Source organism: Pseudomonas sp. WC2, from assembly GCF_050586545.1.
Taxonomy (GTDB): domain Bacteria; phylum Pseudomonadota; class Gammaproteobacteria; order Pseudomonadales; family Pseudomonadaceae; genus Aquipseudomonas.
The window spans coordinates 1-55,908 of the sequence record NZ_JBOBDR010000009.1 but is presented as its reverse complement, the minus strand read 5'-3'; the positions used below and the strand labels follow the sequence as shown (position 1 = coordinate 55,908).

Here is a 55,908-nt window from a genome sequence, read left to right as displayed (position 1 = left end):
TGAACAGTTGTATGCCAATGTCAGCGAGCTGCGTTTCGACTTTCACGGCTTCGACCAGATCACCGAAGGCGAAGGCTACCTGCGTTGGGTCATGAGTTACAGACACCCGCGCCTGGCGGGTGGCCAGGTGATTCGCGTCAGCGGTTGCTCGCATCTGCTCTGGCGCGACAAGGTTTATCGCCACCGGGATTACTTCGATGCCGGGGCGTTGTTGTATGAGCATGTACCCGTATTGGGCCGGGTGATCACTTGGCTAAAAAGGAGAATGGGATGAGTCGTACACCTCCACGGCGTTATTGGTTGACCGGGGCCAGCACTGGCATCGGCGCAGCCTTGGCTGAAGAGATTCTGAAATCCGGCGCACACCTGGCGGTGAGTTCGCGCTCGGTCGCGGCGCTCAAAGTCTTGTCGCAACGCTACCCCGGACAGGTATTGGTGGTGCCGGGAGATTTGACCAACAGCCAGACCGTGCGCGAAATCGGCGAGCAGATCGCTGAAGTCTGGGGCTCGCTCGACTCGGTGATTCTCAACGCCGGCACCTGTGAATACGTTGATGCCAAGCAGTTCGACGCCTCGATCATCGAGCACGTGGTGCGCACCAATCTGCTCGCCAGCAGCTATTGCATCGAAGCCGCCCTGCCGTTGCTGCGCAAAGGCACCGCACCGCACCTGATCGGCGTGGCCAGTTCGGTGACCTACCTGCCGCTGCCACGGGCCGAAGCCTATGGCGCGTCGAAGGCTGGACTACGTTACCTGTTCGAATCGCTGCGCATCGATCTGGCGGATGAAGGCATTGAAGTCACCATCGTCAGCCCCGGTTTCGTCGAAACGCCGCTGACCGCCAAGAACGATTTCCCGATGCCGCTCAGTTGGCCTGCGGATAAAGCGGCGCGACATGTCTTCGCCAAACTCAAGGACCGGCCATTGGAAATCGCCTTTCCGGCGTTGTTCATGGCGGCGCTGTGGCCACTGTCGAAACTCCCCGCCAGTCTGCAACTGGCGATTGGCAAGCGCATGGTGCGCAAGTCACCACCGCTGCGGGATCCAGCATGAAAATCGCTATCGTCGGCAGCGGGATCGCCGGGCTGACCTGCGCCCACCTGCTCAATCGCCGACATGACGTGCACGTGTTCGAGGCCAGCGACTGGGTCGGCGGCCACACGCATACGGTGGACGTAACGGTCGACGGTCGTCAGTACGCGGTGGACACCGGCTTCATCGTGTTCAACGATTGGACCTACCCGAACTTCATTCGCCTGCTCGGTCAGCTCGGCGTGCCGTTCAAACCGACGGAAATGAGTTTTTCCGTGACCGATCCGGACACCGGCCTGGAATACAACGGCAACAACCTCAACAGCCTGTTCGCCCAGCGCAGCAATCTGTTCTCGCCGGGGTTTTGGGGCATGTTGCGCGACATTCTGCGCTTCAACAAAGAAGCCCAGCGCGACCTCGCCGAACTGCGCATCTCCAGCGACATGACCCTCGACGATTACCTGAAAGCAGGCAACTACGGCGAGCGCTTCATCCTGCACTACATCGTGCCGATGGGCGCGGCGATCTGGTCGATGCCGATGGCCGAGATGCTCAAATTCCCCCTGCAGTTCTTTGTGCGCTTCTTCAAGAACCATGGGTTGTTGTCGGTCAGCGATCGCCCGCAATGGCAAGTGATCGAGGGCGGTTCCAGCGCCTACATCGCGCCATTGACCGCTTCATTCAAAGACAAGATCCGCCTCAACTGTCCGGTCAACCGAGTGGATCGCGACGTACACGGTGTGGTTATCCACAGCCCGGCGGGCATCGAGCATTTCGATCAGGTGGTCTTCGCCTGTCACAGCGATCAGGCTCTGCAGTTGCTGGCCGAGCCGAGCGATGCCGAACGGGAAATCCTCGGTGCCCTGCCCTACGCCGACAACGAAGTGGTGCTGCACACCGACACGCGTTTGCTGCCGACGCGCAAACTGGCGTGGGCGAGCTGGAACTATCGCCTCAGCGGCGCTGGCCACACCCATGCTGCCGTGACGTACGACATGAACATCCTGCAAGGCATTCAGAGCGACACCACGTTCTGCGTCAGCCTCAATCAAAGCGCCGGCATCAGCCCGGACAAGGTGCTCGCGAAATTCACCTACGCCCATCCGCAATACAGCCTCACGGCGGTGGCGGCGCAGAATCGCTGGGCGGAACTCGACGGTGCGCTGCACACGCATTATTGCGGCGCCTATTGGGCCAACGGTTTCCATGAGGACGGCGTGGTCAGCGCTTTGCGTGTGGCCGCCGCATTCGGGGAAACCCTATGAACAGCGCCCTCTACAGCGGCTGGATCGGCCATCGGCGTTTCTCGCCGCGCAAGCATGAATTCCGCTACAAGATCGGTTTGCTCTATCTCGATCTCAGCGAGCAGGACGCCGTGCTGGCGCTGTCGCCACTGGCGGGGCGCAGTCGTTTTGCGCCGTTCTCGTTTCGCGAAACCGATTACCTGAAGCGTTTTACCGGTCGCGGCGTGCGCCTGATCGATGCCGTGCGCCAGCAGGTCGGCATTGCCATTGGCCATGAGCCGCAAGGCTCGGTGTGTCTGCTGACCCAGGCGCGCAGTTGGGGCTTGTCGTTCAACCCGGTGAGTTTCTTTTATTGCCATGAAGCCGACGGCCAACTGGCAGCGATTGTCTGCGAAGTCACCAACACACCGTGGCGCGAGCGGTACCACTATGTGTTGCCCGCGCGCACGCCAGTCGATCTGCGGGATTTCCATCAGCATTTTGCCGTGGCCAAGGCTTTTCACGTGTCGCCGTTTCTGCCGCGCGATCTCGAATACCGCATGAGCTTCAGCCCCGCCGCGAAAAACCTCGGCGTGCACATGGCCGACTGGCAGGGCGAGCACAAACTGTTCGACGCGACGCTCAATCTGCAACGCGAAGCCCTCGACCGCCACAGCCTGCATCGCTACCTGAAACGCTTTCCGTGGATGACCGCGAAAACTGCTTTGGCCATCTACTGGCAGGCGTTGCGGCTGTTGCTCAAGCGCGCGCCGATCTTTGCTCATCAGGCTGCCGACGGCAGCTTTCAAACCGCCACTGTGCCTCCCAAGGAGCACCGCCATGAAATCCTCTAGCCTGTCGGTCAGTCGGCTCAGCACAAACGGTTTGACCGGTTCGCTGCTGCGCCGTGGCGTATTGCGTCAATTGGGTCAGCTCAAACACGGGCAGCTGCTGGTGGTCGAGGATGGCGAACGTCTGATGTTCGGCACGCCCGGCAGCCCCTTGCTCGGGGAAATCCATGTGCTCGATTCGGCGGTCTGGGGCATGGTTGCCAGCAACGGCTCGATCGGCGCGGGCGAGGCGTTTATTCACGGTTATTGGAGTTCGCCGGATCTGACGGCGGTGGTGCGCGTGTTCGTCAGCAACCTCGACGTACTCGATGCGATGGAGGGCGGCCTGGCTCGCCTTAGCCGGCCGTTGGTGCAGGGCCTGCACTGGCTCAACCGCAATACGCGTAAGGGTTCGCAGAAGAACATCGCTGCGCATTACGACCTCGGCAATGACCTGTTCGAGCAGTTTCTCGACCCGACCATGATGTATTCGGCGGCGCAGTTCCTCACGCCCGAAGACACCCTTGAACAGGCGCAACTGAACAAACTCGAACGCATCTGCCAGAAACTCGTACTCAAGCCCAGCGACCATCTGCTCGAGATCGGCACCGGTTGGGGCAGCATGGCGCTGTACGCCGCACAGAATTACGGTTGCCGCGTCACCACCACGACGCTATCCAAAGAGCAGTACGCGTTTACCGCCAAGCGCATCGAACAACTTGGCTTGCAGGATCAAGTGACGCTGCTGCTCAAGGATTACCGCGACCTCACCGGCGAGTACGACAAACTGGTCTCCATCGAGATGATCGAAGCGGTGGGCCATCGCTTCCTGCCGACTTACTTCAAACAATGCGCGCAGCTGCTCAAGAGCAACGGCCTGATGCTGATCCAGGCGATCACCATCCGCGAGCAACGCTATGAGCAAGCCAAGCGCGGCGTCGACTTCATCCAGCGCTACATCTTCCCCGGCGGCGCCCTGCCCTGCGTGCAGAAAATGCTTGAGGTCGTTGGCCGCGACACCGACATGAACCTGCTGCACATGGAAGATTTCGGCCTGCATTACGCCAAGACCCTGCGCCTGTGGCACGAGAACTTTCGCCGCGCCCATAGCCGTTTGACCGAGTTGGGCTATGACGATTATTTCCTGCGGCTGTGGGAGTTTTACCTGTGTTACTGCGAGGGCGGCTTCCTCGAACGCACCATCGGCACCGCGCAATTGTTGTTGGCCAAACCGGCAGCGATGAACGCGCCGCTGCTTGGCCGCTTCGATGCTTGAGCGTGTCGCCAATGCCGTGTTGTTCCAGCTCGGCTGGCTGACCTGCGTGCTCGGCGGCAACAGTTTGTGGTTGCTGGTGGCACTGGCAGTGCTGGTGGTGCATTTGAGCTGGATCAGCAGTTGGGCGGCTGAGGGGCGTTTGATTCTCAGCGTGGTGATTGTCGGTACAGCGGTGGACAGCGTTTTGCGCGGCCTCGGTGTGTTCGAATTCCGCGATCAGTCGCCGCTGATTCCGCTGTGGCTGATGCTGCTGTGGGCGTTGCTGGCGACCACGTTGCGGCATTGCCTGCAATGGACTGCGCGGCCCTGGTGGCTGGCCAGTGCGCTGGGGGCGGTTGGCGGGGCGATGTCGTATTACGGCGGCGGGCAGTTGGCCGGCGTGCAATTTCCCTACGGCGAATTAGCCACGCTGATCGGCATCGGCCTGCTCTGGGCGCTGCTGTTTCCGCTGTTGCACTTGATGGCGCGGCGGCTGGCTGGCTGAGCGTCCGTCAGACCTTTCACACCCACCCCGACGACTGCCTTACACTGGCGCCATGAAAACCATTCCCCACCAGCAAATCACCGAGCCTGCGGTCACCTGCTCGACCTGCGCGGCGTGCTGCTGCCAGCTCGAAGTGATGCTGATCACCGACACCGGCGTGCCTGATCGCTTTATCGATACCGATGACTGGGGCGGCGAAGTGATGCTGCGTCTGGACGACGGTTGGTGCGCGGCGCTGGATCGCGACACGATGATGTGCACGATTTACGAAAAGCGACCGCTGATTTGCCGCGAATTCGAGATGGGTGCACCGGAGTGCATTGAAGAGCGTAAAGGCATTACCACGGCTTACCGGTGATTTTCGAGTTCACTGAAAACAACTGTGGGAGCGGGCTTGCTCGCGAAGGCGGTTTTTTCATTCAACATCATCGTTGAACATGAAATAGCTTTCGCGAGCGAGCTCGCTCCCACAGGGGTGAGGCGTGTATCCGTTACAACGGCATCGTGTAGTGCAGCGCGTAGCTTTCTACACCGTCGTTGTCGCTGGACAGACCGGCGTTGGAATAGTGCGTGGCACGAATCCCGACTTCATGCCCGCCGTTGAAACGCAGGCCGAAACCAATACGGTCTTCGAACTGGAACGAGCCGCCAATGTTGTTGCTTTCATACTTGGTGTTGGAGAACGCAGCAACACCGATGCCCGCTTCGATATACGGTTTGACCGATTGACCGGCAAACTCGTAAACGAACACTGGCGAGAACGACAGGCTGTTGTTGCTGGAGGTCTTGTCACCTTCCCAATAGGTATAGGCGCCGCTCCAATAACCGGTCAGGCGACCCACATCGCTCTGCAGCCAGCTCTTGTCCCAATCGAAATTCATGCCCAAGCGGTAAGTCATGGTGGAATCGCTGGTCGCACCCACTGCAAATTCAACACCTGCAGCCTGCGCGGTAATACTTTGCCCCATTAGTGCGGCCGCAATCGCGGCCAAGCAGAATAGTCGCTTCACTTTGAAACTTCCTTTTCCGGAACGATCGTTTGGTTTTCTAGATAACTCATCGCTATAGAAGCTAGCGCCTGAGCAGAAGTTCAGCTGTTTTTTTAGTTATTTCACATTTTTTTTACAAGCTGAAGTGTTGCACTTCGCCGACACTTTGTCCCAGCAATGGCAGGATCTTTTTAAAGTACTGCGGATCGGCACTCGTCCAGAATCTGACCGGCTGGTTCGGGCCGGCAGCGAGCAAATCGCGCTCCGCCAAAAGACGCTGAAGTTGTCGCGCTACAGCGGCGCCGGTGTCGATCAGGCTGATGTCATCAGGGATCATCGACTTGAGCATCGGCTTCAGGAAAGGATAGTGAGTGCAGCCGAGAATGATCGTGTCGCAACCACTGGCCAACAGCGGATCGACATAACTTTGCAGCAGCGCACGTAGCTCGGCGCTGTGCAGGTCGCCGCTTTCAATCAGCTCAACCAGACCGGGACACGGTTGAGTAATCACCCGCACATCGGTGGCGAAGCGATCCAGCAGCGCGGCGAACTTGGCGCTCTGCAATGTGCCGGTGGTGGCGAGCACCCCGACCACGCCACTGCGGGTGGCAGCGGCTGCGGGTTTGACCGCAGGCTCCATACCGACCAGCGGCCAGTCGGGAAAATCCCGGCGTAGATCAGCGACGCCGGCAACGGTCGCGGTATTACACGCCAGCACTAACGCCTTGGCGCCCTGCTCGCGAAAAAATCCGGCCATGACGCTGCAGCGCTGACGGATGAATTCCGGGGTTTTCTCGCCGTAGGGAATGTGACCGCAATCGGCGACGTACAGCAGCGACTCGTTGGGCAGCAAACGCTGGATTTCTGCCAGTACCGACAGGCCGCCGACACCGGAGTCGAATACGCCGATCGGCGCTTCACGCATGGCGCGGGCCACAGACGCTGCAACCCGGATCACGTTTGACGCGCAGCTCACGGAAACGCGAACCGAGGGCATCGATCAACAGCAAACGGCCCACCAAAGGTTCGCCAAAACCGACCAACACTTTCAACGCTTCCAGCGCCTGCAGACTGCCGACCAACCCTACTAACGGCCCGACCACACCCGCCTCACTGCAGGTCAGTTCGGCTTCGCTGCCGTGCCCGTATAAACAGTGGTAGCAAGGGCTCTCGTCGCGACGCGGGTCGAATACCGACAGCTGACCTTCCAGACGAATCGCTGCGCCGCTGACCAGCGGTTTGCGCGCGGCCACACACGCAGCGTTGACCGCTTCGCGGGTGGAAAAATTATCCGAACAGTCGAGCACCAGATCCACCGTAGCCACGGCGGCGGCGAGAGAATCCTCGTCCAGCGCCTGCCGATGAGCGACCAGTTGAATCTCGGGATTGATCGCGCCCAGACGCTTGAGCGCCGAGTCGACCTTGCTCATGCCGACGCTGTCGGTGTCATGAATGATCTGGCGTTGCAGGTTGGTCAGATCGACGGTGTCGAAATCCGCCAGATGCAATTCACCGACACCCGCCGCCGCCAGATACAACGCCACCGGCGCGCCAAGACCGCCGAGGCCGACGATCAACACGCGACTGTCCTTGAGCTTCAACTGCCCGTCGATGTCGATGTGTTGCAGCAGAATCTGCCGGCTGTAGCGCAGCAACTCCTGATCATTCAGCACGGCAGCCGCCCCAGACTGATGCGTTGATGGCCGCCCAGATCGGTGCGGCTGTGGACTTCTTCGAAACCGCGCGTCAGCAGCAGATCGCGCACGCTTTCGGCTTGATCATAGCCGTGCTCAAGCATCAGCCAGCCACCGGCCTGCAGATACTCCGGGGCCTGAGCGACGATCAAACGCAAATCGTCGAGCCCGTCTTCCCCGGCGACCAGCGCGCTGGCCGGCTCGAAGCGCACATCGCCTTCGACCAGATGCGGATCGGTGGTGGCAATGTACGGCGGGTTGCTGATGATCAACTGAAAACGCTGACCTTCCAGCGCACTGAACCAATGGCTGCTCAGCACCGTGGCGTTGTTCAAATGCAGACGCTGGCGATTGCGCTCGGCCAAAGCGACGGCTTCGAGCACGCGATCCACCGCAGTGACCTTCCACGCCGGACGCTCGCTGGCCAACGCCAGGGCAATCGCGCCGCTGCCAGTGCCGAGGTCGAGCACGGTGGCCGGGATCGCCGGGAGCAATTCCAGCGCCGCTTCCACCAGCAATTCAGTGTCCGGGCGCGGGATCAGCGTGTGCGGCGCGACTTCCAGATCGAGTTTCCAGAAACCCTGCTGGCCGAGAATGTAGGCCACCGGCTCACCGCCACGACGCCGTTGCAGATACTCGGCAAACGTCAGCGCCGCTTCACTCGGCACGATGCGCTCGGGCCAGGTGTGGAGAAAGCTGCGCGACTTGCCCAGCGCCGCCGCCAGAAGCAATTCGGCATCCAGACGCGCCGTGGGCGAGTCCGGCAGTTCGGCGGCGCGCAACAGGCTGGCAATGATGGTCATTTATTCACCTATCGCGGCGAGTTGGTCAGCCTGATATTCGGCCAGTAACGGCTCGATCACCGCTTCAACGCCACCGGCGAGAATTTCATCCAGCGAGTACAGGGTCAGGTTGACGCGATGGTCGGTGACCCGGCCCTGAGCAAAGTTGTAGGTGCGGATGCGCTCGGAACGGTCGCCGGAACCGACCAGCAATTTACGCTCGCTGGCGATGGCATTCGCCGCCGCTGCGGTCTGCTGATCGTTGAGTTTCGCCGACAGCCAGGCCATCGCCCGCGCACGGTTCTTGTGCTGGGAACGTTCTTCCTGACACTCGACGACGGTGCCGGTCGGTATGTGCGTAATGCGGATCGCCGAGTCGGTGGTGTTGACGTGCTGACCGCCGGCGCCGGAGGAGCGGAACGTGTCGACGCGCAAATCCGCCGGGTTGATCTCGATGGCTTCGCGCTCGTCCGGCTCGGGCAGCACCGCCACGGTGCACGCGGAGGTGTGGATACGGCCCTGGGATTCGGTGGCGGGCACACGCTGCACACGGTGCGCGCCGGATTCGAATTTCAGCTTGCCGTAAACGTTGTCGCCCTCGATGCGCGCGATGACTTCTTTATAGCCGCCGTGTTCGCCTTCGTTTTCCGAAAGGATCTCCACACGCCAGCCACGACGTTCGGCGTAACGCGAGTACATGCGGAACAGGTCGCCGGAGAAGATCGCCGCCTCGTCGCCACCGGTGCCGGCGCGGATTTCGAGGAAGACGTTGCGACCGTCATTCGGATCCTTGGGCAGCAACATGCGTTGCAGGTCGGATTCCAGGGTTATCAGCAATTCTTTGGCTTCGCGGACTTCCTCCACGGCCATTTCCCGCATGTCCGGGTCGCTGTCCTTGAGCAGCGCCTGCGCGCCTTCAAGATCGCTTTGTACGCTGAGCAGCTTTTTATAGCCTTGCACGACCGGTTCGAGTTCGGCGTATTCCTTGGAATAAGCGCGGAATTTGGTCTGATCGGCAATGACTTCGCCGTCGCCGAGCAGCGCGGTCAGTTCCTCGAAACGGTCCTGGAGGACATCCAGCTTATTGAGCAGTGACGCTTTCATTGCGGTTTTTTATCCGAAAAGCTATCCGGTGAGCCCTCGAGGGCAAAGAGTTCCTGAGCCATGGCCAACGCATCGAGGCGGCCTTCGGCAGAAAGCTTTTTCAGCTGCACGCTGGGCGCATGCAACAGTTTATTGGTCAGGCCACGGGCCAGCTGCCCAAGCACGTCTTCGGCATTGCCGCCGTTGGCCAGCAGGCGCAGGGCTTTTTGCAGCTCCTCGTCGCGCAGGCGTTCGCTCTGTTGACGATAGGCCTTAAGCACATCGACCGCTGCGAGTTCGCGCAGACGCACCATGAAATCATCAGCGCCGACCGAGACCATCTCTTCCGCCGCTTGGGCTGCACCCTGGCGACTCTTGAGGTTTTCGGCGACCACTTCGTGGAGATCGTCGACGCTGTAGAGGTAAACGTCGTCCAACTCGCCGACTTCCGGCTCGATATCACGGGGAACGGCAATGTCGACCATGAAGATCGGCTTGTGCTTGCGCAGCTTCAGTGCGCTTTCCACCGCGCCCTTGCCAAGAATCGGCAACTGGCTGGCGGTCGAACTGATGACGATATCGCTGCGCACCAGTTCGGCCGGGATGTCCGACAGCAACACCGCGTGGGCGCCGAACTGCTCGGCCAACAAACTGGCGCGCTCCAGCGTACGGTTGGCGACGACGATGCGCTTGACGCCCAGCTCGTGCAAATGGCGGGCGACCAAAGTAATGGTCTCGCCGGCGCCGATCAGCAGGGCCTGGCTGCGTTGCAAATCGCTGAAAATCTGTTTCGCCAGGCTGACCGCGGCAAATGCCACTGACACCGGGTTTTCACCGATCGCGGTGTCGGTACGTACCTGCTTGGCGGCGTTGAACGTTGCCTGGAACAGTCGCCCCAGCAACGGGCCGATGGTACCGGCCTCGCGGGCCACGGCGTAAGCCGATTTCATCTGGCCAAGAATCTGCGGTTCACCGAGCACCAGCGAGTCGAGCCCGGAGGCGACACGCATCATGTGACGAACTGCCGCATCATCTTCATGCACATAAGCACTCGCGCGCAGCTCATCGAGGCTCAAATGATGATAATCAGCCAGCCAGCGCAGCACGATATCCGCCGACAGCTGATCCTGCTCTATATAAAGCTCACTGCGATTGCAGGTGGAGAGGATCGCGGCTTCGCGGCTGTCAGTCAGTCGGCAGAGCTGCTGCAAGGCCTCCACCAACTGCTCAGGGGTAAAAGCCACGCGCTCGCGGACGTCTACTGAAGCAGTCTTGTGGTTGATACCGAGTGCAAGGAAGGCCATTCAAGGTCGCTGGTGGTGACGTGAAGCCGGCAATTGTCCTACTTCGAAAGATTCAGAACAACTACCGCTGACTATTGTCCCAATCGTTGCCCCCTATAATGGGCACAATTGAGACTCGGTTATGTTTGGCCGAAGGCTTGTGTCATGATGATCCGACCGCAGGTTAGTCGTCCTTCTCCTATATGAATAGATCTTCCGCGTTGCTCCTCGCTTTTGTCTTCCTCAGCGGCTGCCAGGCCTTGGCACCCGTGTCGCCGGACGGTACGCCGTCGGTTGAAGACACCACGCCCGCGCCTGAAAAGCCCAAGGTTTACAGCTCGTTCAGCGAGGAAACCGTTTTCAGTCTGTTGAGCGCCGAACTCGCCGGCCAGCGCAATCGTTTCGACATTGCTCTGGATAACTACGTGACCCAGGCCATCAACACTCAGGATCCGGGCGTCTCCGAGCGTGCGTTTCGCATCGCAGAATATCTGGGGGCCGATCAACCGGCTCTCGATACCGCGCTGATCTGGGCGAAAAACGCGCCGGACGATCTCGAAGCGCAACGCGCCGCCGCCGTGCAACTGGCCCGCGCCGGGCGTTATGACGACTCCATGGTCTTTATGGAGAAAGTCCTGCAGGGCAAGGGCGACACCCATTTCGACTTCCTCGCGCTGTCGGCAGCGGACACCGATCAGGAAACCCGCAACGGTCTGATGAAAAGTTTTGACCGTTTGTTGCAGCGTCATCCGAACAACAGTCAGCTGATTTTCGGCAAAGCCCTGCTGCTGCAGCAGGACGGCGACAATAAAGCAGCACTGGCCTTGCTCGAGGACCATCCGCCGGAAGACGGCGAGATCGCTCCGATCCTGCTGCGCGCGCGCCTGCTTCAGTTGCTCAACCGTGGCGACGAAGCACTGCCGCTGCTGCAAAAAAGCATCAAGAAATACCCGGACGACAAACGCCTGCGCCTGACTTACGCGCGCATGCTGGTTGAACAGGATCGGATGGACGACGCTAAAGTCGAATTCTCCAGCCTGGTTCAGCAATACCCGGAAGACGACGAACTGCGCTACTCGCTGGCGCTCGTCTGCCTGGAAGCCAAGGCCTGGGACGAGGCCAAGGGTTACCTGGAAGACCTGATCGCCCGTGAAAGCCACGTCGATTCGGCGCACCTGAACCTCGGTCGCATCGCCGAAGAACGCAACGACCCGCAAGGCGCGCTCATCGAGTACGCCCAGGTCGGCCCGGGTAACGACTATCTGCCGGCGCAATTGCGTCAGGCCGATATTCTGATGAACAACGGCAAGACCGCTGAAGCGCAAAGCAAACTCGCCGCTCAGCGCGACGAGCAACCGGATTACGCGATTCAGTTGTACCTGATCGAATCGGAAACCCTGTCGGCCAACAAACAGGACGACAAGGCCTGGAAAGTCTTGCAGCAAGCGTTGCTGCAATACCCGGACGATCTGAATCTGCTTTACACCCGAGCGATGCTCGCGGAAAAACGCAATGACCTGGCCCAGATGGAAAAAGACCTGCGGCTGATCATCAAGCGTGATCCGGACAACGCCATGGCCCTCAACGCCTTGGGTTACACGCTGTCTGACCGCACCACGCGCTACGCGGAAGCCAAAGCGCTGATCGAGCAGGCACACCAGATCAATCCGGAAGACCCGGCGGTACTCGACAGCCTAGGCTGGGTGAATTTCCGCATGGGCAATCTGGACGACGCCGAGAAATACCTGCGTCAGGCGCTGGAGCGTTTCCCTGATCACGAAGTCGCCGCGCACCTGGGCGAAGTGTTGTGGGTCAAGGGCAATCAGCGCGAGGCCAAACAAGTCTGGGGCAAATTCCTCAAGGATCAGCCCGACAGCACCATTCTGCGCAGCACCATCAAGCGCCTGACCGGATCCGAGACTCTTTAACTCATGTTTTTGCGCCACGTTATTGTTTTCAGCTTCATCGCCCTGCTCGCCGGCTGCTCGGGTTTTGGCACTCGCGAATCGGTCGAGGGCCACGGCAGCCCGGCTCAATGGGCCGCGAACAAACAGCAACTGACCGGCCTCGACGGCTGGCAGATCGACGGCAAGATCGGCATCCGCGCCCCGAAAGATTCCGGTAGCGGCACGCTGTTCTGGCTGCAACGTCAGGATTACTACGACATCCGTTTGTCCGGCCCGCTGGGTCGTGGTGCCGCACGCCTGACCGGGCGTCCGGGCAAGGTGTCGCTGGAAGTCGCCAACCAGGGTCGCTACGAATCGCAATCTCCGGAAGCCCTGCTCGAAGAGCAGCTTGGCTGGAAGTTGCCGGTATCGAATCTGGCCTGGTGGGTGCGTGGCCTGCCGGCTCCGGACACTAAAAGCCGCCTGAATCTGGACGCCGACAGCCGTCTGGCCAGCCTCGAACAGGATGGCTGGAAAGTCGAATACACCGCTTACACCGAACAAAACGGCTACTGGTTGCCCGAGCGCATCAAGCTGCACGGCACCGACCTGGACGTGACGCTGGTGATCAAGACCTGGCAGCCGCGCAAGCTGGGACAATAATCCATGACCGCTGCACGCCTGACCCTGCCCTCGCCGGCCAAACTCAATTTGATGCTGCACATTCTCGGTCGCCGTGAAGACGGCTATCACGAGTTGCAGACATTGTTTCAGTTTGTCGATTACGGCGATGAAATCACTTTTGCCGTGCGTGATGACGGTGTGATTCAGTTACACACCGAATTCGCAGGCGTGCCCCACGACAGCAACCTGATCGTCCGCGCGGCGAAAATGCTCCAGCAGCAGTCAGGCTGCGCGCTCGGCATCGATATCTGGATCGATAAAGTGCTGCCCATGGGCGGCGGTATCGGTGGTGGCAGTTCGAACGCGGCAACAACTTTGCTCGGCCTGAATCATCTGTGGCAGTTGGGTTGGGATGAAGATCGCCTCGCCGCTCTTGGCCTTTCGCTAGGTGCCGACGTGCCGGTTTTCGTCCGTGGCCACGCAGCTTTCGCCGAAGGGGTTGGCGAGAAACTCACCCCGGTAGATCCGGAAGAACCGTGGTATCTGGTGCTCGTGCCGCAAGTCTCTGTTAGTACGGCAGAAATTTTTTCCGATCCTTTGTTGACACGTAACACGCCGCCCATTAAAGTGCGCCCCGTTCCCGAGGGAAACAGTCGAAATGACTGCTTGCCGGTGGTTGCAAGGCGTTATCCAGAAGTACGTAACGCATTGGATTTGTTAGGTAAATTTACCGAAGCAAAGCTCACCGGAACTGGAAGTTGTGTGTTTGGGGGCTTCCCAAGCAAAGCTGAAGCTGATAAAGTCTCGGCCCTTCTGACAGAGACCCTTACAGGGTTTGTAGCCAAAGGCAGCAACGTTTCGATGTTGCACCGCAAGTTGCAAAGTCTGCTCTAAAGGAACCAAGTGCACGGCACTTGATGCAACAGATACAGGGGCGTCGCCAAGCGGTAAGGCAGCAGGTTTTGATCCTGCCATGCGTTGGTTCGAATCCAGCCGCCCCTGCCATTTTCTATACTCATCCAGGTTACCCTCAGCCTCTAGGTACTGCGCGTGTCCAAGATGATGGTCTTTACGGGGAATGCTAACCCCGATCTGGCTCGGCGTGTTGTACGTCAGCTGCATATCCCTCTCGGTGATATCTCTGTCGGTAAGTTCTCCGACGGCGAAATTACTGCCGAGATCAATGAAAACGTTCGCGGTAAAGACGTTTTCATTATTCAGCCGACTTGCGCCCCGACCAACGATAACCTGATGGAACTGGTAGTGATGGCTGATGCCTTCCGCCGCTCCTCGGCTACTCGTATCACTGCTGTTATTCCTTATTTTGGTTATGCCCGTCAGGATCGCCGTCCGCGTTCCGCACGTGTGGCTATCAGCGCGAAAGTCGTTGCTGACATGCTTACCGTAGTCGGCATCGACCGTGTTCTCACGGTTGATCTGCATGCTGACCAGATTCAGGGTTTCTTCGATATTCCGGTAGATAACATCTACGGCTCCCCGGTTCTGGTGGATGACATTGAAGATCAGCGCTTCGAAAACCTGATGATCGTATCCCCGGACATTGGTGGCGTCGTGCGTGCACGTGCCGTTGCCAAATCCCTGGGCGTGGATCTCGGGATCATCGACAAACGCCGCGAGAAAGCCAATCACTCTGAAGTGATGCATATCATCGGTGATGTCGAAGGGCGTACCTGCATTCTGGTCGATGACATGGTCGATACCGCCGGCACTCTGTGCCACGCGGCCAAGGCCCTGAAAGAGCATGGCGCAGCCAAGGTCTTTGCCTACTGCACACACCCTGTGCTGTCGGGTCGGGCCATCGAGAATATCGAAAATTCCGTGCTGGACGAACTGGTGGTGACCAACACCATCCCGCTGTCCGCTGCAGCACAAGCCTGTGCACGTATCCGTCAACTGGATATCGCACCGGTAGTTGCCGAAGCGGTTCGCCGCATCAGCAATGAAGAATCGATCAGCGCGATGTTCCGTTAAGGGCCCTGCCCTTCTCGAAATGTCTCGTTGACGAAAAGCGCCCCGCCCCGGCATTCCTGCCGGGGCGGGGCTTTTTTGCCCATACCGTGTTCGGCGCTGGTCGCAAACGCCACTCGGTCATGGCTATTTTGGAGATACAAAATGAACGATTTTACTCTGAATGCTGAAGTGCGTTCCGACCTGGGGAAAGGTGCGAGCCGCCGCCTGCGTCGTCTCGCCGCTCTGATTCCAGCTGTTGTTTACGGTGGCGAAAAAGCCCCTGAATCCATCAGCATGCTGGCCAAAGAAGTTGCCAAACTGCTCGAAAACGATGCTGCTTACAGCCACGTTATCGAACTGAACGTTGGCGGCAAAAAGCAGAACGTCATCATCAAAGCTCTGCAACGTCACCCGTCCAAGGGTCACGTTCTGCACGCTGACTTCGTACGCGTCGTGGCCGGCCAGAAACTGACCGCTATCGTGCCTGTGCACTTTGTTGGCGAAGAAGCTCCGATCAAGAAAGGCGGCGAGATCTCGCACGTCCTGAACGAAATCGAAGTAACTTGCCTGCCGAAGGATCTGCCTGAGTTCATCGAAGTCGACCTGTCGGCTCTGGAAATCGGCGCAATCGTTCACCTGTCCGACCTCAAAGCCCCTAAAGGCGTTGAGTTCGTTGCACTGGCTCACGGTGACGACAAAGCTGTTGCAAACGTACACGCTCCACGCGTTGCTCCAGAAGCTGAAGAAGGCGCAGCAGAGTAATTCACTCTGTTCAGCCTGAGTGAGCAAGTAACATCGCGGACTGGAACGTAGCGAGAAAGCGGGCGAGAACGCGGAGTTTACATTCATGGTAAATGAGCATTTTTCGTCCACTTTCGCCGCTATCCCTGATTGCGGCGATGTTATCCACCACTCAAAGGAAGGGCCCCTATCGTGACTGCCATCAAACTGATCGTTGGCCTGGGAAATCCAGGCGCCGAATACGACCAGACCCGGCATAACGCAGGGGCCCTTTTTGTTGAGCGCATCGCCCACGCACACAATGTGACTCTTGTGGCCGATCGCAAATATTTCGGCCTGACCGGGCGCTATTCGCATCAGGGTCAGGATGTTCGTCTGCTGATTCCCACCACCTACATGAACCGCAGCGGCCAGGCCGTGGCGGCACTCGCCGGTTTCTTCCGCATCAAGCCTGAAGAAATCCTCGTGGCGCACGACGAACTCGACTTGCCTCCGGGCGTTGCCAAGCTCAAGCAGGGCGGCGGCCATGGCGGTCACAACGGGTTGCGCGACATCATTGCGCAACTGGGCAATCAGAATACGTTCTACCGCCTGCGGCTTGGCATTGGCCACCCGGGCGTGGCCAGTATGGTTTCAAATTTCGTCCTGGGTCGTGCGCCACGCGCCGAACAGGAAAAACTCGATGCCAGCATCGACTTTGCCCTCGGCGTGCTGCCGGATATCCTCGCCGGTGAATGGAACCGCGCGATGAAAAACCTGCACAGCCAGAAGGCCTGACTCTACTCCGAGGGGAAACACCATGGGATTCAATTGCGGCATCGTCGGCCTGCCTAACGTCGGCAAGTCCACCCTGTTCAACGCCCTGACCAAATCCGGGATTGCGGCCGAGAACTTCCCCTTCTGCACCATCGAGCCGAACAGCGGCATCGTGCCGATGCCGGATCCGCGTCTGGAAGCCTTGGCCGCCATCGTCAATCCGAAGCGCATCCTGCCGACCACCATGGAATTCGTCGACATCGCGGGCCTGGTTGCCGGCGCCTCGAAAGGTGAAGGCCTGGGCAACAAGTTCCTCGCCAACATCCGCGAAACCGATGCGATCGCTCACGTCGTGCGCTGCTTCGAAGACGAAAACGTGATCCACGTTTCCAACAGCGTCGACCCGAAGCGCGACATCGAAATCATCGACCTGGAACTGATCTTCGCCGACCTCGACAGCTGCGAGAAGCAACTGCAGAAAGTCGCGCGCAACGCCAAGGGTGGTGACAAGGACGCCGTCGTTCAGAAAGCCTTGCTTGAGCAACTGATCGCGCACTTCACCGAAGCCAAGCCGGCACGCAGCCTGATGAAGAACATGAGCACTGACGAAAAAGCAGTGATCAAGGGCTTCCACCTGCTGACCACCAAACCGGTCATGTACATCGCCAACGTCGCTGAAGACGGTTTCGAGAACAACCCGCACCTGGACGTGGTTCGCGCCATCGCCGAAGAAGAAGGCGCAATGGTCGTTCCGGTCTGCAACAAGATCGAAGCAGAAATCGCCGAGCTCGATGACGGCGAAGAAAAAGACATGTTCCTCGAGGCCCTGGGCCTGGAAGAGCCTGGCCTGAATCGCGTGATCCGCGCCGGCTACGAGATGCTGCACCTGCAGACCTACTTCACCGCCGGTGTCGAAGAAGTCCGCGCCTGGACCGTCAAAGTCGGTGCTACCGCACCTCAGGCTGCTGGCGTGATCCACACCGACTTCGAGAAAGGCTTCATCCGCGCCGAAGTGATCGCCTACAACGACTTCATCCAGTACAAGGGCGAAGCCGGCACCAAAGAAGCCGGTAAATGGCGTCTGGAAGGCAAGGATTACATCGTCAAAGACGGCGACGTGATGCACTTCCGCTTCAACGTGTAAGCGTTACGCCCAAGAAAAAGCCGCGTTTGATACGCGGCTTTTTTGTGCCTGAAATTTACTGCCGAACCTATTCCCTATGTGGGAGCGAGCCTGCTCGCGAAGAGGGAGTGTCAGCCACATATCTGCGGATGACATACCGCATTCGCGAGCAGGCTCGCTCCTACAATGGGAAATGTGTGAATCAGGCCTTTTTGGTACGCGGCAAGAAGATCGCCAACACGCCAAACAACGGCAAGAACGAGCACAGGAAATACACGTACTCAATCCCGTGAATATCCGCCAGATGCCCCAGCAACGCCGCGCCAATCCCGCCGAAACCAAACATCAGACCGAAGAAGATTCCGGCAATCATCCCGACATTGCCCGGCACCAGTTCCTGCGCATACACCACAATGGCCGAAAACGCCGAAGCGAGAATGAAGCCGATCACCACGCTGAGGACAGTGGTCCAGAACAGATCAACGTGGGGCATCAGCAGCGTGAACGGTGCCACGCCGAGGATCGAGAACCAGATCACTGCCTTACGCCCGATCTTGTCGCCAATCGGTCCACCGAAGAACGTCCCCGCCGCGACCGCTCCGAGAAACAGGAACAAGTGCAGCTGCGAACTGGCCACCGACAGGTCGAACTTCTCGATCAGGTAAAACGTGAAATAGCTGGTCAGGCTGGCCATGTAAAAATACTTGGAGAACACCAGCAGACCGAGCACCACCAACGCACTCGTCACCCTGCCCTTCGACAGCCCGTGAGTCGCTGCCTGACCGGCCTTGAGCTTGAACAGATTCAAGTGATGGGCGTACCAGCGACTGATGCGGTACAGCACGAACAGCGCAAACACCGCGAACAGGCCAAACCACGCCACGTTGCCCTGACCGAACGGAATGATGATCGCCGCCGCCAGCAACGGACCGAACGCCGAACCCGCGTTACCGCCGACCTGGAAGGTCGATTGCGCCAGACCAAAGCGTCCGCCTGAGGCCAGGCGCGCAATCCGCGAGGCTTCCGGGTGGAACGTCGACGAACCGATACCGATCAGCGCCGCCGCCAACAGAATCAAAGGAAAACTGCCGACCATCGACATCATCACGATGCCGATCAACGTGCAGATCGAACCGGCCGGCAACAGCCACGGCTTCGGATGCCGATCGGTGTGATAACCGACCCACGGCTGCAGCAGCGACGCGGTCAGTTGGAAGGTCAGGGTGATCAGGCCGACCTGAGTAAAGGTCAGGCCGTAATTGGTCTTGAGCATCGGGTAGATCGAAGGCAAGACCGACTGGATCAGGTCGTTGATCAAATGCGCCAGCGCCACCGCGCCGATGATACGCATCACCAGGGGACTGCTTTGAGGAGCAGCGGGCGCCGAGGCAGCGGCGGTCTGAACGTTGCTGATAGCCATGGAAGTTTCCGGACAGCAGATGGGTGCACGCAGGCAGGTGCGTCAATGTGCCATTTTTCAGTGCGCCAGCGCCATCCCCTTAGCCAGCTAACTAACTGACTGGCCATCGACTGCAAGGTGATAGCGCAACGCCATGGTCTGAATCTTGCCTTGCTACTTCCCTTGAACGCGGCGCCCTTACAAAGGGCGCCGACAATGGGAAGTTTCGCTACAGAGCCAGCCTACAGAGCGGGCGAGAGTGAACTTTCGAGGCCTTTTAGCAGGGCACAACATCAACGTCGAACGACCGCGATGCACGCCATTGGTGCGTGGTGTCCAGAGGAGTCATGAGGCATGCAGGCTTTCCTTTCACCGGGGATCAAATTGCTGGGGCGGTTTGGCTTCGCAGGTAAATTCCAGTTGTTGTTTTTGCTGTTCATTCTGCCGTTGGCCGGCAGCCTGTTGATGATCGGCCAGGACTATCGCGACAAGCTCAATCTGATTTCCGGCGAACGCGCCGGCGTGCGTCAGTTGCTCGCGCTGGATGCGCTGGACAACCTGCTCGCCGCCCAACGTGACCGCGCCGCCCGCTGGCGCGCCACGGAAACCAACCGTCAACCGACGCCAGCCACTCTCGCCGCCATGGCTGCGTTCGACGCGGTGCAACCGGCAGTTCTGCAAGCCACCACGGACTTGGGTAACGCGCTGAAAAACGAAGGTGCCGAAGGCGAAACCCTCAGCCGCTATCAGGCGCTGCAAACCGCGCTGAACGGGTTGGATTCGAAAAGCCTCAGCGGTGTCGGTTGGTGGCCGGACGGCTACGACCGCTTCACCAACGCCCTCAGCGCCCTGCAGGCGTTGCGCGAGCAGATCGTCATGGACAATCGCCTGACCCTCGCGCCGTGGCTGGAAACCTACCTGCTGACGCAAATCTCCACGCAACACGCGCCGGACTTGATTGAACGCGTCGGTCGCCTCGCTGCCGTCGGCCAGGCCTCGGTCGTCTCCGGACAATTCACTCTGCAAAGCCGTCTGCAATTGCGCGACTTGCGCAGCCGCATCGGCGATGCCCGCGAGCAACTGGTGAAAACCGCCACGCTGCTCGAAGCACGCTTGCCGAAAGATCAGCAGAGCTGGGCCAGCCAATACCACGACAGCCTGAAACGCCTCGACAGCGGTTTGAAGGTGCTCGACGACGGCGTGTTCGGCGGGAGCATCACGCTCAAGCCCGACGACTTTGAACGCAACCTCGACGCCCTGCTGACCGACCTCGCCGCCCTGCGCCAGCAATCATTGGTGTCGCTGGATCAGCGCCTCGACGCTTACCACAGCTCAGCGATCCGTCAGTTCATCCTCGTCGCGGCGATCTTCGGTTGCCTGCTGCTCGCGGCGCTGTATCTGTTTGTCTGCCTGCAAGCCTCGATCCGCCGCAGCGCCAGTGGCATCACCCTGCTCGCCGAAGCCCTGCGCGACGGCAACCTGAGTTTGCAAGTGCCAGTGGTGGGCCGCGATGAACTGGCCGCGATCAGCACCGCCCTGAACGTCGCCGTGGTGCAACTGCGCGCGAGCATGCTCGGCGTCGATTACGAGACCTCGCAGTTGAGCCATGCCGTGCGCAGTCTCAACGAGCACTCCAGCGGCGCTCTCAGCGAAGTCGAAGCGCAACAGTTGCAGATCAGTCAGATCGCCGCAGCCGCCACACAATTGGCTGCCACCTCGCAAGGCGTGGCGCAGAGTTGCGAGCAGGCCTCCGGCAGCGCTCAGCACACCCGGCGCATAGCTGCCGACAGCAGCCGCGACAGCCAGCGCACCACGGCCAGTATTCAGCAGCTCAACCAGCGTTTGAACGACACCGCAGCGGCACTCGGTCGAGTCAGCGAGCAAGGCCAGCAGATTCAACTGGTGGTCGACACCATTCGCGGCGTTGCCGAACAAACCAATCTACTCGCGCTCAACGCGGCCATTGAAGCTGCGCGTGCCGGTGAACAGGGTCGCGGTTTCGCCGTGGTCGCTGATGAGGTACGCAGTCTGTCGCAACGCACGCAATCGTCCACCGCGCAGATCGCCGGCACCGTCGACAGCTTGCGCGCCACGGTCAACGAAGCCGTGAGTTTGATGGAAGCGGCGTGCGGTCAGGCGCAAACCGATGCCGAGTCGGTCACCGGTCTCGGTGAGCGTTTGGGCGAAATCGCCAGCGCCGTGCAGAGCGTCACCGATACCTTGGCGCAGATCGCCACGGCAGTTGAAGAACAGGCGAGCACCGCCGATGAAGTCAGCGGCAATATTCAGCAGGTCGATCAGGCCGCCGTTCGTTTGCTGGAAGGCGCACGGGCGGTAAACCTGGCGGCGGACACTCTGAGCCAGGGCAGCAAAGCATTGAGCGACAACACCGCACGCTTCCGCCTCAGTTGATCACGGCCTCGGGAAAGTCCGCTTCCAGTTCAGCCTTGAGCCATTGAATAAACCACGCCACATCCGCCGAGAGTTCGGCGGACGGCGTCAGCACCCGATAACTCTCAAGCTTCACCTGAGCGTCGACCGCGCGCACCAGTTTGCCGCTGGCGAGTTCATGACGCACCAGCACCTCGTTGGCCAGCGCGATGCCCTGCCCGCTCTCGGCGACTGAAAGCGCGTGATCGTTGTTGACGTAGAGCATGTCAGAATTGAGATGGATATCGAGGTCGTGCGCGGCGAACCAGAGGTTCCACCATTCGCCGTCATCGACGTGGATCAGATCGTTTCTGACCAGGTCCGCCGGACTCTTGATCGGTGCAATGCTGGCCAAATACGTTGGCGTGCAGATCGGAAATACCCGTGGGCAAATCAAAGCTTCCCGTGAGTCGGCGTATTGCCCATCGAGGCCATAAACGATGCCCAGATCTGCGCTCTTGCCGTCCACTTCGGTGAAGGTCGAATTGGGCTCGATCGCCAGTTTCAATCCCGGGCGCAGATGGCGCAGCGCTTCGATCCGAGGCATCAACCAGCGCTTGGCGAAACCCGGCACCACCATGATTCGCAGCCAACGCTCGGCATCTTTCGGCTGCGCTTCCTTGCCCGCCTCGATAATCAACTGCAGCGCGGCACTGATCTTGCGGTGGTACTTCTCCCCCGCCGGCGTCAGGTTGACCCCGCGGGAGGTGCGCTCGAACAATTGAATACCCAACCAGTCCTCAAGCAATTTCACATGGCGGCCAATCGCAGGTTGGGTCACGTGCAGGGCTTTCGAGGCTTCGACGTAGCTGCCCAAACGGGCGGCGGCATCGAAAGCGCGCACCGCATTGAGCGGCGGCAAACGGTGGTCGGGCATGATTCCTGGCACCTTCGGCTGTTAAATTAACTAACACCTGCCATGTTTAAATTGAAGTGTCGCGCCGCGCAACCCCTGGCTGATAATCAAGCCACAGCAAAACAAAAAAACAGCTGGTTTCACACCTGAACGCAATCTCGATCCTGCCCAAAAAAATAATATCCATGGCCCGACGGCAACGCTTTTCACAGCGAGTCGCAGGCGATGGGGGAATCGGAGGTAACGCATGAATGCTCTGCATTCGCTGCAAACGCTAGCGGTCTCGATCCGCTCGGTGCGCAAGGTTTACGGTGATCCGCACACAGGCCCGGTGGCGCTGAAAAGCATCGACCTGGACATCCGCGACAACGAATTCTTCACCCTTCTCGGCCCGTCCGGCTGCGGCAAAACCACGCTGCTGCGGATGATCGCCGGTTTCGAATTTCCCACCGAAGGCGAGATCCTGCTCTACGGCGAAAACATCGCTGATCGCCCGCCGTTCCAACGTCCGGTCAACACGGTGTTTCAGCATTACGCGCTGTTCCCACACATGAGCATCGCCGAGAACCTGGCCTTCGGCCTCGAATCACAGCCGATGGGCAAAGTCCTCACCAAGACGCAAATCGCCGAACGTGTGCGCGAGATGTTGGCGCTGGTGCAGATGGAGCGCTTCGCCAACCGCAAACCGGCGCAACTGTCGGGCGGTCAGCAGCAACGCGTCGCCCTCGCCCGTGCTTTGGCACCGCATCCGAAAGTGTTGCTGCTCGATGAGCCACTTTCCGCGCTCGATCTCAAGCTGCGCCAAGCGATGCGTGAAGAGTTGAAAACCATTCAGGCCAAGACCGGTATCACTTTCATCTTCGTCACCCACGACCAGGAAGAAGCGCTGACCATGTCCGACCGCATCGCTGTGCTCTCCGAAGGCGAGGTGCAGCAGGTAGGTCGGCCGGAAGACATCTACGAACGCCCGCGTAATCGCTTCGTCGCTGACTTCATTGGCGAAACCAATTTCATCGAAAGCACCGTCACTCGCGTCGAGGACGGGAAGGCGTGGTTCGCCGGGCCTGCCGGGCATCCGCTGCCTGCGCAACCGTGCAGCGATGTGCAGGTCGGCGCCAACGTCAGCTTGTCGGTGCGCCCTGAGCGTCTGCATCTGGTGCCAGCGGCTACCGAAACCGCGCTGCCGTGCCGGATCGAAGCGCAGATCTATCTGGGCACCGACCTGCAATATCAGGTCAGCCTCAGCGACGGTTCGCGCCTCACCGTGCGTACACCCAATTGCGTCGACCAGAGCCTGCGGTTTGCCGTCGGCAGTCAGGCTGGTCTGTTGTTCGACTCGGGTAGCGCCAGCGTCCTGCACGATTGAGCCGGAGGAATTGCCATGCATGCCTTACCGATTGCCAACACGCTGGAGCGGCGCAAAGCCTTCCAGAGTTTCCTTGGGGTCAGCCCGGCGCTGATCGCTATCTGTTTGTTTCTGGTGGTGCCGATCCTCATCGTCATCGGCTATTCGCTGATGGAGGCCAACCCCTATGGCGGGGTCAACAAAGTCTTCAGCAGTGACGCCTACACTTCGCTGCTGTTCGAGCGGCAACTGGACGACAGCCTCGCGTTTGCCGATTCGTATTTGATCATCGCTTTACGCTCGATCGGGATTGCCGGACTGACCACCATCATCACATTGCTGATCGGTTTTCCGGTCGCCGTGTGGCTGGCCATGCAACCGGCGCATCGCCGTGGTTTGCTGATCTTTCTGATCACCGTGCCGTTCTGGGCCAACCTGTTGATCCGCACCTACGCCTGGATTCTGCTGCTGCGTAACACCGGAGTGATCAACAACAGCCTGATGGGCATGGGCGTTATTCATGAACCGCTGCAGTTGTTGTACACCGACGGCGCGGTGCTGCTGGGGCTGGTTTACACCTATGCGCCGTTCGTGGTGTTGCCGATTTACGCGACGCTGGAAAAGATGGATATCCGCCTGCTCGAAGCGGCGCAGGACCTCTACGCCGGCCGCGTTCGTACGTTACGCAAAGTGGTTTTGCCAATCGCCAAACCGGGAATTCTCGCCGGCGCCATCCTCACCTTCGTTCCGTGCCTGGGCGCGATGATCGCTCCGGAACTGCTCGGTAGCGGCACGCGAATGATGCTCGGCAACCTGATCTTCCGCCAGTTCAGCGATGCGCGTAACTGGCCGTTTGGCGCGGCGTTGTCGCTGGTGCTGATGGCCGCGGTGATGCTGGTGCTGACCGTGTATGCCTTGCGCGCCGAGCGCCAGCGCATCGCCAAAGGAGGTGCGTAATGCTCGCGCTATTCAAACGCAAAGGGCTGGGCGTGCAGGACTTCCCCGGTTTCGGCGGCTTCAGTTTTCTGTTCTATCTGTACCTCTACGCGCCGATCGTGGTGCTGGTGGTGTTCTCGTTCAACGCCAACCAATCGGCGACGGTGTGGACCGGTTTCAGCTTCGACTGGTATCGCGCCGCGTTCGCCAATCAGGCCTTGCGCCAAGCCGCCGGCAACAGCCTGTTGATCGCCGTTTGCGCAAGCATGATCGCCACGGCGATTGCCACCCTCGCCGCACTCGGCACCTCGCGCGGCGCCAAGTTCAAGGGCCTGCAATTGTCGATGGGCGCGATCATGTTGCCGCTGGTGTTGCCGGAAATTGTCGTCGGTGTGGCGACGCTGGCGCTGTTCTCCACCATCGGTCTGTCGCTGGGTTACGGCAACCTGATCATCGCCCATACGGTGTTCTGCATCCCCTTCGCCTACCTGCCGATCCGTGCGCGGTTGAACGACATGGACCTGTCGCTGGAACAAGCTTCCGCCGACCTCTACGCCGGCCCTTGGCGAACCTTTCGCAAAGTGACCTTGCCGCTGTTGATGCCGGGGATTTTCTCCGGGCTGATGCTGGCCTTCATCGTCTCGCTGGATAACTTCGTGATCTCGATGATGGTCTCGCAGGCCGGCACCACGACCCTGCCGATCTTCATCTTCGGCCTGCTACGGATGGGCGTGACACCCGACGTCAACGCCGTGTCGACGCTGATCCTCGGCGTCTCGGTGCTGTTCGTCAGCCTCTCTTACCTGTTGGGCAAAAAGAACGCCTGAACCTTCTACGACCTGTGGGGAAATAGCATGAGCAAGTGGATAAAAAGCGTTGGCACTTCGTTGTTTCTGACGGTGCCGCTGGCGATGACGGGCAGTGTTCAGGCCGCCGAGAAACTTAACGTGGTGAGCTGGAGCGGCTACTTTTCGCCGGAGATTCTCGCCAAGTTTCAGAAGCAAACCGGCATCGAAGTCACCGTCGACTCCTACGATTCCAACGAGACGCTGCTGGCGAAATTGAAACAGGGTGGCGCCGGTTATGACGTGGCGATTCCGTCGCACCAGTTCGTGCCGATCCTGATCAAGGAAAACCTGCTGGAACGCTTCGACCCGGTCAAAGAACCCTACTACGCCAGCGTTGTGGATAACCTGAAAAAACCGAGTTGGGACCCGGAAGGCGCGTATTCAGTGCCGTTCATTTGGGGCACCACCAGCGTCGTCCTCGACAGCGCACGCTACAAAGGCCCGGCTGACAGCTACAAGGTTTTGTACGAGCCGCCAGCCGAATTGCAGGGACGCATCAACATGTTCGACTCGGTCAGCGACATGGTCGACATGGCTAGCCTGTATCTGAACATTCCGCTGTGCAGCGAAGACCCGAAACAGATGCAGCAGGTGCTGACGCTGCTCAAGGCGCAGAAGCCGTTCGTGAAAACCTACAGCTCCAAGGCCGGCTCGATTCGCGAAAACCTCGCCTCGGGTGAAATCGATATGTCGATGTTCTGGGGCGGTTCGTCGATGCGTGCTCGCGAGATGAAACCGACGCTGAAATACCTCTACCCGAAAGAAGGCGTGCTGGCCTGGGTCGACAACATGGTCATCCCCACCGGCAGCAAGAATCCGGCAAATGCCAAGGCGTTCATCGCCTTCCTCAGCCAGCCGGAAAACTCGGCGATGACGCAGAATTTCCTCAAGCACCAGAGCCCGATCAAAGGCGTCGAACCGTTCCTTGATCCGGCGCTCAAGGACGCGCCGGAACTGCACATTCCCGAGGGCACCAACGTGGTGTTCAGCAAGACTTGCGGTGAAGGCGCGATCCGCCTCGCTGACCGTCTCTGGACCAACCTGATGCGTTGATCGCTACCGCCCCGTCGCACTGGCGGGGCGTTTTTCCAGCCGTCTGAAAGGCCGCTTGCAATGAACTCTAATAACATCAGCGAACTGGTCCTGTTGCAGGCCCACGCGCTCGCCGAACGCATCCGCCTGCGCCAGGTTTCCTGCCGGGAAGTGATGCAGACTTACCTTGCCCATATCGAACGTTTCAATCCGTTGGTGAATGCGCTTATCAGCCTGCAGTCACCGGAACATCTGCTGGCTCAGGCCGATGAACGCGATGCCGAACTGGCGTGTGGCCAATACCGTGGCTGGATGCATGGCTTGCCTCATGCGATCAAGGATCTGTCCCTGACCCAGGGCATTCGCACCACGCTCGGCTCGCCGCTGTACAAGGACTTTGTGCCCGAGCGCGACGGCATCATGGTCGAGCGGATCAAGGCAGCCGGCGCGATCATTATCGGCAAGACCAACACTCCGGAATTCGGCCTCGGTTCGCAGAGTTACAACCCGCTGTTTGGCGCCACCGCGTGCGCGTATGACCCGAGTAAAACGGCGGGTGGCAGCAGTGGCGGTGCGGCGGCGGCACTGGCGATGCATCTGGTGCCGGTGGCCGATGGCAGCGACATGATGGGGTCGCTGCGTAATCCGGCGGCGTTCAACAACATTTTTGGTTTTCGCCCGTCGCAGGGACGTGTGCCGTTTGATGACAGTGCCGATCTGTTTTTCGATCAGCTCGGTTATGAAGGGCCGATGGCGCGCAGTGTGAAAGATGCGGCGTTGCTGTTGTCGGTGCAGGCTGGCGGTGATGCGCGGGCGCCGTTGTCGATCGCTGAATCTGGGGAGGCGTTTGCGGCGCCGCTGGGGCGTGATTTCAAAGGCACGCGGTTGGGTTGGCTGGGCAACTTCAGCGGTTATATGCCGATGGAGCAAGGCGTGCTGTCGCTGTGCGAGAAGACCTTTGCAGACTTTGAGAGCCTTGGCTGTCATGTTGAGTCGGTAGATCCCGGTTTCGCGCCTGAGCGGCTGTGGAGCAGCTGGCGGACGTTGCGGCACTGGATGGTCGCGGGGTCATTGGGCGCGACGTATGCCGATCCGCAGAAACGCGCGTTGCTGAAACCGGAGGCGATTTGGGAAGTGGAAAATGGCTTGACGCTGTCGGCCAGCGAAGTGTTTGCAGCCTCGGTGGTGCGCAGCGATTGGTATCGGGCGATTTCTCGTCTGTTCGAACGATACGATTATCTGCTGCTGCCCAGCGCCCAAGTGTTTCCGTTCGACAAGACCCAGCCGTGGCCAACGTCTATCGAAGGTGTGGCGATGGACACGTATCACCGCTGGATGGAGGTGGTCATTCCCGGCACGTTGTCGGGTTGCCCGGTGGCCAACGTCCAGGCCGGATTCAATTCGCAGGGTTTACCGATGGGCCTGCAAATCATCGGCAAGCACCAGGCCGACTTCGCTGTCCTGCAACTGGCACACGCGTATGAGCAGGCCAGCCGCTGGTTCCAACGCTGCCCTTCGCCGCTGCTGAGTCAGTGATTTTGATAAACGGTTGAAAGCGTAGAAAAAATTTTTAAATTTACGCTTGACGCTTTTCCATTTCAGGGGAATAATGCGCGCCACTTGGCTACATAGCTCAGTTGGTTAGAGCATAGCATTCATAATGCTGGGGTCCGGGGTTCAAGTCCCTGTGTAGCCACCAAGTACTAAAAACGGCTTACCGAAAGGTAGGCCGTTTTTTTATGCCTCGAGAAAAGTCTCGGTAATCGGTTACTTCAATACATCCTTCTCTTCGTCGCTCGCTTTGGTCGCTGCCTGTGCGATCAGTGCGTCGAGCATCTGCGCAATGACCTTCTGTTGAACCTTCGAAAGCTCATTGATGGACTGCAGCCGTCGATACCACGTCGAGGTCAAGCTGCGTCTGGGAGTCTCCGTATGCGGGGGAACCCCGAGCAGGTCTTCAACAGGCACGCGAAGCGCAAACGCCATCTTCACCAGCGTCGTGACCGGCATACTGCGCGTGCCCTCCTCGTAACCCTGAAAGGTCTGCCGGGAAAGACCCAATGCCCGTGCAAACCGAGTCTGTGTAATCTCGTGCACTGTGCGTAAGTGAGCAATGCGACTGCCCATCGCCACCAGAAAATCGCGATCCTCATTGGAAATACTCATGACAATGGCCGACTGAAAATAGAGTTGATTGGCAACGGACTCATCCTTTTCATCTGAAATCCATCCTGGAAAAACAACAGAAAACATCCTCAGGTAAAGGCGCGTAAGTTGTCGACCTGAAAAATCTGTAGGAAAAATTCAGATACCCCCTCCATCCAAACCGGAAGACTACAAGCGCAAAACACCGCTGGCTCATATGAATCAATCGGTCCAGAAGCATCCGTAGGAAAGAGGTTCGACTCAGGTACGAATTGGATTTTTCGTAAAACCACGCGCCTGAAACTCACCTCACCGGTTTGCCCGAATCCCCCATTGACCGACAAGCTTCCCTGGCTCGATTCAAAGCCATACAGGGAGTTGTCATGGCTCGATTCAAATCCCTTTTCGATGAAGATTGGCCCCGCAAGCGCGGCTACCGTGGCGATTCATGGGGCGGGTGGTTGCTGCCCAAAACGCCGGAACCGGTGTACATCGAAGAGGATGAGTGGCCAACGCCCAAGCCCCGCGAAAATCAGGTGTTCGCCAAATCCTGCACTGTGGGTAACTGGTGCCGAACGGACGCTGGTACGGCCCCCGAACCCGCCAGCAACTTCGGCAAGATCATGGTCGCCGGCGCCATGCTCCTGCCCTCCGCCAGCACCGCTGTCGCGACGGCGATTGGTGCCGATCTGGGCCTGGGGCGTTTGGCGGGCGGCGGGATTCTGCAACAGCGCCTCAACTGGGCGATTCGCGGCGCTGCTGGGCCGGCCAGCGTGTTCATCCTCGCAATGCTGCCGACCCGCATGGGCGACGGCACGCTGCACACCGACGAACAACTGCGCCGCATGAGCCGCGCACCCACTCGTGTGCGCTTCCAGTTTCGGCGTGATGCCGAAGGAGTCATGCAGGTTTACGGCATCCACTCCGGCGCTTCGGGCGATGACACGGTGCGTACTGTCAAAGTCGAGTGGAACAGCGACAAGACCGCGATGGAGGCCAAGCTCAACGGCATTACCATTTTGTGGACGCCGCAGCGCGGACCACTCGGTTCAATGCCGCCGCTGGTCTATCCGAACACGGCGAGCAACTGAACACGATCCTTGTTCATCCAATCGCGGAGAACACCGACAGCCAGATAGAAGGCCTGCCCGGCGAGGACATGACTGCCGAGGATTGTATTCTGGTGTTCCCGGCGGACACTGGGCTTAAGTCGCTATATGTGGTGTTTTCGAGGCCGGCCAGACTGACGCCGGGTACGGTGACGGGGGTTGGTGAGGATGTGTCGGGGATCTGGCTTGCTGGGGCGGGAACGGGGATCGGTGCGCCGATTCCGACACGGATTGCGGATAGGCTGCGGGGGCGGGAGTTTTCAAGCTTTGATGCCTTCAGAAAAGCGTTTTGGACTGAAGTTGTGAATGATCCAGAACTGTTTAGTCAGTTCAATCAAAATGCTCAGGATCGTTTGATGTCAGGTAACGCACCCGCGGTTCGAGATAGAGAGGCTGTGGGCACGCGCGGAGTATTTGAGATACATCACGTCGAGCGGATAGCAGACGGTGGCGCTGTTTATGACGTAGACAACCTGCGAGTCAACACACCTAAGAATCACATCAGCCAACACAAAAGACAGTGAACGCACATGAAAAAAATATCTGAATACACTGAAACCGAATTTATCCGCTTCATCGAAAAAATACGAGCAACAAACAAAAGTGGAACGGATTCGGAGCTTGGTGAACTGCTGGCACAATTCAGGCTGCTCACAGGCCACCCGGATGGAACCGACCTGATTTTTTATCCCGAACAAGGAGAAGACAATTCCGCCGAGGGGATTACGAAGGCTGTTAAGGAATGGCGTGCCGTTAAAGGACTGCCTGGTTTTAAGCAATAAGTGCTTTTTTATAGGTCAAGATGATTACCGACTTCGTAGCGCGGAGATCTATCCCCTCACCACAGCGAGATGGAAAACCTAGTCAGAGCGCTCTTCCGAAAGGGCTGCCAACCCCTTCGCCCAAATCTGCCGAGTCCGCAGCCCCACCATCGCCCGCCAATCCGGATCAGCCGGATAGAACTGCTCGAGCAGATTCACTTTGATCCCCCGCCCCGTCGCGTCCAGCGGATCGCCATGCAGATGCAGCCAGTGGTCATCGCGCAAATGCCGATGTACATCCGGCCCCGGATAAGTCCCGCACTCGATCACGAACGGCATCAACTGCACGTCCGGTAAAGCATTGAGCAACGCCTGCGAGGTGTACCCGGTAGCCGTCGCCGCCACACCGGTTTCGCTCAAGATATCGGCGCCGGTGTGCAGCGTGTAAAGCCATGGGCCGTAGATCGCCTGGGCCTGCGCGAGTGCCGGGTAAGGCGCTTGGGTGATGGTCAGTAACATCGGATGACCGTATTCGCCAGCACCGGTGTGCAAATCAAAACACATCACCGTCTCAGCGCCAGCCACATGTGCGTCGATGATTTGATGCAACGTGCGATTCGACCAGCTCGGCGCGCGGCCGCCGTAAAACAGGCCGTCGGGATGGCTGTGCTGACCGCCCTCGACAATCGACATCACCGCCGGCCAGCCGTGCTCGTTGATCTGCGCATCGAGCAAGGCATCCGCGCGTTGGCGCTCGGGGCCGTGCAAATCGGTGCAGGCGTAGATTTCATGCAGTGCGGCATAAGCGCGGTTGTCTGGAAGAGGCCGGGTGAAATCGAGGTGATTGCGGTTGAGGTCGATGTTGTCTTCGTTGACGCGGCGCAACCAGGCCGTGCCCCATGGGTTGATCAGGTGAACCATAATCACCGCGACATCCTTGGGCAGTGAGCCGGGTTCGAGGGTTTTCAGCCATTCGATCTGACAGTCCGAGCCGTAATAGCCCTCGACACCGTGGGTACCGCTGAGCGCTACCAGTCGGCGTTTGGCCTGCGGATCGCCGAGTACGGCGACGTCGGTACTCAGGGGTTCGCCGAATGGCCCGCAGCGTGGATGTGCGTAGGAGGTGAGCGTGGCGCCGGCGGCATTGGCGGCGGCGATGAACCGTTCGCGTTGATCACGGTAGCTGGACTCGGAGGGGAACTCGCTGTGCATATCAGCCTCTTGTTGATCTTGTAATTGTGGGAGCGAATTTCAATTCGATGAGTTTGAGGTTGACCCTAGCGAACATCCGCCCCGAAAAGAAAGACAAAAATGCCCACCGGTTTGCGTCGCGACCGGGCGGTCGATACAGTCCCTGAGACTTTTTATCCACGGACGGAGAGCCCGCGTGTTTTCAGCCTTGCCCTTGAGCCGCTTTCGCCTGCCAGCCCTGACGCTGATCATCAGCGCCCTGACCCTCACCGCGTGCAACGCCCCGCCCTCCTCGACCTTGCCGCTGGCCCCTGAAGCCGCCTCCGGTTACCGCACCGATCTGCAAACCCGCCACGCCAGCCAACACATGTCCGCCGCTGCCAATCCACTGGCTGCTGAAGCCGGTCGGGAGATGCTGCGTCAGGGCGGTTCGGCGATTGATGCGGCGATTGCGATGCAAGCGGTGCTGACCCTGGTTGAGCCGCAGTCGTCCGGGATCGGCGGCGGCGCGATGATCGTGTTGTGGGACGGTAAACAGGTGCGCACCTATGACGGCCGCGAAACCGCACCGGCCGGCGCCACCGAGAAGCTGTTCTTGCGTGCCGATGGCCAGCCGATGTCGTTTCCGCAGGCACAGATCGGCGGTCGTTCGGTGGGTACGCCGGGCGTGTTGCGCGCGCTGGAAATGGCACATAAACAACACGGTCGTCTGCCATGGGCGAAGCTGTTTGAACCGGCGATCAAACTGTCCGAGCAAGGCTTTGCGATCTCCCCGCGTTTGCATGCGTTGCTGGAGTCAGACCCGGTGATCCGCCAGTCGCCGGACATGGCCAAGTATTTCCTCAACGCCGATGGCAGCGTCAAAGCCGTCGGCACGCGCCTGCAAAACCCGGCCCTGGCTGCGGTGCTCAAACGCATCGCCAACGAAGGCGCGGATGCGTTGTACAAAGGCCCGATCGCCGAAGAAATCGTCGCCAAGGTGCAGGGCCACGCCAACCCCGGCAGCCTGACGCTCAGCGATCTGCAGCGCTATCAGGCCAAGGAACGCGCGCCGCTGTGCACCGATTACAAACGCTGGCAAGTTTGCGGCATGCCGCCACCGTCGTCGGGCGGGATTGCCGTGGCGCAGATTCTCGGTACGCTGCAGGCGCTGGAAACCCGCGACCCACGTCTTTCCCTGACGCCGCTCAAACCAGTGAAAACCGACAAACCGGCGGGCATTGAACCAGATCCGCAAGCCGTGCATTTGATCGCCGAAGCCGAACGTCTGGCCTACGCCGACCGCGCGCAATACGTCGCCGATACCGACTTCGTGCCGGTGCCGGTCAAAGGCCTCGTCGACCCGGGTTACCTGGCCAGCCGCGCCAGCCTGATCGGCGAACGCAGCATGGGCAGCGCCCAACCGGGCACACCGCCGGGCGTACAAGTGGCCTACGCGCCGGACCGCTCGCCGCTGCGCATCTCCACCTCGCAAGTGGTCGCAGTGGATGACCTCGGCGGTGCGGTGTCGATGACCACCACCATCGAAGCCGCGTTCGGTTCGCACCTGATGGTTCAGGGTTTTCTGCTGAACAATCAGATGACCGACTTCTCGTTCATCCCCGAAGAAAACGGACAGAAAGTCGCCAACCGCGTCGAGCCCGGCAAACGCCCGCGCTCGTCGATGGCGCCAACGCTGATCTTTGATCGCCACAGCGGCGAATTCGTCGCCACCGTCGGCTCGCCCGGTGGTTCGCAAATCATCGAATACGTGGCGAAAACCACCGTCGGCCTGCTCGACTGGAACCTCGACCCGCAAAGCGCCATCAGCCTGCCCAACTTCGGCAGCCGCAACGGCCCCACCGAACTGGAACAAGGCCAATTCAGCCCGGCGCTGATCCAGGCGCTGAAAGACAAAGGGCATGCGGTGAATGAAATCGACATGACCAGCGGCACCCAAGCCATCGTGCGGGTCAAGGATGCGCAGGGCAAAGCGTCGCTGGAAGGTGGCGCGGATCCACGGCGTGAAGGCGAAGCGTTGGGGGACTGAGGCTACGAGGCAAAAAGAAAAGGCTTACCGCGAAGTAGGCCTTTTGCTAAGCACACGGCTTATTTCAAATCGGGATGTTTAAAAGCTTCGAGGCAAACAGAGAACCGTCCCACAAGGTTTTCAGGTTGTCCGTCGGACGTCAGCTCTCTAGGCTGTACTCGTCGCTGCCAATTCAGTGACCGGGATTGGAAACCCCGAGTAGAACCGAGCGCACAAGCGCCTTTCATAACGTATCCTTGCGCACCTCTATGGTGTGCACTCCGTTATGGCGGCTGTGCGTGGGAGACCTTAGGGTCAACCGGGTTCTCCGTTCCCCGGGTTTCCAACCTGCGCACAGCTGCCACCTATTCGTTCGGAAACCGAATCGGCCAGCTCCTATCCTGATCGGAGAACACCATGAAAAAACCAACACCCAATCCCCCCGAAACAAACACCGACCCAACATCCCCGTACGCAACGATCGACAGCAAAAAACTCAACGAAGCGGCCGACCGCGCCCTCGACCACTACCTCAAACCGACCATTCAAATCATGGCGTCCGCCCGCGTAGCTGAACCCATGTACCTCGCCAACCCGGTTTACGACACCGAATCGCTGCTGGCCAATGCCAGTGAGTCCTTGGGTTCGGTCACCGAGATGCTCAACAATTTCGCCGCCGTGCTGGATACCGCGCACCGCAAGACCGCGCTGGGTATCGCGCAAATCGTCATGCTGAGTGAGTTGGCGGTGAATCAGGCGCTGGATAACGTTCAGCCGGTTACGCAGTTTTCGTAATGCATAAAAAATCCGATGCCGGGAAGACATCGGATTCTTATTTCCTGGCGTTGCCCGGAATAAACCTGGCCTCTCTTATTGCCCTATGAGGCGGACTCCTTTGAAGTGGAGTAATCCGTGAACGTAAGCCCAATTCATAACGAAGACGACTATCGTGCGGCGCTCAAAAACGTGTCTGCACTTTTCGACAACGAGCCAGTACCGGGTACTCCTGAAGGCGATCACTTCGACATCATGATCAGCCTTATCGAAGCCTACGAGGCCACACAGCTTTCACATCCAAGATCTATGGCTCAGCGATTAGCCACCAGATGCACCCCAAACAACAGATAGCAACCGCCCGCGAAGCGATCCAGCCATTGCCGCGAACGCTCATACACACCGGCAATCCGGCGACTGGCGAAGAACAGCGCCACGCAGCAATACCAGCTGAACGACAACGTCGCCATGGTCAGCACTGCCAATGCCAGTAACAGTGGCGGAATGTGAGCCGGCATGGCGGTGGCGAAGATGGTGGCGACGAACAGTGCTGACTTGGGGTTGGTCATGTTGCCCAGAAAGCCCCGTCCGTATGCGCCGAGCAATGTCTGCTCCGAGGCATCGAGCGTGCCCGGGACGATCGGCGCCTTGCGCTTGAACTGCTTGAGCCCGAGATAGATCAGGTAGCAGCCGCCGGCAATCTTGAAGCTCAGGTACAGCGTCGGCGCGGCGCTGAACAACGACTGAATGCCCAAGCCCCCCGCCAGCCCCCACAACACGGTTCCGCTGGCGACGCCGAGCGCCGCGACGACACCGTGTCGGCGGGAACGGCTGACCGCCAGTTGCGCGATGTTGAAGAAGTTCGGGCCGGGCGTGACCACCGCCACCGTCCACAACAGCGCCAGCGACAGCAACGGAGCCAGGTAACTCGAAGGGGAAAGATCCATGGGGCGTGCGCCTGATCGGTTCGACGATGCCCTCTACCTTGCAACATCCAGCAATGTTTTGCCATCGACGGCCATTCAAACCGACAAAGTCTTGCCATCCACCGCATCACCAATCGTCAGGAAATGCCCGCCGGCCACATGGTGCAAGGTGCGCAACCCATCATGCCCTTCGAAATGCCAGCGCCCGTCGCTGAACACGCGATCATCGGCATGGGCGGCGATGACTTCAGCGAGAAACAGGTCGTACTGTTCGTGATTGCGCGGCTCCGGCAGCAAACGGCATTCGAGCCAGGCGACGCAACCTTCGAGCAGCGGCGCTTCCACGTGTTCGCCGCTGAAGGTTTGCAGGCCGTACGCTTGAAACTTGTCTTGCCCTTGGGTTTGGCTGATGTCCAGGCCCGAGGTATTGCCGACGGTTTGCACGATGTCCGCCTGATTGACGCAAGGCACGTTGAGCACGAAGGTGCCGGACGCTTCGAGCAGTTGCCGGGTCCAGGTGGATTTGTCGAGGACGACGGCGACTTTCGGTGGCTCGAAATCCAGCGGCATGGCCCAGGCGGCAGCCATGATGTTGCGTTGGCCATCGTGGGCAGCGCTGACCAGTACGGTGGGCCCGTGATTGAGCAAACGGTAGGCCTTGTTCAGGGGCACCGGGCGGCGGTGGGAATCGCTCATGGGATCTGCTCCGGAGGAAAAAGAGCCGATTGTAGCGCTGCCACTGAAGAAACACAGAACCTGTGGGAGCGAGCCTGCTCGCGAAAGCGGTGTGTCAGTCAACAGCACTGCTGAGTGAACTGAAGCCTTCGCGAGCAGGCTCGCTCCCACAATGGATCAGTGGAGATTAGTGGGAGAGTTGATTGGCAAACTGGCCCACTGCGTTGACGACCTTCTGCGCACCGTCCTGAATCTCGACAATCACCGTGCCCGCCTCGGCCGCCAGCGCCAATCCCTGTTCAGCCTGAAGCTTACCGTCGGTCATGAGCGCCACGGCGTTACGCGCCATTTCCTGGTTCTGCCGGACCACGCCAACGATCTCATCCGTCGCCTGACTGGTGCGCGAGGCCAGTTGCCGAACTTCGTCCGCGACCACGGCAAAACCACGGCCCTGTTCACCGGCGCGCGCCGCTTCGATCGCCGCATTGAGCGCCAGCAGGTTGGTCTGTTCAGCAATGCCGCTGATGGTTTTGACGATGGTGCCGATCACCAGCGACTGTTCGTTTAGCGCTTCGATACCTTCGCCGGCGGTTTGCATGTGCTTCGACAGATCGCGCATCACATTGACCGCCTCAGTCACCACCGTGGTGCCACGTTGAGCGGTGCTGTCGGTTTGCTGCGAGGTGCTGTAGGCAATGTTGGCGGCCTCGGCAACAGCCTGCTCGCGGTTGACCTGATCGGTGATCACCGTGGCGAACTTCACCACTTTGTAGAGTTTTTCGTTGGCATCGAGTACCGGGTTGTAGGACGCCTCCAGCCACACTGTACGACCATGGCTGTCGATCCGTTTGAAGCGGTCAGCGACGAACTCGCCGTTGTTCAAACGACGCCAGAAGTGCTGGTACTCGGCGCTGTTGTATTCCTCCGGTGCGCAGAACAGGCGGTGATGTTTGCCCTTGATCTGCGCCAGGCTGTAACCCATGCCGTTAAGGAAACGGTCGTTGGCGTTGAGCACGTTGCCATTGAGTTCGAACTCGATCACGGCGGTGGAACGCACCAGAGCGCCGATCAGGTTTTCATGTTCGCGGGAGGCTTCGATGGTGCGGGTCAGGTCGCTGGAGAAGATCGAAATATGTTTGATCCGCCCATCCGACGAGCGCACCGGTTGTACGATCGAGCGCAGCCACGCTTCCTCACCGTTGCCGCGAAGCAGGCGCACGGCACCGGCAAAATGCTCGCCACGGGTGAGGGCGTTCTTGAAGCGGTGGTGAAATTCATTGGACTTCACGTGTGCCGGAACGATGTCTTCAATCGCCCGCCCGATCAGGTCGTGACTCTTGTAGAGCATCTCGCCGAGGAAGTTCTGGTTGACCGATTGAATGCGCCCGTCGGGCTCAAGGTTCAGCACCAGCATCTCGCTTTCCAGGCTTTCCTTCACTTGCACAAGGCTGGAGAGTTCTTCACGAAGAGCGGCCAGCTCTTGCTTCAGGCGTTTGTTGAACATGGGGAAATACCGATGGGCAGGGTAGAAAGCGGGATTCAGCTTAGCCATCGGCTTTGAAAACCTTTTCTGAAGAGTGCTGGCGACTGGTCAGTCAAAAATAATCTCAACGGGCGATCAGTCAGTTGAAGCCGCCACCGCCAGGCAATAAAACCGGGCGCTCTAGCCCGGCCATATCAGGTATCCTCAAGGCAAATTGCAACAACATGTTGCAGCTATCCGCCCGATAAGGAGTTCCGTTTTGGATTTATCGACCGCTGCCTGGATGGTCCACGACACCCGCCTGATTCTCTGCTGCCTGCTGGCCATTGCGACGATCATCGTGTTGATCAGCGCCACCAAACTGCCGCCCTTTCTATCGATCCTGATCGGCACATTCATTGCCGGTGTCGGCGCCGGCTTACCACCCGAAGAAGTGGCCAAGGCATTCAGCAAAGGCGCGGGGGCAATTCTGGGTGAGGCCGGGATCATCATTGCGCTGGGTTCGATGCTCGGTGCACTGATGGCCGAGTCCGGCGCCGCCGACCGCATTGCTTCGACCTTGCTCGGGCTGGGCAAAGGCAAGTCGCTGCCGTGGGTGATGGCGCTGGTGGCGATGGTGATCGGCCTGCCGCTGTTCTTTGAAGTGGGACTGGTGATGATGGTGCCGATCATCTTCGTCATGGCTCGCCGTTCGGGTCAGCCGTTGTTGAAAATCGCCATTCCGGCGCTGGCCGGGATGACCACCCTGCACGCGCTGATGCCGCCGCATCCCGGGCCGTTGATCGCCGTCAGCGCGCTGCATGCCGACCTTGGCCTGACCATGTTGCTGGGCTTCAGCATTGCCATCCCGGCGGTGATTCTGGCCGGTCCGCTGTACGGCAACTGGTTGTCGAAACGCATGCATGTCGAGGAGCCGGCCGAGCTCGGCGCCCTCTTCAGTGCGCCGCCGAAAGCGCCGCGCCAGCCGAGTTTCGGCATATCGCTATTGATCATTCTGCTGCCCGTATTGCTGATGCTCGGCAGCACTCTGGCGAAAGTTGCGATGAACCCCGAAAGCAGCGTCGCCCTGAGCCTGAAGTTCCTCGGCGAACCGCTGGTGGCGCTGAGCATTGCCGTAATGGCGGCGGTGATCTGCCTCGGCTGGGCCAATGGCATGCCCCGCGAAGACGTCGGCGGCACCCTGCGCAAAAGCCTTGCGCCGATTGCTGTGTTGTTGCTGACCATCGGCGCGGGTGGCGGTTTGAAGCAGACCTTGCTGGATGCCGGCATCAGCCAGACCATCAGCAAAGTCGCCGAAGGTGCGCACATGCCGTACCTGTTACTGGCCTGGCTGATTGCCGTGGCCTTGCGTCAAGCGACCGGCTCGGCGACGGTGGCCACGACCACGACGGCGGGGATTCTGGCGCCGATGATGGCGGGACTCGCGGCGACGCAAAGTTCGCTGGTGGCGCTGGCGATTGGCGCCGGCTCGGTGTTCTTCTGCCACGTCAACGATGCGGGCTTCTGGATGGTCCGCGAGTACTTTGGCTTGCAGCTGAAACAGACGATCTGGGTCTGGTCGATCCTGCAAACCATCGTCTCGGTGGTCGGGCTGGTGGGGACGTTGTTGTGGTGGCATTGGTTGACCTGACGGCCCCGGCGGGTTGGCGCCGAGTCCGCTAACCCGCCTTCAGGAACAGGGCGCCACGGATTGGCTGCCGACACGCGGCATGCGCCGACCGAAATACGCCGCGCTGACGATACCGACCGCGCCCATCACCGCGCAGAACATCACGCAGATCCACGGGCTCCACGGCATCAGACCGATCAGCAATAGCGGTGTGATGCTCGCCCAAATGGCGTAGGCAATGTTGTAGGTAAAGGAAATGCCCGACACGCGAATACGCGCCGGGAACAACCCGACCATCACCGACGGCACCGCGCCGACCACACCGCACGCCAGACCGGCCACCGCGTAAGCCAGTCCTACCCATTGACCGCCCGTGATCAGGCAGCCGTAGAGCACACCGATACCGAGTGGCAGCATCAGGCTGTAGAGCATGACCGTGCGCCACGCGCCGAGACGATCGACCAGCAACCCCGCGATCACGCAGCCGATATTGAGAAACACGATGCCCAGCGCGCTGAGGGCAAAGGTGTGGCTGGCGCTCATGCCGAAGGTTTTCTGCATCATCGTCGGCGTAATGACGACGAACACCACCACCGCCGAGGTCAGCACGCAGGTCAGCAGCATCGCTGGCAGCATCGCCAGACGATGCTCACGCAGCACCGTGCGCAATGGCAGTTCGACCCGCGCCTCACGCTGCGCCTCCATCGCCATGAACACCGGAGTTTCGCTCAGCCAGCGTCGTAGGTAGACGCCGATCACGCCGAATACACCGCCAAGCAGGAACGGATAGCGCCAGGCGTAATCGAGGATTTCCGCCGGGGTGAAGACTTGCGCCAGAAACGTCGCGGTCAAGGCGCCGATCAGATAACCGAAGGTCAACCCGGCCTGCAAAAAGCCCAAAGCGTAACCGCGATGCCCGCTGGGCGCGTGCTCGGCGACGAACACCCAGGCGCTCGGCACTTCACCGCCGACCGCCGCGCCCTGCAGGATGCGCAGCGCCAGCAATAACAGCGGCGCGAAGTAACCGATCTGCGCATAGGTCGGCATGATCCCGATCAGCAGGCACGGCAGCGCCATCATCAGAATGCTCAGGCTGAAGACTTTCTTGCGCCCGAGTTTGTCGGCGAAATGCGCCATCAGGATTCCGCCCAGCGGCCGCGCCAGGTAACCGGTGACGAAAATCCCGAAGCTTTGCAGCAGACGCAGCCACTCGGGCATTTCCGGCGGGAAGAACAGCTGGCTGAGGGTCAGGGCGAAGAAGACGAAGATGATGAAATCGTAGATTTCCAGCGCGCCGCCAAGGGCCGCAAGGCCGAGGGTCTTGTAGTCGGAACGGCTGAACGGCGCGGGTTTGGCCGTGGATTGGGCAGTCATGGCAAAGAACTCTGAATCAGGCAAAAAACCAAGGCGCCCATGGTCTACGCAAATGCGCGGATGAACAACCCGTTAGACCATAGTCCCGGTTTTGCAAAACCCGCTCACAAAGCGTCGGCAGTTGAATTACTGTTAAGCCCTGTCTAGCGGGACTACACCGGCGCCTGCCAAACGCAGTGGATCCCTTGTGGGAGCGAGCCTGCTCGCGAAAGCGTCAGTTCAGGCAACTATGATGCTGAGCGTGCCGACCTCTTGGCGAGCAGGCTCGCTACCACAAGGAGTCTCTGTGTTGCGTAGGTGGGTGATTGCTCCTGCAAAACCACAATAACCATAAAAAATCCGAGGTACTCCCGTGGCCGTTGATATCGAAGATAGCCGCTCTGCGCGCTTCGCCCTGCGCTGTTCAAACTTCGCCGAACGCTGGTTCCCCGATTCCTGGGTGTTCGCTGCGCTGGCCGTGATCATCGTCGCCTTGGCCACGCTGGCCATGGGCGCCAAACCCACCGATGCGGCGATGGCCTTCGGTGACGGGTTCTGGAGCCTGATTCCGTTCACCATGCAGATGGCCTTCGTGGTGATTGGCGGCTACGTGGTCGCCAGTTCGCCGCCCGCTGTAAAACTGATTGATCGTCTGGCGCGGATTCCGAAAAACGGCCGTTCCGCCGTGGCGTGGGTCGCGTTGATTTCGATGCTCGCGTCCCTGCTCAACTGGGGCTTGTCGCTGGTCTTCGGCGGTTTGCTGGTGCGCGCCCTCGCCCGCCGCACCGACTTGAAAATGGACTACCGTGCTGCCGGCGCTGCAGCGTATCTGGGTCTCGGCGCGGTATGGGCGCTGGGCCTGTCGTCGTCGGCTGCTCAATTGCAGGCCAACCCCGCCAGCCTGCCGCCGTCGATCCTGTCGATCACCGGGGTGATTCCGTTCACCGAAACGATTTTCCTCTGGCAGTCCGGCGTGATGCTGCTAGCGCTGATCGTGATCTCGATCATCATCGCCTACGCCACTGCGCCCGGGCCAAACTCGGCGCGGGACGCCAAGGCCTGTGGGATCGACCCGGCCTTCAACCTGCCACCGCTGCAACCGCGCACCCGCCCCGGTGAGTGGCTTGAACACAGTCCGCTGCTGATCATCGTGCTGGTGCTTTTGGCGGCGGGATGGCTGTTCCATGAGTTCTCGACCAAACCGGCGATCACCGCGATTTCCGGCCTGAACACTTACAATTTCCTGTTCATCATGCTCGGCGCATTGCTGCACTGGCGCCCGCGCAGCTTCCTCGATGCCATGGCCCGCGCGGTGCCGACCACCACCGGCGTGTTGATCCAGTTTCCGTTATACGGCTCGATCGCTGCGCTGATGACCACGGTCAAAGGCGCCGATGCGCAGACCCTGGCGCACCACATCTCGACATTCTTCGTCAGCATCGCGTCGCACGACACCTATGCGCTGCTGATGGGCGTGTACTCGGCAATACTCGGCTTCTTCATCCCGTCCGGCGGCGGCAAGTGGATCATCGAAGCGCCGTACGTGATGCAGGTTGCCAACGATCTGCAATACCACCTCGGCTGGGCGGTGCAGATTTACAACGCCGCCGAAGCACTGCCGAACCTGATCAACCCTTTTTACATGCTGCCGCTGCTCGGTGTACTCGGGTTGAAGGCGCGGGATCTGATTGGCTTCTCGTTCGTGCAACTGCTGGTGCACACGCCGCTGGTGCTGGTTTTGCTGTGGGCACTGGGGACGACATTGGCGTATACGCCGCCAGTGATGCCGTAATTTGAAGGGGTTGCACCTGCCTTGGGGCGGGTGCGATCAGCTCCAGGCAATCACCGAGCCGATTTTCAATCACTGCGTAACTCAATGGCTTTTCTGTCGATCACCGCTGATCCACTATGACGCGCCCCCCGACTCACCGGGAACCCACGCTGAAAAGGATCTGAGCATGTTCAAACTCGCAGGACTTATTCCCACAACACTGACCCTCGCCGCACTCACATTGAGTGCATCGGCCCACGCCGATGTCGATCTGAAACTCGGCAGCAGCGAGCGCGTCACCCGCCTCTTCGCCTATCCCAACAACTGCAGCGTGATTTGTTTCCGCAACTGGACGCTGGAGCAGACCGTCGCCCACTACTTGAATCAAAGCGTACAGCGCGACGGTTATGCCGATGCCAAAGTGCGGGTGAAAACCGACAATGGTCAGCTCTACGCCGAGATCACCGGTGTGCCGAAGGGTTACGACAAACCGCTGACCGCGCTACTCGATGCCGGGGATCTGGCCTACACCGGCGCCAGCAAACTGAATGCCGACGGTAAATGGGCCTATAGCTGGTACCTGTTCCTGCCGCTGGGAATGGCCCTGGAAAACCGTAAGAGCGTCGAACTGCTGCACTTTCCCCCCGACTATTCGTTGACCCAAGCGCAAGATTATCTGCGTTCGAACACCACCGACCGTTGGGCCGAACTGCTTACGGACAACGGTATCCCGGCGGCGCAAACGCCGGCCTACCAGACCATTGTCGACATCGCGCCGATTGCCGCGCCGTCCAACGCTGGCAAAGATCTGGAAGGCGTTTACGACTACTTCAAGGACTATCAGACCAGCATGGTCAAGCAGGTTAGCCAGAACGCCAGCGGTGCCGCGTTGCCGATGGTTGCGTTTGGTGCGCCGGTGCGTAACTGGATCAAACAGCAATACGGGCCGACCGTGAACGTTCTGGGTTTAGCGACGATCAACCCGAGCGACGGCGTCAAAGTGCCGGTGCTTGGTTCCAACCATCCGAGCTACATCTGGTACGCCGCTGACCCGGCGAGCTACGACGGCGACCAGGCCAAAGCCGATGCGGCGGGCCTGAAAGTCATGGGACAGGATTTGAGTGCAGCCTGCTGGCAGGCCGGAATGGGCAGTAAACCGGGCGGCGACGCGCAGAAAACCCTCAGCGACTGCACGCAGACGTGGCAAGTGACGCAAAAGGTCAAAACCTGCGAGCTGTTTTACACCTCGATTCGTGACCTGACGGCTGAACAGGCAGCGGCCCAATGCGCGACCGCGCCGATCAAGACTCAGCTGCAACAGCTCAAGGCGCCCTTGCCCGCCGCGACTGTCGCCGCCCCTCACCTTTAATCGTCTCGATCCGCTTCCTGCGTCGGCAATGGCTGACGCGAGGAAGCGGCTATTTCGCCTGTCAGATCTGACAGTAGACGCGCTGTATCAGATAAGAGACGCTTGGATCCAATCTCGGCGTTTTCTGGCATGAGTTCAGGATTTGGGAGCAACATCCGACAAATAGGGACATTTATGCACAATCAGGCGTTTCATGAGCATTCGCCCCGCGATACGGAAGGGATTTACCCGTTCGCCGGACTCCCCGTACGCTTGGGGTTTCCCTCCAGCGCTGACTACCGCATCGTCTTCGATGACCAGGGCATCGCCTCGGCGGTGGAAGCTCGCCGGGAGTTCATGCGTATCAGTCGGATGTGCCGGGTTTCCGGGCAATTGCTGCCCTATCGCTGTCGACAGACCCGGCAACTGCACACCGGCGTCCATATTTACGACCCACGCTTTTTCGGCCTGCTGGAGCACTCCTGCGACCCGAACGTGTTTCTCGACATGAGTGAGTTATGGCTGTGGGCGTTGAAAGATATCCGCAGCGGCGAGCGCCTGACCATGGATTACGCCACCACCGAAGACAAACTGTTGCGCCAGTTCGCCTGCGGTTGTGGCTCGCCGAGCTGCCGTGGGTGGATCACCGGATACGACGAACCACCCAATATCGAAGGTCAGTGCTTTTTCCAGCGCTGGCGCTACTCGGGCCAACGCTGAAATGCCTTACACCGCACCGACCGGACGCAAACGGTATTGCGGCGGCAGTTGCTCGAAACCACTGATGGTCGTATTCAGGCTCTTCCAGCGACCGTCCTTGATGCCGTAGATGCACCCATGGATCGACAGGCTCTGCCCGCGATGCCAGGCGTTCTGGATGATGCTGGTGTGGGCGACGTTGGCCACTTGCTGCACCACGTTCAGTTCGCAGAGACGATCGACCTGTTCTTCTTCGGTCGGCAGCTTGGCCAGCTCTTCACGTTTTTCGTAGTACAGATCGCGGATCGAACGCAGCCAGCCATCAATCAGACCGAACTGGCGATCCTGCATCGAGGCGCGCACACCGCCGCAACCGTAGTGGCCGGTCACCAGAATGTGCTTAACCTTGAGCACATCAACCGCGTACTGGATCACCGACAGGCAGTTAAGGTCAGTGTGCAGCACCACGTTGGCAACATTGCGGTGAACGAACAGATCGCCCGGCAACATGCCGACGATTTCGTTGGCCGGGACGCGTGCGTCGGAACAGCCGATCCACAGATATTCCGGCGTTTGCTGACGTGCCAGCTTGGCGAAGAAATCCGGGTCTTCCTTGGTGATCGCGTCAGCCCAACGCTCGTTGTTATCAATCAGGTCTTGTAAGTCATGCATGCTGTAAGGCCTCAAGAAAGATGCGCTGGTATGACAGTCGACCGCCCGTCGGGGTCACGCTTGAGCAGAAAGTGATTTCGTTGGAATTCTCGTGTGCCCGGTGAGTCCACCTAAGTAAGGCCCACAGTATGAGGATTTGCCATGACTGATTCACGACGCCCTTACGATGCGGTGCAACCCGAACCCATCGATGATAACGAAGACCGCATGGGTTCGGTGCATGAGCTGGATTTCGATGAAGACGAGCCGAGCGCGAAGATTGGTGATGAGATCCCGGAGCGTGAGCGCGAGCAATTGATGCCCACTGAGCGCGTGCGTGAGGCGGGTCTCACTGGGGCATCGACCGCTGATCATGAACCGACTGACGATGACATGAGCCCGGAAACGCTGATCCACGAGGACGGCGCGCGGGATGCCCAGGAAGCCGGGGAAGGCAATCCGGCAGATTGGGATTTGAGCCTGGTCGATGAAGATGATATCGGCGGCGGCAATGGACTGGATGAGGCAGAGCTGGCGCGGCGCGATCCGCTGGATGGCAACCGCTGATCATCGTTGCCTGCTATGACGCCTTCGCGAGCAAGCTCGCTCCCACAGAGATCCGGGTTGATTACGCTATTTGTGAACCAACCGAAATCTCCTGTGGGAGCCAGCTCTGCTGGCGATGCTTTTAAAACGGCTCAGTCAACCAGGGTGCAGGCCATGACCACTGCATCTTCACGCCCACCTACCGCCGGATAGTAATCCCGACGCCGGCCAATCTCGTTGAAACCATAGCGCTCGTACAAGCGGAACGCCGAGCGATTGCTGTCACGCACTTCGAGAAAACACTCCCGCGCTTCAGCCGCATAGGCGCGCGACATCAGATGCTCAAGAAGCGTTAGCCCCAGCCCTCGCCCCTGATTTTCCGGTTTGACCGTGATGTTGAGCAGATGCGCTTCATCGAGAATGATCTGCACCACGCCATGGCCGACCTGTTGCTGACCTTCGAACATCAGCCAGATCTGGTATTTGCCCAAGCCGTCGAGAAAAATCCCCCGAGTCCACGGATGGCTGTACGCGGCGTACTCGATTTTCAGCACGTTTTCCAGATCCGCCTCGGTCATTGGGCGGAACGATACAGCGTCACTCATTGATTTCTTTCCAGCGCGCCATCAGCCGACGCATGGCTTGCCACACAGCGGCTTTGCGCTGTGGCTCTTCCATTAACAATTCCAGACCGGGAATGGCCCAGGCCAGGCCCAGACCTTCGATCTGCAATTCACGATTGAAGGCTTCAGCGTCCACCTCACCGGCAAAGCGCAACGCTGGCAGGCCGATCAGCCAAAGACAGGCGCACGGCGCCGCTTCCATTTGTACCGACAGGAAACCCTGGACGAAGTCGCGCGCCGCTTCCGGGCCTTGATCCATGTTGCCGCGATTGAGCCAGGGCCAGCGCACCGGCTCGCCGACGATCTGCGGCGCATCCGGCAGACCGGCGGCGCGCAGCATGTCTTTGAGCAACAAATAGGCCGGATCACGGCTCTGGAACGCTTCGCCTGTGGGTAACTCGACCAACAGCAGGCAACGCCCGGCCCGCAGTAATTGCAGGGCGAAACGCGGTGGCGGCACTGGCGCCGGTTTGGCCACGACGGGGGTGTCGTCAGCCGCTTCCACCGGTTTGGCGCTGGTTCGTGTGTTGGTCGACGAAGGGCGCGGTACTTCGATCTTCGCTCGTTCGCTCGGACGCGCGGCAGGCTGCACCGGCGCTTCGGCCTGTGGCGCGAGCACCAGCGGGGCCTCTACCTCGGGCTCGGGCATGGCCAGCAGCTCGGGCCGTGACGGCGCGGCGAAAGGCAATTCGGTGCGCGGCAGCCAGTTGACCACCTGCATGGCGTTCAAATAGGCGCGGCGGCGGGACTCGATTAGCAAGGGTCGGCCACTTGTGGATAACTGAAGTGCGCTGATTCTACCGCCCTTCGCTCAAGATCGCCCGTTGTTGATCGATAGACTTGATCAACGTCTTCCTCAGCGAGAAAAGCGACAGTCCGTCCCGAGAGTGAATCGCATCCTTCGTGATGCAGTACAATCGCCGCTTTTCATTGCCAACCAGCCGGGCATTCCGATGATCGAACCCAAGCGCGTCTTGCGCGCCCTCGCTGAACACTGGGCGCTTCTGGAGCCTTTGTGCGAGCACTTCGACCAAGGCACATTGAGCCTCAACGAACTGCGCGCGCAACTGGCCGCCCAACAACTGGACAGCACGCCGCAGGACATCACCAGCCTGCTCGACGTGTGGATTCGCCTCGATATTCTGATTCCGGTGGCGAAAAGCCCGAACCGTTTCGAGCTGAACGCACAGATTCACGACTTCCTCGCGTATCTGCGGCGTGAACACCGTTTGGGCCTGTGCCTGGAAATCGAAGCCTATCTGCGCCACCTCGAACGTCTGGCCGGTTACATCCAGGACGCGTTCGACATCCGCGACGGTCACGACCTCGCCCGCCAGTTGCGTTTGCTCGACATGCGCGTGCGTGACGTGCTGAAGAAACTCGACAACGACGAACAGGCGCTGGTGGCAGTGGCCGAACGCGCGAAGACCAGCGACCGGCAGATTCCATTGCGTCAGCGTTACGCCGAAGTGCTGGCGACGTGGGACGAATATGTCGAGCCGATGATCGATCTGGTGAACGCCGACGGCGCCTTCGAACAAGGCGTGCGCAAAGTCGAAACCGTGTTGCTGAAGATGCTCAGCGAACAGCAGCGCCTCGGCCATTTGGTCGATGACGACATGCTGCTGCGCACCCACGCGCGCATTCTCGAAATGCAGACCAGCGCGCAACTGACTCTGCGTCATGCCCGCGAGCTGCTGCTGCCGCTGCGTGAAGAAGCGCGCCGGCACAACGCCGTGACCCGCGGCGCCGCACTCGCACTGGCAGCGATTCGCCGCAAAGGCATCGACGCCGTGCCGCAAGCGGCGATGCCGCTGTTCACCCGCCCGCAAAGCACTTTCCTCGGCAGCGCCAGTCAGGTCGAAGCCTACGTTTATGCCTTGGCGCGTTTCGAGCCGAAACCGGCACGTTTCCCGAAAGCGCACAAAACCCAGAAAGGCGAAGCCCCACGTGCACCACGCACCGTGCGCGAGATGGTCGACCGCTGCGAAGAAGCCTTGCCGATGCCGGATCTGATGACCTGGCTGCTGGAGCAGGAACCGGACGGCGCCACCGACGAATTGCTCTACTGGTTCTCGCGCCTGTCGCGGGAAAAACGCTTCAAGCGCGAGCGTCTGGAACGCCGCGAATACCACACTCACGAGCATCAGGTCAGCCTGCGCTCCTTCGCCCTGCTCTCGGCCAGCGATACCGCCGCCGAGAATTCCGCGAGCATCCCCAATGCATCTTGATCTTTCCGAACTGTCGCAACTCGCGCCGATCTTCCGTGAGCTGTTCAAGGGTTACCACGTCAGCCGCCGCGACCCGGAGCTGTACGCACAACTGTCGAATTTCCAGGATCAATACCGCACGCTGTTCAAGGCGCTGGGGTTTGAACTGGTCTGCGACACCCGTGGTTTCTATTACTTCGTACCGGACATGGCCGCCGCCGCAGTGAACAAAACTGCGCAGCGTCTGGCGCTGTTCACTTTCATCCTCGTCGAGCATCTGGCCGATCAGGGCCGCGACCCGATTGCCGTGCTCGATGGCGGCAGTCTCGGCCGCGAAGAGTTGCCGTCGCTGCTGGAGAAATACCGCGACCTGTTCATTCAGGCCGAAGTGCAGACCGTTGAAGAACTCGAAGAAAAGATCATGCGCCGCATGACTCAACTCGGTTTCGCCGGCGAAGAAAACGGTGTTTACCGCTTCCTGCCGCCGATGCACCGTTTCCTCGACGTGTGTCTGTCGGTGCAGCAAGACCGCGATCTCGCGGCCAGCGTGCACAGCGTATTGCCGCTGCCAGCGCCGGTGCTGATCGACGAAGCGGCGGAAGCCAAATTCCTCGAAACCGACGATCCGCTCGATCTTTCAGAGTTTGAGGAAGAGAGCGAAGAAGACGCACTGGCCCGCGCCATTGCCGAAGAACAGGAGTCCGACGCATGAGCCAGGAACGCTACGGCATCCGCCGCTTTGCCCTTTTGAACACCGCCGGTTACAGCCTAGGCCTGTTCCCGCTGGAAGAACCGTTGTCGGTTTACGGCGCGAACAACCTCGGTAAATCGGCGTCGATCAACGCCCTGCAGTTCCCGATTCTGGCGCGCATGTCGGACATGAGTTTCGGCAAGTACAGCCTCGAACAATCGCGGCGTTTCTACTTCGCTTCCGACACCAGTTACATCCTCGTCGAAGTGAACCTGCCCCACGGTCCGCACGTGATCGGCGTGGTCGGTCGCGGCCCGGGCGGTGGTTTCGGCCACCAGTTCTTCGCCTACGCAGGCAAGCTCGATCTGGCGCATTACCAGAAAAACGACACCTGCCTGCGTCAGAAAGAGCTGTTCAGCAACCTTGAGAAGGAAGGCCTGAAGGCCTACGAACTCAAGCCGGATGAACTGCGTCGTTTACTGGTCGGCGGTCACACGTCGATTCCTTTGGATCTGACGTTGATTCCGCTGCGCTCCACCAGCGAGCAGAGTCTGAAGACCTTCCGTGCGTTGTTCATCAACCTGCTGCACATGCGCGAAATCACTGCGGCCAAGTTGAAGCAGTTATTCCTCGACGCCTTCGAACACAGCCTGCGTTCCGGCAGCGTCGATTACATCGCCGCGTGCGAAGAAGCCTTCCGCGATGTACGTCGTATGGAACAGGACTACAACTCGCTGGTCGCGGCCGGCCCGTTGGTTGAAGCCTTGGCCAACGGCGTGAAACAGCGCGACGTGCTGCGCGGCAAACTGCATCGGCTGTCGCCGCTGCTCGACTCGCTGCTCGGCACCTGGTCGGACTACGCCAGTGCGCGCAAAGAAGAACTGACCATTCAGGCCGACCACTACCGTGGCGAGCAGGACAGTCTGCAAAACGATCAGCGCGGCGGCACTCAAGAACTGATGCGTCTGGAGCGGGAAATTTCCGGCATCCAGCGTTGGCTCGGCGAGCTGTCGGTGTTGAAGAATCGTTTTGCTTTGGTCGATGACGTCAAAGTGCTGGAGCAACAGTTGCTCGCGGCCAAAGACGCCCACGACGAACTGGCCGGTGCCTTGGCGCAATCGCGTCAGTTCAGTGCCGAAGATCTCGAAGAGCGTCTGCGCGATCTGGAAAAACGCCTGAAGTCGGTGAAGCTGCAACTCGATCACGCCGACAACAACAGCTACGCCCGCCTGCGTGAAGAATTCTCGCAACAGGACGTCGAGCGTCTGATGCGCCTGTTCAACAGCGCGCTGTTCAGCCTGCCGTTGGGCGAACACGGCATCACCCTCGACGACGACGGCGAGTGGGTCAAATCGGTTGAGCTGATTCTCGATGGCTTCAAGGGCGAGCGCTTCGAAGTGCCGGGGCTGTCGATCGACATCTCCAATATCGAACCGCCGGCGCTGCAAGCACTGGCCGACCGCGCCGCGTTGCGCGATCAGAAGGAGCGTCTGGAAAAAGAACTCAAGCAACTCAAAACCCAGCAAGCCGTGGCCGCCGACCGTGCCGCGAGCAAGACCCAGACCGAAGCGCTGTACCAGCAAGTGCTGGACGCGCAGAAGGCGCTGGAAGATTTCCGCCGCACGCAGACCCTGAGCGCCGAAGAAAGCGACAAGCTCGAGCAATTGGCGCAGATGGAAGGCGCGCAGGACGAACTCAAGCGTTCCAGCGATGCCTTCACCGAGCGCGTCCAGCAACTGTCGGCCAAGCTGCAACTGGTTGGCCGACAGATTGCCGACATGGAAGCCAAGCAACGCACCCTCGACGATGCGCTGCGCCGCCGTCAGTTGTTGCCGGCGGATCTGCCGTTCGGGACGCCGTTCATGGATCCGGTCGACGATTCGATGGACAACCTGTTGCCACTGCTCAACGACTATCAGGACAGCTGGCAAGGCTTGCTGCGCGCTGACGGTCAGATCGAAGCGCTGTATGCGCAAGTACGCCTCAAAGGCGTGGCCAAGTTCGACAGCGAAGACGACATGGAACGCCGGCTCTCGCTGCTGATCAACGCTTACGCGCACCGTACCGATGAAGCATTGACGCTGGGCAAGGCGCGTCGTGCCGCGGTTACCGACATCGCTCGTACGCTGCGTAACATTCGCAGCGACTACGACAGCCTCGAGCACCAGTTGGCGCTGTTCAACCGCGAGATCAACAAGCGTCAGGTCTCCAACCTGCAGAGCTTCCGCATCGTCCTCGCGCCGAACAAGGAAGCCCTCAAGCACATCGACCAGATCATCCACAGCGCCGGTCAGTACGAAGAAGGCGAAACCCTGTCGGTGTTCGATCTGAGCCAAAGCGCCGAACAGGACAACAAGAACGAAGAGGCCAAGGAATACCTGGCACGGCTGGTGGCAGCGAACCACAACCAGCTCGGCCTCAAGGATTTGTTCGAACTGGCGTTCGAGATCACCAAGGTCAACGGCCAACCGGTGATCCACACCGACATCGACGGCGCGGCGTCCAACGGTACGACCATGACCATCAAGGCGCTGACCAACATGTACTTGTTGCTGCACTTGATGGATCGCGATCTGGCCGGTCGCGTGCGTCTGCCGTACTACCTCGACGAGGCGGCGGACATCGACGAGAAGAACCAGGCGGCGCTGCTGGAAACCAGTCTGCAACTGGGCTTCGTGCCGATTCTGGCCAGCGTGAAACCGCAGGTCTGCGCCAGTGTCGCGATCGATCTGGAAGGCGGCAGCGGCCCGGCGGGGATCTACATCGATGAGGCGGACTGGAAGTACATCCGTCGTCATGATGTGGTGAGGGCGACGCTGAATGTTGAGGCGGATGAACCGGAGCTGGATGCGGTTTGATCGGCGTTAGCTGAAGGCAAAAAAAGGGCCGCGATCTGTTTGGATCGCGGCCCTTTTTTATGGCTTGGGATTTGTGCTGATCTTGCGGCCTCTTCGCTAGCAGGTAGATCGTCGCACCGTCGCTCCCACGTTGAAACGCATTCCAAATGTGGGAGCGAGCCTGCTCGCGAAGGCGTCCAGACAGACGCCACATTAGCTACCTGATTACTTACCGAGCGAAATCTTCGGCGCCCACGTCAGCCACTCATCCTCAAATTTGTCGAACAACGGGAACGTCTGCTCGGCCCGCGCCTGGCTGCCCATGCGCTCGCCATCCGGCGTAGCAAAAGCAATCCCACCCTGAATCGCCGTCTCCAGCGACTCGGTTCGCACTGTCAGGCCGTTGAACAAACCGATATCAAACCCGACTCCGCTGGTGTTCCAGAAGCGGCTGCCGCTGCGCACCAAAGGCGCGTATTTCGGCTCGATCAGAATGTGCACCAACACGCGATCGGCGGTCTGGCCCAGTTCGTAGCCCGTCACCTTACCGACAGTGATTTCACGGTAAGTCACTGGCACACCCGGTTTCAACGAACCACGGCGAGCGGCGCTCAGTACCAGGCTCAGACCCGCCTCCTGCTTGGTCACTTCCGGCGCATTGGCCAACGCTACGAAGTTTTTCTGTGGGCCAAGATTCTTGGCCGCCGGTTGCACTTCGATGTACTTGCCGGTCACCAGGGTTTCCAGATTTTCGGTCTTGATCAAGCCGAGCTCAGGCTTAACCACCCAGAACTGGCTGCCGATCCGCGCGATCTTTTCCGGCACTTCAGTGATGCGCGCGGTAAGGATGACCGATTGCAGATCGTCAGTCAGATCAACGCTTTCGATCTTGCCGACATCCAGCCCTTTGAAGCGAACCGGCGTGCCGCTGCTGAGACCGTCGGCGCGATCGACTTTGATCGTCACGACGCTGCCTTTTTTACTGGCGTCGTCATGATTGTCGAACAGACGGAAACGCGGGATGCGCTTCTGCAGCGGCGCCTTGGCTTGCGGCGTTTCAAAGGCAATACCGCCAGCCATCAAGGTTTGCAGCGACTCACTCTTCACTTGAATCCCGCCGGTCAAACCGCCAGTGAGCGTTACACCGCTGACGTTCCAGAAACGTGTCGAGGCGTTGACCAGGCTTTCGTATTCCTTTTCGATGTGCACACCGACGATGATCTGTTTGCGCGTCTTGGAGAACTGATAGCTCTGTACCGAACCGACTTTGACCTGCTTGTACAGAATCGGACTGCCGACATCGATCGAGCCGAGGGTATCGGTGAACAACACCAAGTGCAGGCCCGGTGAACGCAGATCGAGTGGCGGCGCTTTCGGCCGTGCTTCGAACTCACGTTTCGGTGCAGCACCTTTGTCACCCGGACGCACGGCGATGTAGTTACCTTTCACCAGCGCTTCGAGGCCGGTAATACCGGCGAGGGAAATCGACGGTTTGACCACCCAGAACTGCGTGCCGTCGACCAGATAGTCTTCGGCCAGTGGATCAAGGGTCAGCTCGGCGGTGGCGCTGTTCAGGTCTGGATCGACCTTCAGCGCTTTCAGATTGCCGACCTGAATGCCTTTGTACATCACCGGCGTGCGACCCGCCTGCAGGCCTTCGAAGTCGCTGAGTTTGACCTTCACGCGAATCCCGGCAGCGGCGGCGTCGAAGTCCTCATAGAGACGGAACGGCAGGCTTGGATCAGTCGGCGGACTGTCCTTGCGGTTTTCCGGCGTGGCGAAGGCGATACCGCCGGCGACGATGCTGGCCAGCGACTCGCTGCGCACTTTCACGCCGGACAGGTTGGCGTCGATGCTGATGCCGCTGGCGTTCCAGAAACGCGTGTGTTTGCGCACCAGTTTGGCGTAGGTCGGCTCGATGAAGACCTTGAGTTCGACAGTGCTTTGGTCTTCCGAGAGCAGGTAGCTTTTGACCTGGCCGACCTTGATCTGCTTATAGAACACCGGGCTGCCACGGCTCAGTGAACCGAGACGATCAGCCTTGATGGTCAGGTGCAGGCCTGGCTTGGCGTCGGACAGCGGCGGCTCTTCGGAAAGTGCCTTGAATTTGCGGGTCGGCTCGCCTTCACCAGGACTGATGGCGACGTAGTTACCCGAAACCAGGGTCTCAAGCCCTGTGATACCGGCCAGGGTGACGCTCGGTTTGACCAGCCAGAAGCGCGTGCTGGTCTTGAGATATTGCTCGACGTCCTTGTTCATCTCCACGGTGGCGATCACGCCTTTGGAGTTGCCTTCGTCATCGAGCTTGAGCGTCTTGACCTTACCGACCGACATGCCTTTGTACATGACTTCGGTCTTGTTGGCCTGGATGCCTTCGCCACTCTCGAAGCGGACCTGGATCTCGATACCGGTTTCGGAATAGGCACGCCAGCCGAGCCAGCCGCCGATGATCAGGGCGATCAGAGGCAGGACCCAAATGGCAGACCAGTTCGAGGCCGGTCGGGTTTTCGCTACGGGCAAATCAGTCATGGTCGTCGTCCGACTCCGTGTTATCCCAAATCAGTCGGGGATCGAAAGTTACTGCGGCGAGCATCGTCAGAATCACCACACTGGCGAAAGCGATGGCGCCAAGATTGGCTTCGACACTGGCAAGCCGGCCGAAGTTGACGACCGCCACCAGAATGGCGATCACGAAAATATCGAGCATCGACCAGCGACCGATGAACTCGATGAAGCGATACATCCAGATGCGCTGACGGGCCGACAACGGCTGGCGCCGTTGCACCGAAAACAGCAGCAGCGCGATGCCGACCAGTTTGAACGTCGGCACCAGAATACTGGCGATGAACACCACGGCCGCAATCGGAATCATGCCGTGCTGCACGAGTTGGATCACGCCGGACATGATGGTGCTTGGATCACCCTGGCCCAGAGAGCTGACCGTCATGATCGGCAACACGTTGGCCGGGATATAGATGATCGCCGCGGTAATCAGCAGTGCCCACGTACGGGTGAGGCTGTTTGGACGGCGAGCGTGAACCAATGCACCGCAGCGGGTGCAAGTTTGCTCGTCGTTATCTGCGTCCTGTCTGTTCAACTCGTGGCATTCGGTGCACGTCAGAATGCCTGCATCAATCGCCCGCATGTGCATCTTCCCCTGATAACGCCTGCCAGATCTGATGCGGTGACATCACCACCTCAAGCCATACCTGCACCAACAACAATCCAATAAAACACGCCAAGCCGAGACCGACGGTGATAGCTGCCATGTCCGCCAGTTTGACGATCGCTACCAGTACGCCCATGAGGTAAACCTCGAGCATTCCCCAGTCTTTGAGGTGGTGGTAAATGCGATATAGCAGCAAGCCGTAACTGCGGCCCACATTGAAACGAATCGTCAATAACACGAACAACTGGCACAGCAATTTGAGCAGCGGAATGGCCATGCTGCACAGGAACACAACAATTGACACACCCTGCATGTCGGTGTTGAAGAGGCCGAGCACGCCACTCCAGACCGTATCCTGAGAGGATTGCCCGAGGATATTGAGTTGCATAATGGGTAAAAAGTTTGCCGGGATGTACAGCAATAATGCTGCGATCACCAAGGCAAGGCTGCGCTGCACCACGTTGTGGCGATGGGCATATAACTCGTAACCGCAGCGTGGACAGAGGGCTTTCTCGCCGTGGGCAAGCGTTGGCTTGCGCATCAGCAGGTCGCACTCGTGACAGGCCACCAGGTCTTCCAGCGGTAAATCTGACAGCCCGGGGGCGTCAACCGACTCTGACATAAAGGCTCTGGCTCCGAATAAGGTGAGGCTATTCTAGTGTTCTGATTCGAAAATAACTGTGCAAATTTGTTCGTTATCTCGAGC

The 55,908-nt window shown here is 59.6% G+C and carries 51 protein-coding genes, 2 tRNA genes and 4 pseudogenes (1 of these 57 only partly in view); 36 read left to right on the top strand and 21 right to left on the bottom strand.

Annotated elements, in window-relative coordinates; genetic code table 11:
- The 7 genes in view from ACQ4OE_RS12905 to ACQ4OE_RS12875 are tightly spaced (at most 52 nt apart) and all read left to right on the top strand, a layout consistent with a single transcriptional unit that may run on beyond the window.
- Positions 1-274, top strand: partial view of a nuclear transport factor 2 family protein gene (locus tag ACQ4OE_RS12905; protein WP_430946856.1) — the 3' portion only. It extends 149 nt beyond the left edge of the window; only the last 274 of its 423 coding nucleotides appear in the window; its start codon lies beyond the left edge, outside the window; its stop codon occupies positions 272-274.
- On the top strand, positions 271-1,053 hold the full coding sequence (locus ACQ4OE_RS12900; RefSeq protein WP_430946855.1) for an SDR family NAD(P)-dependent oxidoreductase: 783 nt from the start codon (positions 271-273) through the stop codon (positions 1,051-1,053). The genes ACQ4OE_RS12905 and ACQ4OE_RS12900 overlap by 4 nt, the downstream gene beginning before the upstream one ends.
- Positions 1,050-2,297, top strand: a complete 1,248-nt coding sequence (locus tag ACQ4OE_RS12895) for an FAD-dependent oxidoreductase (protein WP_122595463.1) — start codon at positions 1,050-1,052, stop codon at positions 2,295-2,297. The genes ACQ4OE_RS12900 and ACQ4OE_RS12895 overlap by 4 nt, the downstream gene beginning before the upstream one ends.
- Positions 2,294-3,109, top strand: a complete 816-nt coding sequence (locus ACQ4OE_RS12890; protein ID WP_430946854.1) for a DUF1365 domain-containing protein — start codon at positions 2,294-2,296, stop codon at positions 3,107-3,109. The genes ACQ4OE_RS12895 and ACQ4OE_RS12890 overlap by 4 nt, the downstream gene beginning before the upstream one ends.
- Entirely contained in the window at positions 3,096-4,361 is a 1,266-nt protein-coding gene (locus ACQ4OE_RS12885) for a class I SAM-dependent methyltransferase (protein WP_430946853.1), read from the top strand. The genes ACQ4OE_RS12890 and ACQ4OE_RS12885 overlap by 14 nt, the downstream gene beginning before the upstream one ends.
- Positions 4,354-4,845, top strand: coding sequence for a DUF2878 domain-containing protein (locus ACQ4OE_RS12880; RefSeq protein ID WP_430946852.1), 492 nt, complete (start codon positions 4,354-4,356; stop codon positions 4,843-4,845). The genes ACQ4OE_RS12885 and ACQ4OE_RS12880 overlap by 8 nt, the downstream gene beginning before the upstream one ends.
- A gap of 52 nt (positions 4,846-4,897) precedes the next feature.
- Complete coding sequence (locus ACQ4OE_RS12875; protein ID WP_122595467.1) at positions 4,898-5,203, top strand: YkgJ family cysteine cluster protein; 306 nt, start codon at positions 4,898-4,900, stop codon at positions 5,201-5,203.
- Between the two features lie 133 nt (positions 5,204-5,336).
- Here the strand turns inward: ACQ4OE_RS12875 and ACQ4OE_RS12870 are convergent, their stop codons facing one another.
- From ACQ4OE_RS12870 to hemA, 6 genes are all read right to left on the bottom strand, one after another.
- Positions 5,337-5,855, bottom strand: a complete 519-nt coding sequence (locus tag ACQ4OE_RS12870; protein ID WP_122595468.1) for an acyloxyacyl hydrolase — start codon at positions 5,853-5,855, stop codon at positions 5,337-5,339.
- A 112-nt stretch (positions 5,856-5,967) separates the two neighbouring features.
- Positions 5,968-6,759, bottom strand: coding sequence for a glutamate racemase (murI, locus tag ACQ4OE_RS12865; RefSeq protein ID WP_430946851.1), 792 nt, complete (start codon positions 6,757-6,759; stop codon positions 5,968-5,970).
- Entirely contained in the window at positions 6,752-7,507 is a 756-nt protein-coding gene (locus ACQ4OE_RS12860; RefSeq protein ID WP_430946850.1) for a molybdopterin-synthase adenylyltransferase MoeB, read from the bottom strand. Before ACQ4OE_RS12860 ends, murI begins: the two co-directional genes overlap by 8 nt.
- On the bottom strand, positions 7,501-8,331 hold the full coding sequence (gene prmC / locus ACQ4OE_RS12855) for a peptide chain release factor N(5)-glutamine methyltransferase (RefSeq protein WP_430946849.1): 831 nt from the start codon (positions 8,329-8,331) through the stop codon (positions 7,501-7,503). Before prmC ends, ACQ4OE_RS12860 begins: the two co-directional genes overlap by 7 nt.
- Positions 8,332-9,414, bottom strand: coding sequence for a peptide chain release factor 1 (prfA, locus tag ACQ4OE_RS12850; protein WP_430946848.1), 1,083 nt, complete (start codon positions 9,412-9,414; stop codon positions 8,332-8,334).
- Positions 9,411-10,697 (bottom strand): glutamyl-tRNA reductase, encoded by a 1,287-nt coding sequence (gene hemA / locus ACQ4OE_RS12845; protein WP_007951716.1) that lies wholly within the window; start codon positions 10,695-10,697, stop codon positions 9,411-9,413. Before hemA ends, prfA begins: the two co-directional genes overlap by 4 nt.
- A 182-nt stretch (positions 10,698-10,879) precedes the next feature.
- Between hemA and ACQ4OE_RS12840 the strand changes: the two genes are divergently transcribed.
- The 8 genes from ACQ4OE_RS12840 (at position 10,880) to ychF (ending at position 17,798) form a co-directional block, all read left to right on the top strand.
- On the top strand, positions 10,880-12,604 hold the full coding sequence (locus ACQ4OE_RS12840; protein ID WP_430946847.1) for a tetratricopeptide repeat protein: 1,725 nt from the start codon (positions 10,880-10,882) through the stop codon (positions 12,602-12,604).
- A gap of 3 nt (positions 12,605-12,607) precedes the next feature.
- Complete coding sequence (gene lolB / locus ACQ4OE_RS12835) at positions 12,608-13,225, top strand: lipoprotein insertase outer membrane protein LolB (RefSeq protein WP_053123767.1); 618 nt, start codon at positions 12,608-12,610, stop codon at positions 13,223-13,225.
- Between the two features lie 3 nt (positions 13,226-13,228).
- Positions 13,229-14,080 (top strand): 4-(cytidine 5'-diphospho)-2-C-methyl-D-erythritol kinase, encoded by an 852-nt coding sequence (gene ispE, locus ACQ4OE_RS12830; protein ID WP_430946846.1) that lies wholly within the window; start codon positions 13,229-13,231, stop codon positions 14,078-14,080.
- Positions 14,081-14,116: 36 nt separating this feature from the next.
- Positions 14,117-14,191: transfer RNA gene (locus ACQ4OE_RS12825), tRNA-Gln, on the top strand.
- A 45-nt stretch (positions 14,192-14,236) separates the two neighbouring features.
- Positions 14,237-15,178 carry a ribose-phosphate pyrophosphokinase gene (locus tag ACQ4OE_RS12820; protein WP_003171603.1) on the top strand — a complete coding sequence of 314 codons (942 nt, stop codon included), beginning with the start codon at positions 14,237-14,239 and terminating at the stop codon, positions 15,176-15,178.
- A gap of 141 nt (positions 15,179-15,319) precedes the next feature.
- Positions 15,320-15,919 carry a 50S ribosomal protein L25/general stress protein Ctc gene (locus ACQ4OE_RS12815; RefSeq protein WP_430946845.1) on the top strand — a complete coding sequence of 200 codons (600 nt, stop codon included), beginning with the start codon at positions 15,320-15,322 and terminating at the stop codon, positions 15,917-15,919.
- A gap of 171 nt (positions 15,920-16,090) precedes the next feature.
- Positions 16,091-16,675 carry an aminoacyl-tRNA hydrolase gene (gene pth, locus ACQ4OE_RS12810; protein WP_430946844.1) on the top strand — a complete coding sequence of 195 codons (585 nt, stop codon included), beginning with the start codon at positions 16,091-16,093 and terminating at the stop codon, positions 16,673-16,675.
- A 22-nt stretch (positions 16,676-16,697) separates the two neighbouring features.
- A complete protein-coding gene (gene ychF / locus ACQ4OE_RS12805) occupies positions 16,698-17,798 on the top strand; it encodes a redox-regulated ATPase YchF (protein ID WP_034156038.1) in 1,101 nt (366 codons plus the stop codon).
- 181 nt (positions 17,799-17,979) lie between these two features.
- On the opposite strand, the gene ACQ4OE_RS12800 is transcribed toward ychF, so the two are convergent.
- Positions 17,980-19,197, bottom strand: coding sequence for an MFS transporter (locus ACQ4OE_RS12800; RefSeq protein ID WP_122595476.1), 1,218 nt, complete (start codon positions 19,195-19,197; stop codon positions 17,980-17,982).
- A 333-nt stretch (positions 19,198-19,530) separates the two neighbouring features.
- Between ACQ4OE_RS12800 and ACQ4OE_RS12795 the strand changes: the two genes are divergently transcribed.
- Positions 19,531-21,588, top strand: coding sequence for a methyl-accepting chemotaxis protein (locus ACQ4OE_RS12795; protein WP_430946843.1), 2,058 nt, complete (start codon positions 19,531-19,533; stop codon positions 21,586-21,588).
- Here the strand turns inward: ACQ4OE_RS12795 and ACQ4OE_RS12790 are convergent.
- Positions 21,581-22,483: a LysR substrate-binding domain-containing protein gene (locus ACQ4OE_RS12790; RefSeq protein WP_430946842.1), complete on the bottom strand. Its 903-nt coding sequence runs from the start codon at positions 22,481-22,483 to the stop codon at positions 21,581-21,583. The two genes, ACQ4OE_RS12795 and ACQ4OE_RS12790, sit on opposite strands and share 8 nt — an antisense overlap.
- Positions 22,484-22,709: 226 nt before the next feature.
- Between ACQ4OE_RS12790 and ACQ4OE_RS12785 the strand changes: the two genes are divergently transcribed.
- From ACQ4OE_RS12785 to ACQ4OE_RS12760, 6 genes are all read left to right on the top strand, one after another.
- A complete protein-coding gene (locus tag ACQ4OE_RS12785) occupies positions 22,710-23,828 on the top strand; it encodes an ABC transporter ATP-binding protein (RefSeq protein WP_430946841.1) in 1,119 nt (372 codons plus the stop codon).
- Between the two features lie 15 nt (positions 23,829-23,843).
- Positions 23,844-24,764: an ABC transporter permease gene (locus ACQ4OE_RS12780; protein WP_430946840.1), complete on the top strand. Its 921-nt coding sequence runs from the start codon at positions 23,844-23,846 to the stop codon at positions 24,762-24,764.
- Positions 24,764-25,570, top strand: a complete 807-nt coding sequence (locus ACQ4OE_RS12775; RefSeq protein ID WP_122595481.1) for an ABC transporter permease — start codon at positions 24,764-24,766, stop codon at positions 25,568-25,570. The genes ACQ4OE_RS12780 and ACQ4OE_RS12775 overlap by 1 nt, the downstream gene beginning before the upstream one ends.
- Before the next feature lie 27 nt (positions 25,571-25,597).
- The gene (locus ACQ4OE_RS12770; protein WP_122595482.1) at positions 25,598-26,644 is read left to right on the top strand and encodes an extracellular solute-binding protein; all 1,047 of its coding nucleotides are present in this window, start codon (positions 25,598-25,600) and stop codon (positions 26,642-26,644) included.
- 60 nt (positions 26,645-26,704) lie between these two features.
- Entirely contained in the window at positions 26,705-28,159 is a 1,455-nt protein-coding gene (locus ACQ4OE_RS12765; protein WP_430946839.1) for an amidase, read from the top strand.
- 86 nt (positions 28,160-28,245) lie between these two features.
- Positions 28,246-28,322, top strand: a tRNA-Met gene (locus tag ACQ4OE_RS12760).
- A gap of 68 nt (positions 28,323-28,390) precedes the next feature.
- Here ACQ4OE_RS12760 and ACQ4OE_RS12755 read toward each other — a convergent pair.
- A complete protein-coding gene (locus ACQ4OE_RS12755) occupies positions 28,391-28,789 on the bottom strand; it encodes a helix-turn-helix domain-containing protein (protein WP_430946838.1) in 399 nt (132 codons plus the stop codon).
- A gap of 362 nt (positions 28,790-29,151) precedes the next feature.
- Here ACQ4OE_RS12755 and ACQ4OE_RS12750 point away from each other — a divergent pair.
- The 3 genes and pseudogenes from ACQ4OE_RS12750 to ACQ4OE_RS12740 form a co-directional block, all read left to right on the top strand.
- Positions 29,152-29,933, top strand: a pseudogene (locus tag ACQ4OE_RS12750) (S-type pyocin domain-containing protein); the annotation flags it as partial.
- Positions 29,928-30,401: an S-type pyocin domain-containing protein gene (locus ACQ4OE_RS12745; protein WP_430946941.1), complete on the top strand. Its 474-nt coding sequence runs from the start codon at positions 29,928-29,930 to the stop codon at positions 30,399-30,401. The pseudogene ACQ4OE_RS12750 and the gene ACQ4OE_RS12745, both read left to right, overlap by 6 nt.
- Positions 30,402-30,407: 6 nt before the next feature.
- A complete protein-coding gene (locus tag ACQ4OE_RS12740) occupies positions 30,408-30,659 on the top strand; it encodes a bacteriocin immunity protein (RefSeq protein WP_122663052.1) in 252 nt (83 codons plus the stop codon).
- A 78-nt stretch (positions 30,660-30,737) separates the two neighbouring features.
- On the opposite strand, the gene ACQ4OE_RS12735 is transcribed toward ACQ4OE_RS12740, so the two are convergent.
- Positions 30,738-31,850, bottom strand: a complete 1,113-nt coding sequence (locus ACQ4OE_RS12735; protein WP_430946837.1) for a DUF2817 domain-containing protein — start codon at positions 31,848-31,850, stop codon at positions 30,738-30,740.
- Between the two features lie 175 nt (positions 31,851-32,025).
- On the opposite strand from ACQ4OE_RS12735, the gene ggt reads away from it, so the two are divergent.
- The 3 genes and pseudogenes from ggt to ACQ4OE_RS12720 all read left to right on the top strand — a co-directional run.
- On the top strand, positions 32,026-33,858 hold the full coding sequence (ggt, locus tag ACQ4OE_RS12730) for a gamma-glutamyltransferase (protein ID WP_430946836.1): 1,833 nt from the start codon (positions 32,026-32,028) through the stop codon (positions 33,856-33,858).
- 396 nt (positions 33,859-34,254) lie between these two features.
- A complete protein-coding gene (locus ACQ4OE_RS12725) occupies positions 34,255-34,632 on the top strand; it encodes a DUF6124 family protein (protein WP_430946835.1) in 378 nt (125 codons plus the stop codon).
- Between the two features lie 117 nt (positions 34,633-34,749).
- A pseudogene (locus ACQ4OE_RS12720) lies at positions 34,750-34,902 on the top strand (transcriptional regulator); the annotation flags it as partial.
- Positions 34,903-34,925: 23 nt separating this feature from the next.
- Here ACQ4OE_RS12720 and ACQ4OE_RS12715 read toward each other — a convergent pair.
- From ACQ4OE_RS12715 to ACQ4OE_RS12700, 4 genes and pseudogenes are all read right to left on the bottom strand, one after another.
- The gene (locus ACQ4OE_RS12715) at positions 34,926-35,558 is read right to left on the bottom strand and encodes a LysE family transporter (protein WP_122595490.1); all 633 of its coding nucleotides are present in this window, start codon (positions 35,556-35,558) and stop codon (positions 34,926-34,928) included.
- A 75-nt stretch (positions 35,559-35,633) separates the two neighbouring features.
- On the bottom strand, positions 35,634-36,233 hold the full coding sequence (locus ACQ4OE_RS12710) for a flavin reductase family protein (protein ID WP_430946834.1): 600 nt from the start codon (positions 36,231-36,233) through the stop codon (positions 35,634-35,636).
- Positions 36,234-36,399: 166 nt separating this feature from the next.
- Positions 36,400-36,837: pseudogene (locus ACQ4OE_RS12705) on the bottom strand (methyl-accepting chemotaxis protein); the annotation flags it as partial.
- 102 nt (positions 36,838-36,939) lie between these two features.
- A pseudogene (locus ACQ4OE_RS12700) lies at positions 36,940-37,626 on the bottom strand (PAS domain-containing protein); the annotation flags it as partial.
- Positions 37,627-37,954: 328 nt separating this feature from the next.
- Here ACQ4OE_RS12700 and ACQ4OE_RS12695 point away from each other — a divergent pair.
- Positions 37,955-39,325, top strand: a complete 1,371-nt coding sequence (locus ACQ4OE_RS12695) for a gluconate:H+ symporter (protein WP_122595493.1) — start codon at positions 37,955-37,957, stop codon at positions 39,323-39,325.
- 39 nt (positions 39,326-39,364) lie between these two features.
- Here ACQ4OE_RS12695 and ACQ4OE_RS12690 read toward each other — a convergent pair whose 3' ends face one another.
- Positions 39,365-40,678, bottom strand: a complete 1,314-nt coding sequence (locus tag ACQ4OE_RS12690) for an MFS transporter (RefSeq protein WP_430946833.1) — start codon at positions 40,676-40,678, stop codon at positions 39,365-39,367.
- Positions 40,679-41,030: 352 nt separating this feature from the next.
- Here ACQ4OE_RS12690 and ACQ4OE_RS12685 point away from each other — a divergent pair, with 352 nt between their 5' ends.
- From ACQ4OE_RS12685 to ACQ4OE_RS12675, 3 genes are all read left to right on the top strand, one after another.
- Positions 41,031-42,449, top strand: coding sequence for a short-chain fatty acid transporter (locus ACQ4OE_RS12685; RefSeq protein WP_430946832.1), 1,419 nt, complete (start codon positions 41,031-41,033; stop codon positions 42,447-42,449).
- Between the two features lie 166 nt (positions 42,450-42,615).
- Complete coding sequence (locus ACQ4OE_RS12680) at positions 42,616-43,797, top strand: hypothetical protein (protein WP_430946831.1); 1,182 nt, start codon at positions 42,616-42,618, stop codon at positions 43,795-43,797.
- Positions 43,798-43,971: 174 nt separating this feature from the next.
- Positions 43,972-44,496 (top strand): SET domain-containing protein-lysine N-methyltransferase, encoded by a 525-nt coding sequence (locus ACQ4OE_RS12675; protein ID WP_430946830.1) that lies wholly within the window; start codon positions 43,972-43,974, stop codon positions 44,494-44,496.
- 6 nt (positions 44,497-44,502) lie between these two features.
- Here ACQ4OE_RS12675 and can read toward each other — a convergent pair whose 3' ends face one another.
- A complete protein-coding gene (gene can, locus ACQ4OE_RS12670) occupies positions 44,503-45,147 on the bottom strand; it encodes a carbonate dehydratase (RefSeq protein WP_095190641.1) in 645 nt (214 codons plus the stop codon).
- A 141-nt stretch (positions 45,148-45,288) separates the two neighbouring features.
- On the opposite strand from can, the gene ACQ4OE_RS12665 reads away from it, so the two are divergent.
- Entirely contained in the window at positions 45,289-45,693 is a 405-nt protein-coding gene (locus ACQ4OE_RS12665; protein ID WP_430946829.1) for a serine kinase/phosphatase, read from the top strand.
- Between the two features lie 131 nt (positions 45,694-45,824).
- On the opposite strand, the gene rimI is transcribed toward ACQ4OE_RS12665, so the two are convergent.
- Positions 45,825-46,277: a ribosomal protein S18-alanine N-acetyltransferase gene (gene rimI, locus ACQ4OE_RS12660; RefSeq protein ID WP_430946828.1), complete on the bottom strand. Its 453-nt coding sequence runs from the start codon at positions 46,275-46,277 to the stop codon at positions 45,825-45,827.
- Entirely contained in the window at positions 46,270-47,016 is a 747-nt protein-coding gene (locus ACQ4OE_RS12655) for an energy transducer TonB (protein WP_430946940.1), read from the bottom strand. The genes rimI and ACQ4OE_RS12655 overlap by 8 nt, the downstream gene beginning before the upstream one ends.
- Before the next feature lie 232 nt (positions 47,017-47,248).
- Between ACQ4OE_RS12655 and mksB the strand changes: the two genes are divergently transcribed.
- The 3 genes from mksB to mksF are packed head-to-tail and all read left to right on the top strand — an operon-like array spanning position 47,249 to position 52,054.
- A complete protein-coding gene (gene mksB / locus ACQ4OE_RS12650; RefSeq protein ID WP_430946827.1) occupies positions 47,249-48,526 on the top strand; it encodes an Mks condensin complex protein MksB in 1,278 nt (425 codons plus the stop codon).
- On the top strand, positions 48,516-49,217 hold the full coding sequence (gene mksE / locus ACQ4OE_RS12645) for an Mks condensin complex protein MksE (RefSeq protein WP_166221109.1): 702 nt from the start codon (positions 48,516-48,518) through the stop codon (positions 49,215-49,217). The genes mksB and mksE overlap by 11 nt, the downstream gene beginning before the upstream one ends.
- Positions 49,214-52,054 carry an Mks condensin complex protein MksF gene (mksF, locus tag ACQ4OE_RS12640; RefSeq protein WP_430946826.1) on the top strand — a complete coding sequence of 947 codons (2,841 nt, stop codon included), beginning with the start codon at positions 49,214-49,216 and terminating at the stop codon, positions 52,052-52,054. The genes mksE and mksF overlap by 4 nt, the downstream gene beginning before the upstream one ends.
- 204 nt (positions 52,055-52,258) lie before the next feature.
- Here mksF and ACQ4OE_RS12635 read toward each other — a convergent pair whose 3' ends face one another.
- From ACQ4OE_RS12635 to ACQ4OE_RS12625, 3 genes are read right to left on the bottom strand one after another with little or no spacing between them, the layout of a single operon-like run.
- The gene (locus ACQ4OE_RS12635) at positions 52,259-54,562 is read right to left on the bottom strand and encodes an intermembrane transport protein PqiB (protein ID WP_430946825.1); all 2,304 of its coding nucleotides are present in this window, start codon (positions 54,560-54,562) and stop codon (positions 52,259-52,261) included.
- Positions 54,555-55,178 carry a paraquat-inducible protein A gene (locus ACQ4OE_RS12630; RefSeq protein ID WP_122595509.1) on the bottom strand — a complete coding sequence of 208 codons (624 nt, stop codon included), beginning with the start codon at positions 55,176-55,178 and terminating at the stop codon, positions 54,555-54,557. Before ACQ4OE_RS12630 ends, ACQ4OE_RS12635 begins: the two co-directional genes overlap by 8 nt.
- Complete coding sequence (locus tag ACQ4OE_RS12625; RefSeq protein ID WP_007912972.1) at positions 55,165-55,824, bottom strand: paraquat-inducible protein A; 660 nt, start codon at positions 55,822-55,824, stop codon at positions 55,165-55,167. Before ACQ4OE_RS12625 ends, ACQ4OE_RS12630 begins: the two co-directional genes overlap by 14 nt.
- Positions 55,825-55,908: the final 84 nt, after the last annotated feature.

Excerpts from the sequence above, each read along its gene's own strand:
- rimI (WP_430946828.1), bottom strand. The coding sequence starts at position 46,277 with ATGAGTGACGCTGTATCGTTCCGCCCAATGACCGAGGCGGATCTGGAA.
- ACQ4OE_RS12690 (WP_430946833.1), bottom strand. The coding sequence starts at position 40,678 with ATGACTGCCCAATCCACGGCCAAACCCGCGCCGTTCAGCCGTTCCGAC.
- ACQ4OE_RS12630 (WP_122595509.1), bottom strand. The coding sequence starts at position 55,178 with ATGCGGGCGATTGATGCAGGCATTCTGACGTGCACCGAATGCCACGAG.
- ACQ4OE_RS12725 (WP_430946835.1), top strand. The coding sequence starts at position 34,255 with ATGAAAAAACCAACACCCAATCCCCCCGAAACAAACACCGACCCAACA.
- ACQ4OE_RS12890 (WP_430946854.1), top strand. The coding sequence starts at position 2,294 with ATGAACAGCGCCCTCTACAGCGGCTGGATCGGCCATCGGCGTTTCTCG.
- ACQ4OE_RS12735 (WP_430946837.1), bottom strand. The coding sequence starts at position 31,850 with ATGCACAGCGAGTTCCCCTCCGAGTCCAGCTACCGTGATCAACGCGAA.
- ACQ4OE_RS12770 (WP_122595482.1), top strand. The coding sequence starts at position 25,598 with ATGAGCAAGTGGATAAAAAGCGTTGGCACTTCGTTGTTTCTGACGGTG.
- ACQ4OE_RS12790 (WP_430946842.1), bottom strand. The coding sequence starts at position 22,483 with ATGCCCGACCACCGTTTGCCGCCGCTCAATGCGGTGCGCGCTTTCGAT.
- ACQ4OE_RS12800 (WP_122595476.1), bottom strand. The coding sequence starts at position 19,197 with ATGGCTATCAGCAACGTTCAGACCGCCGCTGCCTCGGCGCCCGCTGCT.
- ACQ4OE_RS12780 (WP_430946840.1), top strand. The coding sequence starts at position 23,844 with ATGCATGCCTTACCGATTGCCAACACGCTGGAGCGGCGCAAAGCCTTC.
- ACQ4OE_RS12885 (WP_430946853.1), top strand. The coding sequence starts at position 3,096 with ATGAAATCCTCTAGCCTGTCGGTCAGTCGGCTCAGCACAAACGGTTTG.
- can (WP_095190641.1), bottom strand. The coding sequence starts at position 45,147 with ATGCATGACTTACAAGACCTGATTGATAACAACGAGCGTTGGGCTGAC.
- ACQ4OE_RS12900 (WP_430946855.1), top strand. The coding sequence starts at position 271 with ATGAGTCGTACACCTCCACGGCGTTATTGGTTGACCGGGGCCAGCACT.
- ACQ4OE_RS12875 (WP_122595467.1), top strand. The coding sequence starts at position 4,898 with ATGAAAACCATTCCCCACCAGCAAATCACCGAGCCTGCGGTCACCTGC.
- ACQ4OE_RS12815 (WP_430946845.1), top strand. The coding sequence starts at position 15,320 with ATGAACGATTTTACTCTGAATGCTGAAGTGCGTTCCGACCTGGGGAAA.
- ACQ4OE_RS12635 (WP_430946825.1), bottom strand. The coding sequence starts at position 54,562 with ATGACTGATTTGCCCGTAGCGAAAACCCGACCGGCCTCGAACTGGTCT.
- ACQ4OE_RS12745 (WP_430946941.1), top strand. The coding sequence starts at position 29,928 with ATGACTGCCGAGGATTGTATTCTGGTGTTCCCGGCGGACACTGGGCTT.
- ACQ4OE_RS12675 (WP_430946830.1), top strand. The coding sequence starts at position 43,972 with ATGCACAATCAGGCGTTTCATGAGCATTCGCCCCGCGATACGGAAGGG.
- murI (WP_430946851.1), bottom strand. The coding sequence starts at position 6,759 with ATGCGTGAAGCGCCGATCGGCGTATTCGACTCCGGTGTCGGCGGCCTG.
- ACQ4OE_RS12785 (WP_430946841.1), top strand. The coding sequence starts at position 22,710 with ATGAATGCTCTGCATTCGCTGCAAACGCTAGCGGTCTCGATCCGCTCG.
- hemA (WP_007951716.1), bottom strand. The coding sequence starts at position 10,697 with ATGGCCTTCCTTGCACTCGGTATCAACCACAAGACTGCTTCAGTAGAC.
- ACQ4OE_RS12715 (WP_122595490.1), bottom strand. The coding sequence starts at position 35,558 with ATGGATCTTTCCCCTTCGAGTTACCTGGCTCCGTTGCTGTCGCTGGCG.
- ACQ4OE_RS12625 (WP_007912972.1), bottom strand. The coding sequence starts at position 55,824 with ATGTCAGAGTCGGTTGACGCCCCCGGGCTGTCAGATTTACCGCTGGAA.
- ACQ4OE_RS12655 (WP_430946940.1), bottom strand. The coding sequence starts at position 47,016 with ATGCAGGTGGTCAACTGGCTGCCGCGCACCGAATTGCCTTTCGCCGCG.
- mksB (WP_430946827.1), top strand. The coding sequence starts at position 47,249 with ATGATCGAACCCAAGCGCGTCTTGCGCGCCCTCGCTGAACACTGGGCG.
- ispE (WP_430946846.1), top strand. The coding sequence starts at position 13,229 with ATGACCGCTGCACGCCTGACCCTGCCCTCGCCGGCCAAACTCAATTTG.
- ACQ4OE_RS12665 (WP_430946829.1), top strand. The coding sequence starts at position 45,289 with ATGACTGATTCACGACGCCCTTACGATGCGGTGCAACCCGAACCCATC.
- ACQ4OE_RS12840 (WP_430946847.1), top strand. The coding sequence starts at position 10,880 with ATGAATAGATCTTCCGCGTTGCTCCTCGCTTTTGTCTTCCTCAGCGGC.
- ACQ4OE_RS12755 (WP_430946838.1), bottom strand. The coding sequence starts at position 28,789 with ATGAGTATTTCCAATGAGGATCGCGATTTTCTGGTGGCGATGGGCAGT.
- ACQ4OE_RS12775 (WP_122595481.1), top strand. The coding sequence starts at position 24,764 with ATGCTCGCGCTATTCAAACGCAAAGGGCTGGGCGTGCAGGACTTCCCC.
- ACQ4OE_RS12895 (WP_122595463.1), top strand. The coding sequence starts at position 1,050 with ATGAAAATCGCTATCGTCGGCAGCGGGATCGCCGGGCTGACCTGCGCC.
- ACQ4OE_RS12795 (WP_430946843.1), top strand. The coding sequence starts at position 19,531 with ATGCAGGCTTTCCTTTCACCGGGGATCAAATTGCTGGGGCGGTTTGGC.
- ACQ4OE_RS12680 (WP_430946831.1), top strand. The coding sequence starts at position 42,616 with ATGTTCAAACTCGCAGGACTTATTCCCACAACACTGACCCTCGCCGCA.
- lolB (WP_053123767.1), top strand. The coding sequence starts at position 12,608 with ATGTTTTTGCGCCACGTTATTGTTTTCAGCTTCATCGCCCTGCTCGCC.
- mksF (WP_430946826.1), top strand. The coding sequence starts at position 49,214 with ATGAGCCAGGAACGCTACGGCATCCGCCGCTTTGCCCTTTTGAACACC.
- mksE (WP_166221109.1), top strand. The coding sequence starts at position 48,516 with ATGCATCTTGATCTTTCCGAACTGTCGCAACTCGCGCCGATCTTCCGT.
- ACQ4OE_RS12765 (WP_430946839.1), top strand. The coding sequence starts at position 26,705 with ATGAACTCTAATAACATCAGCGAACTGGTCCTGTTGCAGGCCCACGCG.
- prmC (WP_430946849.1), bottom strand. The coding sequence starts at position 8,331 with ATGACCATCATTGCCAGCCTGTTGCGCGCCGCCGAACTGCCGGACTCG.
- ychF (WP_034156038.1), top strand. The coding sequence starts at position 16,698 with ATGGGATTCAATTGCGGCATCGTCGGCCTGCCTAACGTCGGCAAGTCC.
- prfA (WP_430946848.1), bottom strand. The coding sequence starts at position 9,414 with ATGAAAGCGTCACTGCTCAATAAGCTGGATGTCCTCCAGGACCGTTTC.
- ACQ4OE_RS12740 (WP_122663052.1), top strand. The coding sequence starts at position 30,408 with ATGAAAAAAATATCTGAATACACTGAAACCGAATTTATCCGCTTCATC.
- ACQ4OE_RS12710 (WP_430946834.1), bottom strand. The coding sequence starts at position 36,233 with ATGAGCGATTCCCACCGCCGCCCGGTGCCCCTGAACAAGGCCTACCGT.
- ACQ4OE_RS12880 (WP_430946852.1), top strand. The coding sequence starts at position 4,354 with ATGCTTGAGCGTGTCGCCAATGCCGTGTTGTTCCAGCTCGGCTGGCTG.